35 protein-coding genes (1 of these 35 running past the window's edge) are annotated in these 57,671 nt (G+C 55.5%); 6 read left to right on the top strand and 29 right to left on the bottom strand.

All coding sequences use genetic code 11. The features are described from left to right. Positions 1 to 511, top strand: the 3' portion of a protein-coding gene (locus DQG13_RS19050; protein ID WP_258525761.1) for an RpnC/YadD family protein. The gene continues 389 nt to the left of window position 1, outside the view; only the last 511 of its 900 coding nucleotides appear in the window; its start codon lies beyond the left edge, outside the window; the stop codon is at positions 509 to 511. A gap of 192 nt (positions 512 to 703) precedes the next feature. Here the strand turns inward: DQG13_RS19050 and tnpB are convergent, their stop codons facing one another. From tnpB to DQG13_RS19035, 3 genes are all read right to left on the bottom strand, one after another. Then, positions 704 to 1,792, bottom strand: coding sequence for an IS200/IS605 family element RNA-guided endonuclease TnpB (gene tnpB, locus DQG13_RS19045; protein ID WP_113021377.1), 1,089 nt, complete (start codon positions 1,790 to 1,792; stop codon positions 704 to 706). A gap of 170 nt (positions 1,793 to 1,962) precedes the next feature. Beyond that, entirely contained in the window at positions 1,963 to 2,649 is a 687-nt protein-coding gene (locus DQG13_RS19040; protein ID WP_113021376.1) for a GntR family transcriptional regulator, read from the bottom strand. Between the two features lie 124 nt (positions 2,650 to 2,773). Then, positions 2,774 to 3,571, bottom strand: a complete 798-nt coding sequence (locus tag DQG13_RS19035; protein ID WP_113021375.1) for a polysaccharide deacetylase family protein — start codon at positions 3,569 to 3,571, stop codon at positions 2,774 to 2,776. Positions 3,572 to 3,818: 247 nt separating this feature from the next. Here DQG13_RS19035 and DQG13_RS19030 point away from each other — a divergent pair, with 247 nt between their 5' ends. Together DQG13_RS19030 and DQG13_RS19025 are read left to right on the top strand one after the other, a co-directional pair. Then, positions 3,819 to 4,379 carry a hypothetical protein gene (locus DQG13_RS19030; RefSeq protein ID WP_113021374.1) on the top strand — a complete coding sequence of 187 codons (561 nt, stop codon included), beginning with the start codon at positions 3,819 to 3,821 and terminating at the stop codon, positions 4,377 to 4,379. A 143-nt stretch (positions 4,380 to 4,522) separates the two neighbouring features. Beyond that, positions 4,523 to 6,208: a PucR family transcriptional regulator gene (locus DQG13_RS19025; protein WP_258525760.1), complete on the top strand. Its 1,686-nt coding sequence runs from the start codon at positions 4,523 to 4,525 to the stop codon at positions 6,206 to 6,208. 106 nt (positions 6,209 to 6,314) lie between these two features. On the opposite strand, the gene ald is transcribed toward DQG13_RS19025, so the two are convergent. From ald to DQG13_RS18940, 17 genes are all read right to left on the bottom strand, one after another. Beyond that, positions 6,315 to 7,433, bottom strand: coding sequence for an alanine dehydrogenase (ald, locus tag DQG13_RS19020; protein ID WP_113021406.1), 1,119 nt, complete (start codon positions 7,431 to 7,433; stop codon positions 6,315 to 6,317). A gap of 635 nt (positions 7,434 to 8,068) precedes the next feature. Beyond that, on the bottom strand, positions 8,069 to 9,106 hold the full coding sequence (locus DQG13_RS19015; protein WP_113021373.1) for a glycoside hydrolase family 88/105 protein: 1,038 nt from the start codon (positions 9,104 to 9,106) through the stop codon (positions 8,069 to 8,071). 523 nt (positions 9,107 to 9,629) lie between these two features. Next, positions 9,630 to 14,777 (bottom strand): S-layer homology domain-containing protein, encoded by a 5,148-nt coding sequence (locus tag DQG13_RS19010; RefSeq protein ID WP_113021372.1) that lies wholly within the window; start codon positions 14,775 to 14,777, stop codon positions 9,630 to 9,632. Between the two features lie 210 nt (positions 14,778 to 14,987). After that, positions 14,988 to 16,604: a type 2 periplasmic-binding domain-containing protein gene (locus DQG13_RS19005; RefSeq protein WP_113021371.1), complete on the bottom strand. Its 1,617-nt coding sequence runs from the start codon at positions 16,602 to 16,604 to the stop codon at positions 14,988 to 14,990. A 22-nt stretch (positions 16,605 to 16,626) separates the two neighbouring features. After that, a complete protein-coding gene (locus tag DQG13_RS19000) occupies positions 16,627 to 18,996 on the bottom strand; it encodes a helix-turn-helix domain-containing protein (protein ID WP_113021370.1) in 2,370 nt (789 codons plus the stop codon). A gap of 189 nt (positions 18,997 to 19,185) precedes the next feature. Next, on the bottom strand, positions 19,186 to 20,067 hold the full coding sequence (locus DQG13_RS18995; RefSeq protein WP_113021369.1) for a carbohydrate ABC transporter permease: 882 nt from the start codon (positions 20,065 to 20,067) through the stop codon (positions 19,186 to 19,188). A gap of 13 nt (positions 20,068 to 20,080) precedes the next feature. Further along, positions 20,081 to 20,956, bottom strand: coding sequence for an ABC transporter permease (locus tag DQG13_RS18990; RefSeq protein WP_258525762.1), 876 nt, complete (start codon positions 20,954 to 20,956; stop codon positions 20,081 to 20,083). A gap of 175 nt (positions 20,957 to 21,131) precedes the next feature. Then, positions 21,132 to 22,781 carry a type 2 periplasmic-binding domain-containing protein gene (locus tag DQG13_RS18985; protein WP_113021367.1) on the bottom strand — a complete coding sequence of 550 codons (1,650 nt, stop codon included), beginning with the start codon at positions 22,779 to 22,781 and terminating at the stop codon, positions 21,132 to 21,134. Between the two features lie 649 nt (positions 22,782 to 23,430). Next, entirely contained in the window at positions 23,431 to 23,703 is a 273-nt protein-coding gene (locus tag DQG13_RS30560) for a hypothetical protein (RefSeq protein WP_146767171.1), read from the bottom strand. Further along, positions 23,633 to 24,169 carry a hypothetical protein gene (locus DQG13_RS18975; RefSeq protein ID WP_113021365.1) on the bottom strand — a complete coding sequence of 179 codons (537 nt, stop codon included), beginning with the start codon at positions 24,167 to 24,169 and terminating at the stop codon, positions 23,633 to 23,635. Before DQG13_RS18975 ends, DQG13_RS30560 begins: the two co-directional genes overlap by 71 nt. 42 nt (positions 24,170 to 24,211) lie before the next feature. Beyond that, positions 24,212 to 26,764: a hypothetical protein gene (locus DQG13_RS18970; protein ID WP_113021364.1), complete on the bottom strand. Its 2,553-nt coding sequence runs from the start codon at positions 26,762 to 26,764 to the stop codon at positions 24,212 to 24,214. After that, positions 26,757 to 28,955 carry a glycoside hydrolase family 88/105 protein gene (locus DQG13_RS18965; RefSeq protein ID WP_113021363.1) on the bottom strand — a complete coding sequence of 733 codons (2,199 nt, stop codon included), beginning with the start codon at positions 28,953 to 28,955 and terminating at the stop codon, positions 26,757 to 26,759. Before DQG13_RS18965 ends, DQG13_RS18970 begins: the two co-directional genes overlap by 8 nt. A gap of 116 nt (positions 28,956 to 29,071) precedes the next feature. Then, positions 29,072 to 30,748, bottom strand: coding sequence for an extracellular solute-binding protein (locus DQG13_RS18960; RefSeq protein ID WP_113021362.1), 1,677 nt, complete (start codon positions 30,746 to 30,748; stop codon positions 29,072 to 29,074). 40 nt (positions 30,749 to 30,788) lie between these two features. Then, entirely contained in the window at positions 30,789 to 31,670 is an 882-nt protein-coding gene (locus DQG13_RS18955) for a carbohydrate ABC transporter permease (RefSeq protein WP_113021361.1), read from the bottom strand. Positions 31,671 to 31,681: 11 nt separating this feature from the next. Further along, positions 31,682 to 32,638 carry an ABC transporter permease gene (locus DQG13_RS18950; protein WP_113021360.1) on the bottom strand — a complete coding sequence of 319 codons (957 nt, stop codon included), beginning with the start codon at positions 32,636 to 32,638 and terminating at the stop codon, positions 31,682 to 31,684. Between the two features lie 338 nt (positions 32,639 to 32,976). Beyond that, positions 32,977 to 34,533, bottom strand: coding sequence for a response regulator (locus DQG13_RS18945; RefSeq protein ID WP_113021359.1), 1,557 nt, complete (start codon positions 34,531 to 34,533; stop codon positions 32,977 to 32,979). Beyond that, positions 34,530 to 36,362 (bottom strand): sensor histidine kinase, encoded by a 1,833-nt coding sequence (locus DQG13_RS18940; RefSeq protein WP_181592841.1) that lies wholly within the window; start codon positions 36,360 to 36,362, stop codon positions 34,530 to 34,532. The genes DQG13_RS18945 and DQG13_RS18940 overlap by 4 nt, the downstream gene beginning before the upstream one ends. Before the next feature lie 300 nt (positions 36,363 to 36,662). Between DQG13_RS18940 and spoVB the strand changes: the two genes are divergently transcribed. Next, complete coding sequence (gene spoVB, locus DQG13_RS18930) at positions 36,663 to 38,213, top strand: stage V sporulation protein B (protein WP_113021356.1); 1,551 nt, start codon at positions 36,663 to 36,665, stop codon at positions 38,211 to 38,213. A 112-nt stretch (positions 38,214 to 38,325) separates the two neighbouring features. Here the strand turns inward: spoVB and DQG13_RS18925 are convergent, their stop codons facing one another. The 4 genes from DQG13_RS18925 to DQG13_RS18910 all read right to left on the bottom strand — a co-directional run bounded on the left by DQG13_RS18925 (position 38,326) and on the right by DQG13_RS18910 (position 44,280). Then, entirely contained in the window at positions 38,326 to 40,638 is a 2,313-nt protein-coding gene (locus tag DQG13_RS18925) for an AraC family transcriptional regulator (protein ID WP_113021355.1), read from the bottom strand. A 173-nt stretch (positions 40,639 to 40,811) separates the two neighbouring features. Then, positions 40,812 to 42,401, bottom strand: coding sequence for an extracellular solute-binding protein (locus DQG13_RS18920; RefSeq protein ID WP_113021354.1), 1,590 nt, complete (start codon positions 42,399 to 42,401; stop codon positions 40,812 to 40,814). A gap of 49 nt (positions 42,402 to 42,450) precedes the next feature. Then, entirely contained in the window at positions 42,451 to 43,335 is an 885-nt protein-coding gene (locus DQG13_RS18915; protein WP_113021353.1) for a carbohydrate ABC transporter permease, read from the bottom strand. A 21-nt stretch (positions 43,336 to 43,356) separates the two neighbouring features. Further along, entirely contained in the window at positions 43,357 to 44,280 is a 924-nt protein-coding gene (locus tag DQG13_RS18910; RefSeq protein WP_397334006.1) for an ABC transporter permease, read from the bottom strand. Between the two features lie 386 nt (positions 44,281 to 44,666). On the opposite strand from DQG13_RS18910, the gene DQG13_RS18905 reads away from it, so the two are divergent. Next, complete coding sequence (locus tag DQG13_RS18905; protein ID WP_113021351.1) at positions 44,667 to 46,904, top strand: right-handed parallel beta-helix repeat-containing protein; 2,238 nt, start codon at positions 44,667 to 44,669, stop codon at positions 46,902 to 46,904. A gap of 15 nt (positions 46,905 to 46,919) precedes the next feature. Continuing rightward, a complete protein-coding gene (locus DQG13_RS18900; protein ID WP_258525759.1) occupies positions 46,920 to 47,765 on the top strand; it encodes a formylglycine-generating enzyme family protein in 846 nt (281 codons plus the stop codon). An 89-nt stretch (positions 47,766 to 47,854) separates the two neighbouring features. Here the strand turns inward: DQG13_RS18900 and DQG13_RS18895 are convergent, their stop codons facing one another. The 5 genes from DQG13_RS18895 to DQG13_RS18875 form a co-directional block, all read right to left on the bottom strand. Then, positions 47,855 to 51,130, bottom strand: coding sequence for a glycoside hydrolase family 2 protein (locus tag DQG13_RS18895; RefSeq protein WP_113021350.1), 3,276 nt, complete (start codon positions 51,128 to 51,130; stop codon positions 47,855 to 47,857). Between the two features lie 177 nt (positions 51,131 to 51,307). After that, a complete protein-coding gene (locus tag DQG13_RS18890; protein WP_113021349.1) occupies positions 51,308 to 52,189 on the bottom strand; it encodes a carbohydrate ABC transporter permease in 882 nt (293 codons plus the stop codon). A gap of 14 nt (positions 52,190 to 52,203) precedes the next feature. Then, a complete protein-coding gene (locus DQG13_RS18885) occupies positions 52,204 to 53,163 on the bottom strand; it encodes an ABC transporter permease (protein ID WP_113021348.1) in 960 nt (319 codons plus the stop codon). Positions 53,164 to 53,235: 72 nt separating this feature from the next. After that, a complete protein-coding gene (locus tag DQG13_RS18880; protein ID WP_258525758.1) occupies positions 53,236 to 54,873 on the bottom strand; it encodes an extracellular solute-binding protein in 1,638 nt (545 codons plus the stop codon). Between the two features lie 265 nt (positions 54,874 to 55,138). After that, entirely contained in the window at positions 55,139 to 57,511 is a 2,373-nt protein-coding gene (locus tag DQG13_RS18875) for a helix-turn-helix domain-containing protein (RefSeq protein WP_181592840.1), read from the bottom strand. Between the last annotated feature and the right edge of the window lie 160 nt (positions 57,512 to 57,671).

The following is a 57,671-nucleotide window of genomic DNA, read 5'->3' as shown; positions in this document are numbered from 1 at the left end:
GCTCCGCTTCCGGTTTTGCACGCTTCAATTGCGCAAATGCAACTGGAAGGATTATATCCGCTCGGTTAACCCGGCGGTTGCTGCACTTCTCAGCAGTATGGGCTATAATGAGGAAGAAAAGCTTCAACTGAAGCTGGAGTTTTTGCGGATGCTGACCCGTATGGAGCTGAACCCGGCGAAGCTGGAATTGCTGACTGTATTTTTCGATGCGTATCTGCCCCTTACTCCGGAAGAGGAGCAGCTGGTGTGGCAGGAGGTGGAAGCTATGAGCGATAAGGAGGAGAAGAAGATCATGGAATGGAAAACTCATTTCCAGCGCTATGCCATGGAGGAAGGAATGGAGAAGGGAATGGAAGCGGGTCTGCAGAAGGGGTTGGAGCAGGGGCGCGAAAAAGGCAGGATGGAAGTGGCCCAGCGCATGATCCAGGAAGGCCTCGATCCGGCGCTCATCGCCAAGCTTACCGGCTTTACCCCGGAGCAGATTGAACAATGGAAGCTTCAGCTTCACTGACAGCATGATCANACCGGCTTTACCCCGGAGCAGATTGAACAATGGAAGCTTCAGCTTCACTGACAGCATGATCAATTGAACTCTCCCCCACTTAGCTGCACTTGAAGTGGGGGATTCTTGCGAACAGAGGAGGACTCTCCTCTTTCTTAGCAAGCGATCCCTGCGGTTCCCGCAGTTCAAGGTAGGGCGCTGCTAGATGGCGGCGCTCTTGATATTATGGGCCGCGTTCTCATCTCGATCATGAGCGGTTCCACAGGTCGAACATGTCCATTCCCGGATCGATAGATTCTTCACCTCAGGATGGACCGTGCCACATACATGACAGTGGTGACTGGTCGGTTCAAACCGGTCCGCCACCCGAAGCGTTCGGCCGTACCAGGAAGCCTTGTACGTGAGCTGACGGACAAATTCGCCCCATGATGCATCCGCGATGGATTTCGACAGCTTCGGATTCCGGATCATGTTCACCACACTCAGATGTTCGATGCTGATCGTTTGGTTTTCACGAATCAGCTTCGTCGTCAGCTTGTGGAGAAAGTCATGTCGAGTATTCGCGATGTGTTCATGGATTCGCGCCACTTGTCGTTTGGCCTTCTTATGGTTCGCCCCACCTGGGGTGCGACGGGCCATCCGCCGGTTTGCCCGTGCCAGCTTCTCTTCGTGCTTGCGGTACACCCGCGGATTCGCAATCCGTTCCCCGTTCGAGCATACGGCGTATTCGGTCAGCCCCAGATCCATGCCGATATGCAGCTCAATGGTCGGAAGCGGAAGCTTCTCCACCTCGGCAACAAGCGAGACGAAGAACTTGCCACTGGCCTGTTGACGCACTGTAGCTGACAAGATGCGTCCCTCCAGCTTGCGGGAGTGGGCAAACCGCATCCATCCAAGCTTCGGGAGTTTCAGCTTGGAGCCTTCCATCGCGATATTGCCGTTCGTGGATCGGGTCGTGTAGCTCTGTACGGGATGTTTGCGGCTCTTGAAACGGGGGGCGTCGGTTTGTTTCCCGAAAAACCGCCCAAAACTGTCCGCCACATGCCGAACGCTGGATTGCAAAGCGATGCTATCGACTTCTTTTAACCACTCATACTCCGTTTTCAGGGCGGGAAGCGCAGTCGCACACGAATGGTACGACAACCCTTTCCCTGTTTCCGAATACGTGCTGTTCCATTTCGCCAGGAAATGGTTGAACACAAACCGACAGCAACCGAACATACGTCTTATGAGCTGCTGTTGGTCTGCATTCGGGTAGATGCGATACTTGTACGCTTGATGCACGATCATGCGCACTTCATCCCTTCGTGGGCTTTTTTCATAGCATAGCACATATGTTCGCAACAATCCAGAAAACCGCTGATTCATCTCCGCCCTGGAGAGGACGGAGTCTTCTCAGCTTTGATGATAAAGAGCCGCTGTTTCCCCAAGAGGATACGGCGGCTTTTGGCATGGAAGCTTTAAAAATACGAGGCGTACGGACTGTCCGGACGATACAGGGCCTCCCAGTTTTTCATGGGCCAGAGAATATGCTCCTGATACATCCTCTCTGCATTTTCAATCTCCTTGTTCTCGATGACCTCCACAATCCGCAGATGCTGCCAGATGGTCTCATCGTAGCTGCGCTCCATTTCCGACAGAAGCCGAATCCGGTTGTAATGGGTGCTGAGCCGGGTAATGGAGGTCCACACATTCTCCTTCTTGTTGCCCCGGAAAATAATGTGATGGAATTCCGTGTCCAGCTTGTGGAATTCCTGCGCCTTTCCCTTTTGGCCCATCAGCAGCTTTTGGAGCGCAGTGTTCTTTTTTAATTCCAGCAGCTCCTCCTCCGGAAAAGAAGCGCAAGCCAGCCTCAGCACTTCCCTCTCCAAGGTGAAGCGCATAAAAGCCGCCTCCTCAATCAGCTGCAGATTAATCTTCGAAACATAGGTGCCCACCTGCGGGTACACCTCTACCAAATGCTCCTCCTTCAGCATCGCCAGCACCTCCCGGACGGGAGTGCGGGAAATATCCAAAGCGGCGGCCAGATCAATTTCGCTGATGGCCTGTCCCGGATGGAGGGTCAAGGACATTATATTTTCTTTAATGACCCGATAGGAATAATCCTTGTTGTTTTCGCCGGGCAGCTTGGGGGAAATTTTCATCATGATGGGTGCACTCCTCTTGACGTCTTGCGCGATACTCTCCATTATACACGCTGGAGTTTGGGCGTGCATACGGTCTGTTTCATCCGCATCCGCCGGAGGCCAAAGCACTCATCCAAACCGCTGCTTACAGCGTCACATGCTGGCCGGCGGGAACCTTGACGCTGCTGTCACCGGCGGTAATCCAGACGTCCGTCGCCGCAGGGTTGTATACCCGGGTCTGATCCACGGAGAACCGCAGGCTCTTCACCGCCTGGATATAATCCAGCACCTCAATATTGGTGGCATACCAGATATCGCCGCGTTGGCCGATCATGGCGCAGAACTTCTCCATGTCCTCCCAGTTATTGTTATTCTCGAACTCATAGCTGTGGCCCCACAGATAAAACAGCTGCATCCGGGCGTGGCGCGGCACAAGCCCCAGGAACTCCTCACCCTTGGCCAGCATGTCCCGATGATGGCAGGTGGGATGCCATTCCAGCCAGTTGGCGGGCAGATGGAACCCGCCATGGCTCTGGGTCGTGCGGGAATATTCGATGCCCAAGGCAGGAAGGGAAGCCAGCACACGGCTGTCGTAGGTGCCGAAGGGATAGGACATGCCCCTGACCGGATAGCCGCACAGCTCCTCCAGCTTCCGCCGATCCTCCAGCAGCTGTGTGGCGATGCCTTCCGTGGGAGTCATCTCCAGAAACGGATGGGTGGTGGTATGGGCGGATACCTCGTGACCCTCGAACAGGCTCGTGATTTCCTGCTCCGTAATGTAACCCTCTCTCCCGAAAAATCCCGAATTCAAATGAAAGGTTCCTTTAATCCCGTGCCGGTTCATAATCTCCACCAGCCGGCGGTCATGGATGCGTCCGTCATCATAGCTTAATGTCAACGCTTTCAATCGACCTTCGGGAAACAGGTTCAGCTTAATGTTCATTTTTCTTCTCCCCTCGCGTTTGGGGGATAACGGCCCCCATATTCACGCCATTGTACATGTTTTCCCTCTGATGGTAAACCCGTTGTTTGGACATGTCAATTGCAAATATTGCGCCGGATCTGTAACGCGGCGGCTGCGGAAGCCTATTTTTCAACAGACCGGCAAAGGAAAAAAATCCTTGTAGGTGAAGACGTTTCCTTGTAATATGATTCCATTATTACATATTATAGAGGGGGACTTTTTGTACATGTCGTTTCTGCCAAACGGATTTTCACAGGATGTAAGCCGGGAAATTGAAACCAGAAATTATGACCGTCCTGCAGGTGTCACCCTGCTGGCGCTGCTGTTCGGAATTGGAGGGGCGGCAGGGTTGCTTTTTCAATTGGCCAATTTCAACAATCTCAACAATATTGACCCGGAATTGGGCATCTCGAGTACATTGCTTCAAATCTCCCTTGCCATCATCGGGCTGACCGGCGTAGGCGCTGCTGTAGGAATGTGGATGGGAAAAAAGTGGGGCTGGTGGCTGGCGCTGTTCTATGCGGCGTATGCCGTATGCCGGAATGGCTATGCTTTGATTACCCTCTACATCACCTTCCGCGACATACCGGAGGCTGCCGATCAACTGGGCTCCTATTATTTCAAGTATGGCTGGCGCGTACTCTGGAATGGCTTTCTGCTGGTTTACTTATGCAGAGAGTCTGTCGGTCTCTATTTTAAAAACGAAACCACTAACAAATGGCTGGCCCTGGCCAAGGTTTTTGGAATATCCATCCTGATCTACGCCGTGATGTCAGCTGTTCAGTGAACAATCCAGACAATATTTCATAAAATCGAAAAAACTTCCCCCTCTTCCCTGGTTTTCAGCCATTCTCTCGGCATGTTATGTTATATTTACTAACATCGCCAATGAAATGGCCGGAAGGGGGGATTTGTCTGGGCGCCGATTTTTTGCTTACCGTCCGGGAGGCGCTGAAGCGCTCCCCCTTTGCCGGAGCCCGGCTGATGGCCGGTGCCGGCGGTCTGGACCGCCAAATCCGCTGGGTGCATATTCTGGAGATCTCCACCCTGGAGAATCTCATCTACGGCGGCGAAATGATCCTGGCCACAGGCGTAGGCTTCAACCTGGACACAGCCCATTCCGTCCGTTATATGGAGAAGCTGATCCAGCAAAATGCCGCCTGCCTGTGCATCGAGATCGGCCCCTACTTTCACGCGGTGCCCGAGGAGCTGCGGGAGTTGGCGGACCGGTGCGGCTTTCCGCTGATCCTGCTGCCCCATTCCATCCGGTTTGTGGATATTACCCAGGACCTGCATTCCCTCATTATCAACCGCCACCACCGCACCCTGCGGGAGCTGGAGAGCATCTCCCGGGAGTTTCACCGGCTGACGCTCACAGCCAACGGCACCCTGAATGTGCTGAAGCTGCTGCATAAGAGCACCAGCACACAATTGATCTACCGTCCCCTGAACGGCACTCCCGTTTGTTACCCTCCCCTCACTGCGGACAAACAAGATCAGCTGCTTGCTTCAACCGACGCCTGCTTCAAGGAGCAGGAAGCGGCCCCATCCGCAGGAGCGGATACTGTTCCCAAACCGTACTTCGCAGCAGGCAGCCAGATTGTGCTTCAATCCATCGGCGTGCTTAATCAGAATTGGGCATACCTGGCGCTGATTTGCCACCGGGAGCCGGTGGAATTCGATTATCTGCTTTTGGACTCCGCCGCTTTGTCCATTGCCCAGGAGCTGCTGCGCACCCGCTATATGGAGGAGCGCAAGCTGTTCTCCGAGAATCTGTGGGTGGATGAATTGCTCAATAACCGGCTGACGGATGAAAAGCAGGTGAAAGCCATGCTTGGCCCCAGCCTGAACCGGTACGCCGAGCTGTATATCCGGGTTTGTCTGATCGAAATCGGGAATCTGCATGACGAGAGCCTGCAGCTGCAGGAAACCGATGCCGAAACCATCCGCTACCACTTGTCACTTCTGCTCCGCTCTATTTTCGAGAAACACGGCTTCCGCCTTTTTCTGACCATGAAGAACAACCGGCTGGCCGCTATTGCGGTAGACAAAAAAAACTCCGGCAAGGCCAAGGCGCGCCTTCAATCGGCGCTGGACGCTTTGGGGAGCCTGCGCGCCGACGACAAGCTCCGCGACCTGAAGCTGGCGGTGGGCGTGGGCAAGGCCTACAGCTCGTTAAGCCAGGTTTATATGAGCCACCGGGAAGCCGTTCAGGCGCTTGCCCTCCACTCCTGCTTCCGCAAGCCGGCGCTGTTCTATGAGGACTTAGGCGTGTTCCAGCTGCTGGCGTTAAACGATACCGAAACCCTCCGGCAATTTGTCCGCAGCTATCTGGGGGCGGTGCTGGATTATGACCAGGCCAAGGGCTCCGACCTCCTGACCACTCTCCGGATTTTCCTGGACCATGACGGCTCCAAGCAGGTGGCCGCACAGAAGCTGTTCATCGTCCGCCAATCCCTCTATTACCGGCTGGAAAAGCTTAAGGAGCTGCTCGGCGAGGATTTTATGGTGCCGGAAACCCGGCTGGCCATTTCCGTGGCGCTGCGCGCTCATCAGATGCTTCCTCCTGACAGGTCCGACCACATCCCAAACCGCATAAAAAACCCTTCCGGTTAGGACGTGTCTGACAACTCCGAGGGAGGCAGTTTTCGGACACGCCCGGAAGGGATGCAAGTGGAGACAGAGGTGAGGGACGGTTTCGGCGGAAACGCGCCGGGAACGGCTATTCCGCCAGCAAATCGCCAATAGCGGTATATTCCAGCCCTTGGGCTTCAGCCACAGCCTTGTAAGTAACCTTGCCGCCCAGGGTGTTGATGCCCTTGGCGATGGCGGCGTTCTCTTGCGCGGCGCCTTTCCAACCCTTGTTGGCAATTTGCAGTCCGTAAGGAGTCGTAACATTGGTCAGCGCAATCGTGGAGGTGCGGGCTACAGATCCCGGCATATTGGCTACCGCGTAATGGATAACGCCATACTTCTCATAGGTGGGCTGGTCGTGGGTGGTAATGCGGTCGATGGTCTCCACCGAGCCGCCTTGGTCAATGGCAACGTCCACGATGACGGAGCCCGGCTGCATGTTCTTGACCATCTCCTCGGTAACCAGCCGCGGTGCGCGGGCGCCGGGAATCAGCACAGCGCCTATCACCAGATCGGCCTGGCGCACAGCTTCCATAATGGAATAGCTGTTGGACATAACGGTTTTCAGCCGCCCCTGGAATTGGTCGTCCAGCTGGCGCAGCCGGTCGGCGCTGATGTCAAGCAAGGTTACATCAGCTCCCATGCCTACAGCCATCCGCGCCGCATTGGTGCCGACGATGCCGCCTCCGATAATGGCCACGCGGGCCGGCGCCACCCCGGGAACACCCCCCAGCAGCACCCCTTTGCCGCCGCTTGCCTTTTCCAGAAAACGTGCGCCCAATTGGATCGCCATCCGGCCTGCAACCTCGCTCATCGGAGTCAAAAGAGGCAGGGTGCCGTTGGCCGGCTGGATGGTTTCATAGGCAATGCCGGTAACGCCCTTGTCCAGCAGAGCCTGGGTCAGCTCGGGAGCCGGAGCCAGATGGAGATAGGTGTACAGCTGCAATCCTTCGTAGAAATAAACGTATTCCTCCGGCAGAGGTTCTTTCACCTTCACCACCAAATCCGCGTCCCATGCCTCGGCTGCAGTAGCAGCAATAACGGCCCCTGCTTGGGCATATTCCTCGTCAGTAAAACCGCTGCCGAGACCCGCTCCGCTTTCAACCTTCACTTCATGCCCGAAGCTGCAGTAGTCCTTGACTGAAGCGGGGGTCATGGCCACCCGGTTTTCATTATTCTTGATTTCCTTTGGCACACCGATTCTCATGGTCATCACGCTTTCTGTTTTAGGATGGTGGTTATTGGCCTTGCTTGTCAGTGAGCATCAGCACCGGAATCTTATGTGATATTTTATGACTCACACTCTCGTTTGTTCGCTCACATGTAATAATAATTAACATAATACATGCAATTTTCATGACTTACACTAGACAAATCGTCAAAAAGCCCCCTGAAAATGTTGTCAACCTGTATAACAGCAGAAGTTTTTATCGCCAATCCGATGGTTCGCCGGGAAATGACCTGGCTGCACACCTGCTCTCTGCACTCGGAGGAGCGTAGCGGAACTGAGCGGCTCTTAAAAGCGGCTTTTGCCGCTTATTCCCGGCTGAACGGAACCAAGAAGCCCTTATTCCACGCCGCAGCCTGATTTCCTGCCTATTTTCGCCGCATCAGGGATGTAACGGTTTCTCAGTTCCGCTAATCATCCACACTCCCGTTTTCACCGCTATAAGAGTCGCTCTGTTCCACAACAAAAAAGCACCTGCCTGGCCAATGACAACCTCTCGCAAAAACAACTCAGGAAGAGCAAAAAAGAAGCAGGACCAAGTCCTGCTTCTCGTCGTCCGCCGCGGAGCGCAGCAATGCATGCCCCCGTGGCGAAGGTATCCATAATGCAATCGATCAGATTTTGCTGACAATCTCCTTGTTTTGCAGAAGCGCCACCAGGAAAGCCAGTGTCAGGCCTTGGCCCCAGCCTTGAACGCGCTTCTTGGAGATGACCTTGTAGTCCTCCGCCGTATGCATAACGGCAGTGCCCGCGGATACATTGCGCACGGTGCCGTCTTCGTCGATGTTGGCCAGAATGCCCTTGTAGGCGCTGGCAATATAGTTTTGATGCAGCGGATGGGCGTAGCTGACCAGCGCCGCGGCGATGCCTGCGGAAGCGGAGGTTTCCTCATAGGAGGTTTCGTCGTTCAGCACAGTACGCCACAGGCCGTCCTTGGTTTGCAGCCGCACCAACGCGCTCAGCTGATCGCCCAATGCGCCGCCGATTTGCATCCACATGGGCATAAACGGATTCAGCATTTTGTAAGCCTGCGCCATGGTGTAAGCGGCCCATGCGTTAGCCCGTCCCCAATAAATGCCGGACAGGTGGTCCTTTCTGATATTATCCCAGGCATGATAGAACAAATTGGTCTTGGGGTCCTGGAGATATTCCTCATGCCAGTAGAATTGGTTCAACGCATCGTCAATGTATTCCTTCTTGTCCAGCTTGAAGCCCAGGCGCAGCAGGAAGTAGGCGGCCATAAACAGGGTGTCGGCCCATGCCTGCTCGGGGAAGTCGTTATCGGAGGAAACCGTATGCTGGAAAACGCCTTCGCCGAAGCGGATGGCTTCATTGCGGAGGTACTCGGCCTTCATCAGAGCCAGGTCCAGATACTTCTTATCGCCCGTTGCTTCGTGCAGGGTAATCATGGTATGCCCCATGGCGCAGGAGTTCACCATCAGCGTCGGAATGCCCAGCTCCAGATATTCATCCACCCATTTCACCAGAAAATCGATATATTCCTGGTTGCCGGTTACTTCCCAAGCCTTGGAGATGCCGTAAAAGGCAACGCCGCAGGACCAGTTCCAGGTAAAGTCAATATTCATTGTTCTTTTGACAACGCGGTCGATAAGCTCTCTTACTTCCGCTTCATCACATTCAAACTTGCGCATGTCATCCATCTCCTTGTGTCATTGATAATGAAAGAGCTGCCTTATGCTTACCTTATATCGTGATCTCCGGTTCCATTTCCCATTCCTCATCCAGGCATACGAAAGAAAACCAGATATTCCGAACAAGGCAAAACACCTGTTACCTCTATTATTAGCCTGTCCTTCCGCCAATGTCTAGACTTTTATTTCATTTTGTTATGGAAATATCTTAAGGTGTGAACAAAAATATTCGGATGTATTCAAAAATCCCTTTTCCTTGCGGAAAGGGGAGAAATCTTTAAAAATTTTGTGAACAACGCCTGTTTCCAGAGGCGGTTTTCCGTTTTCATGAGATAGGGTACGGTATGCCCAGACATTCCTCCGGAGATTGGCGGTTTTCCGGCAAACGGGTGAAAATGCAGATTCCCAGCCCGGGAAATCAAATTGGCGAAGGAGGCCTCTGTTCGGATTGATCATGTTTATTTTGGCGCAAACAAACCAGGCCAACCGGTTTCATCCGGCCAGCCTGGCTGCCATGCAAAGATTAGTTTTGGAGCATCCGGTAAATCAATGCAGCCGCTTCCGCACGGGTGGTCGGCTCCAGAGGAGCAAACCGGCCCTCATCCCGGCCCGTAAGCAGTCCCCTGGCGGATGCCGCCCGGACATAATCCGCCGCCCATGACGGGATCAGGGAGGCATCGGCAAAAGTAAGCTCCCCGTTGGCAGCGGCATTCAGCTTTAAGGCTCGGCCAACAAGCACGGCCAGCTCGGCCCGTGTGACAGCATCCCCGGGTCTGAATTGCCCTTGGCCGTCTCCTTCCACCCAGCCTGCCGCCGCGGCGGCCGCTACTGCCTGGGCATACCAATCAGCAGCCGACACGTCGCTGAAGCTTGGCGATGCATTGCCCTCATCCGGCAAAAGTGCCCGGGCCAGCAAAGCGACAGCTTCCCCACGGGTCAAAATTCCCCCAGGCGCAAACCTGGACGAATCCACTCCGTCCACAATATGTCTGGCCGCCAGTACCTGAACCGCTCTGGCCGCCCAATGGTCCGCGGGCAAATCGGCAAACTCCTTCTTGTACTCCAAAATTCCGTATGGGCCAAAGTGGGAAATTTCAGCGGCGACGGTCCGGTCTTTTTCGTTCACCTTGCCACTTATATAATCCCAGGTTTTCTTTGTCCCATTGTAGCCGTACAAGCCAAGAAGCTCGCTGTCCACAGCGGCATTGTCATAAGGCAGCGTCAGTACGGCCTTGCCGGACAAGTCCGCCAGCGCAGACAGTTTGCCGTCGGGCTGCTCCAGCGCCAGGCCCACATCGAGAATTGGGCCTGCCGGCTTGTAGCCGCTGCCGCTTGCTCCTGCGCCGTCTTCCGCAGGCGCCATGCTTATGCGCAGAACAGCACCGGTGGCGGACTGGGCCTGGGAGCGGATTTGCTCCAGCAGCCTTTGATCCAGTTGGAGGCTGGTCCCTCCAAACTCCACAATCAGGGGCAGCTTGGCCGCCTCCGCCTCTGTCAGGGATACCCGGATGTGCTGCCGGTCCTGAGGCAATTGAACTCTGGCCGCTCCGTCGCGGATTTGCACAGGCGCAATTGCGTCCTGGGACGGGGAGGCTGTTCCCGAACCGGAGCCAGGGGAGGAACCGGGAGAAGAATCCGGACTCGTGCCGGGATCAGGGTTCGTGCCCGGGTCCGGGTTTGTGCCTGGATCTGGATTCGTTCCCGGGTCCGGATTCGTGCCCGGGTCCGGGTTTGTTCCCGGATCGGGAGCGCCAGCCGCAGCATGGACGCGGATTTCGGTGATGCTGTTCCATAGATTGAGGCTGTTTCCATAGCCCAGATACTGCACATACTTGGCTTCCGCCTCTTCAAAAGGGAAGCTCTCGTAAATGCCCGGCTCCTGGGTTGTGCTGGTGACCCGGCTCAGCACCTTGGTGAAGTTCTCTCCGTCCGGAGACACCAGGATATCGAAGGTGGAGGTCCGCTGATGGCCGTTGTAGAACATAATGCTGACTTTGTTGATGCGGGTGGGCTCCTTCAGCTCCAATGTCAGCGTGTGCTGCACGTCCGCATTGGGATTCTGCGCCGACCAGCGGGTATCCGGATCGCCGTCCAGGGTATTGGCCGGCACATTGCCGTCATCGGCGCTGGCCGTAACTCCCTTGATCTCCGCCAGCGGACCGGTCAAAGGCCCGTTGATCTCCTGCAGCGTAATCACCACGGAATGGGACAGGGTGACCCCATACAGTGTGATGGTTCCCGTAACCGTAACTTCCCCGGCTTGTTTGGCGAGAAGAACACCATCGGCAATCTCCGCCAGCTGAGGCTTGTCCACCGTATATTCAATGGGGCAATCGTCGCCGCCGGCAATGATCATTTCCCCGTTGGTCAGTTGGACAATCCCCTTCAGCTTGCCGGATTTGCCTACACTGATTTTATTGCCGGACTGGAACCATCCGGGCCCGTTCTTGTCGGGGGAAATCTCCAGGGATTCCGGCTCCAGCTTCGTGGGGCTTACCGCAAACTGCACCGTATACACCTTGGTTTCACCTTGCCGGGTGACACTTATTCGGCCTTCTCCCGTAGGGGAAGCAGGCTGCGTCACTGTAACGGCGGCATCCGGCTGGGCGGCGGCCGCCTGCAGCACGGGGGTTGCGGTGGTTCCATAAGGCAGCGTATGCCGGTAAGCCGTGCGCAGCGGCTGCATACCGTCAACCGGCGAGCCGTTTACCAATACCGATTTCAAGGCCAGCCCGCTGCTCTGCATTCTCCGGTTCAACTGGTCCAGATACAGGCTGCCGGGAGCAAGCAGCTCTCCTTGGCCGATGCCTTCCGCCATATCGTAGGGTTTGGTCCTGGCGGCGGCAATGTTGGAGGGAGGATCAATCTTTACGTTCACATTGCTGACTGCGCCCGAGGTGCCGATAATATACCCGTTGCCGTATTGCTCCGACTCGATAATAATGCCGCTTGCCGACTGGGGAGCAATGCCGTAGGTATTCCAAAAGACGCTTTCGCTGGTAACCACCCCATGCCAGTTGGCGCTGTTGGAGCCGTAAGGACGGGTTTTGGCGGAGATCAGGTCCCGGTCCAGGGTATGGCCGTCAATCAGGTTGGCCATGCTCAGATACATATGGAAATCTGTTGCGTAGTAGCCATTTTCACCGCTGCTGTTCAACAGCACATTGCCGTTGCCCGTATGGTTGGCGTAGGTGTAATTGTGGTGCCCGTTAATGGCCCGGCTGTCCACAATCAAATCGTCATTGCCGATGAACTGGTACAGATAACCATTGCCGTTGGCTCCCCGATATTGGGGATTGGCCATGACCACCTGCTCCACAGTGACATTCTTGGTGCGGTCGAGAATAATGCCCTTGGACAGAATATGGACCGGCGAACCGGGGTCCGTCTGATAGGTCTTGATCCGGCGCACCCAGCTATTGGCCACAGATACCAGATTCACCGCCTTGGCATTGTCCACCTCGAAGCCGGCGTATTGGGGGTTCTGGTAATCATTTTCACCCAGCCCTCCTGTAGAGGGTTTGGAATTGGGTTTATTGCCGATGGAAAAATCCTCGATCCCGATCTCCTGCACCGGCGGCTTCAGCCGCTTGACGGAAACGCTGTCCCGGATTTTCAGGGGATAACGGGTGGGGATGTCGATGGTTAAGGTTTTGCCCACCGGATCGACGGCAGTAATCTGGCGGTAGAATACGGGGTACGCCGCATCCAGACGGGAAGCCCAGGCTCCGGTCATTCCCAATTCCTCCAGGAACCCGGCTGTTGCCTTAAAGTCGATTACCACATAATCCCCTGCCGCGAAGCCGGCCACATCCTTCACCGGGAGCAGCACAGTGGGCTCCTTCAGATCATTGCGCACCTCTGTTGCCGCCCCTTCCGGCACCCAGGCTCCATTGCCTACGGAGATGATATCCTTAAAGCGCATCAGCTCCGTTTCATTGTACAGGAAGGTTTGCTCCGCTCCTGCCCCCTTCAAAACCACATTGCTGTAGCGGAGGGACAGGGCGTACGGGTTGACCCCGTCGGCATTGACCCGGTAGGTGCCCGGGGGCATATAGACCACGCCGCCTCCCGCTGCCCCCGCATCATCCAACGCCTGCTGAATGGCGGAGGTGGAGTCGGCAGCGCCTGCAGGATCGGCGGAATAGGGCGGCAGAGTCACATCCAGATATTGTCCGGGCGCAAGCTCAATATCCGGCAGAGGCTCCTCTCCCCGGTGGTAGCCGGCATAGGAGAAATCATGCAGGAACCGGCCTTTGGCATCGGCATATCCGGGATACCAATCCTCCGGATAGAGACGGCTGCGGCCGTTTTGGTCCAGGGACATATCCTCCGGCTGCTCAGGCGCCGCCGCTTTGTCCAATACCTTGATGGTGGGAGGCCGCTGCCCGGAAACGGTGGTATCCTTGCCGCGGTGGAAGAAGGTGCCGCCGGACATGCCCAGCGCCAGAGTCATAGCCTCCGCTCCGGCCTGCTTCCGCTCCTTGGCATAAGCTGTCACATCGAACTCGTGATAGGTATTGGCATGTTGGACAATAGTGGAAGCAAGAGGCGGCGTATCGATCAGCGGCCGGTTGTTCCAGGTGATCTCCGTTTCCTGCCAGCCGGTATAGACACTGCCGTAGACCGTGGCCGTATTGGCCGGAGCATCGGTGGTGGTGGCAGGCTTGCTGGTATCCCGTCCCCATACATAGAACAGCACCTGGCCCATGTCCTCCGGCTCCGGCAGACTGCGCAGGTCGAATTTAAAATAGCTCCAGTATTCCTGCGGCCCCTTCTGGGCGCGGAGGGCATCCTGGATGGGGACCTGGGTTCCGGTCAAGGAATCATAGTGGTAATTCTCGTCCCCCGCTCCGGGAGGAGCAGTCGGGGAGGGCTGGCGGACCTCCGCATCATGAAGCGGCTTCAACCCGGTGTCATATTGAAACGCAGCTACCGGCGTATATGGCGATGCCGGACGAAGTGCGCACCCTTCCCCGTGGTAGACCAGCACCGGAACCTGATCCGGGCGGTCAGCCGTCTCATGTCCGGCAAATTGCAGGCGGACAGGCTCCTCCGCTACCAGCGCCAGCTCCATCTGCGCTTGGCCCTGCTTCTGGGCCTTTCGGATTGCTGCCGATACGTTCCAGCTAAGCTGCGGCTGGCCTGAATGCGCCTCGATGGTGTCGAAGGAATCGGTCAGCAGCTTGAACCGGCTTTCCCAGGTGGCTGTTGTTTCCTCCCAAGGGGTAAGCCTCCAGTTGGGCCCGCTCCCCGTACCCGGAAGCTGGAAGGGGTGAAGCCCGTATACGCTGACCCTTCCCTCTCCGGCAGCAGAAGCGGACAGCTCCAGAGTGACTCCCGCATCTCCGGTGAGGGCAGGCAAGGCCGAAATATCATAACGCAGATAGGAATACGCCGCTTGTCCACCCGCTTCGAGGCCCGTGCGCATGATGTCCGCATCCCCTCCGTCTGCGGGAGACTTGTGGTAGCTTGCTCCCCCGGAGGCAACAAGCGAAGCATGAAGAGGATAACCGGTGGCGTATACGCTGACATCCTGCAAAGGGCGAAGGGCGGTCCCTCCCTCTCCCCCGGTATCCGCTGCGGCAACATATGCCGGCAGGGTGATGGAACTGAGCATCAAACTTCCGGCAAGCACAAGATTCATCCCTTTTTTCCGCAATCGCTGCATGGTAAGCTCCTTTCCCCAGCATCATAATCAGTTTTGGATAGAACGCCTTCATATCTCCCGCCCAGGAAATATTCTCCTCCTTTCCGCTGGGCACAGGGGTTATTATGAAGGCATCCGCCGGGGAAAAACATGCTGAGAATCGATAATGGAATTGGCAATTTATGCTGCGGATCAGGAAGCGAGCCCGTTCCGCAGCCCGGAAAACCGCCGCTACGGCGAGTTGTAGCGCTCCAGCGCCTCCTTCTGAATTTCCAGCGCCCGGTCGATCCGCAAGGAGCGGATTTTGCCCAGATAGCTGTCATAGGCCTCCAGAGGCTCAATGCCCAGAATCATCTTCAGGGACATCTCATCCACCAGCACCCCCACATCCTGCATAATAACGGACAGCTCCGCATTCTCCCGCTCCGTTTTGGGCGTAGGCGGCAGCAGATGCCGGTCCGCATCCGTATCCGCCCAGATCCTTGCCGCCTCCTGCTGCTGGGGCAGGCTGTAATATTGCTCCGCATACCGCTCATCCTGGACAAAAGGTCCAAAGTAGCTGGCCCGGGAATACATGGCCAAAGCCTGGGAGGGAGCCAGCTTATCCGGATTTTTCAGAATCAGGTCCGTATACTGGGGGTAATCCCCCTTCATGGTGTAGCTGACCCCTTCTATGCCGAAATTGAAGAACAGATGCCCTTCCGGACCATAGCCGTAGTCCAGCATGCGGACGGCCTTCACCACCTGGTCGCTTCTGGCGGAGACGGCCACTCCTCCCAAGCCGGTGTAATAGCTCCGCTGTCCATAGAAGGGGCGCTCTCCCTTCTTCAGAACCGGATAGGGAGCGCCCGCCAATTGGGCCCGGGCATCCGCCGCCGCAAGCAGGGGCTGCCAGGTGCCGATGCCCGCTCCGGCATTCCAGATGGTGGCGCCGCTGCGCCCCGACAGAATGCTGGCATCCAGAGAGCGGGTATCCACCGCGGCGATATTCCGGTCGATCAGCCCCTCCTTGTACCACTGGCGGAAGGTAGCCAGAAACGCCTTATAGCCGGGCTCCAGCGGTCCGTACTTCACCTGGCCGTCCTCAAGATAGAAGCCCTTGATAACCCCGTACGCTCCTACAAACGCCCCGTTTTCCATGGCTTGCAGGGCAGTGGGCACCCCGAGAAAGCTCAGGGGGGCTTCGGCGCCCTTCTTCTCCTTAAAGGCCTTGAGCACCGTATACCATTCATCCATGGTGGAGGGCACGGCAAGGCCCAGGTCATCCAGCCAGTCCTTGCGGATAATCGGGCCCTGATAGGTTCTCAGCTTGTCGCTGTCCCGGATAAAGGGGAAGGCATAATAGCTGCCCTCCGCTGTTTTGACCTGCTTGTCCACATCCGGATGCTCCTGCAAGTACCGCTTGAGATTGGGGGCATAACGGTCGATAACATCGTTCAGCTTGCGGATATATCCGTCGTTGATGGCCTTCTGCGGCCCGCCGGGGAAACGCTCCCACTCATATTCGATCAGATCAGGCAGCTCCCCGGAGGCCAGCAGCACATTCAGCGCTTCCTTGGCCCGGTTGGCGGGGGGCTGGATGAATTGCAGACGGACCCCGGTCCTGTTCTGCCACTCCTGAAAAAACGGCACCTCCATAAACGTCGGCCTGACGCTTCCGGCATTGCCGTTGAGCTCCGCCCAGTAGGTCAGCTCCCGCTCCGGACGCAGCGGATATGATGCCTCTGAGCCCGGCTCCTCCCCAAGCGGCGGAACAGGGGCCTGAGCCTTTTCCCCGCCGAAGCAGCCTGCCAAAGCCAAAATGACGGATACCGGAATGAGAAAGCGAATCCTCGCCTGATGCTTCATGCGTTTCGTCCTCCCTTGGTGTCTACATCATGCCTCTCTCGTTCAGTTCTCTGTATTTGCCCGGAGTGATGCCTTCATATTTTTTGAACACGCGGATAAACGATGCGGCATCCAGATACCCCACCCGCCGGGCAATGTCCGCAACCGCATCCTGCTCGCCGGTAATCATGGCCTTGGCGGCCTCAATGCGCACGCTGTGAATAAAATCCAGCAGCCCCTCCCCTGTCTGCTCCTTAAACAGCTTGGACAAGTAACTCCCTTTGAGCCCGAAATTTTCGCCGATGGCGTTCACATTCAGATTGGGATCGGAATAACAGTTCCGGATATGCCCGGACACATTGCCCACCAGCTCCTGCAGCATTTCCTGGCGCTCCCGGGACTGATGGGCCTCCTTCTTGGCCGCCGCATACCGGCAGACCTCCTCCAGCAGTGTCAAAAGCTCCCGGCGCATTTCGGAGACGGTATCGCAGGCCGTAAGATTTTCCATCCAGAGGGGATTATCCGCCAGCATCCCGCCGTCCTTGTCCCCGATCTCGTGAATGGCCTTCACCATGGTTCCCGCCAGATCAAAGATCAGGCAGCGGGCCAGGGTGACGGACACATGGGGGCGGTTCAGGCTCCGCTCCAGCGTTTCGTTCATCAGCTCAGCCGCCTGCCGGGCCTGGCCCAGCTTGATGGTATGGATCAGCTGCTGCTCCGCCTGCAGCGGATAATAATAGCCGCTCTCCGGAGCGCTGCCGGGCTCCCGTTTGATATCCCCGTACACAATGATCTCCTGCTTGCCCAGCACCATCTTGTATTCCATGGCATCCAGCGCTTCCTGGTAGGCTTCGGCGATTCCGCTTAAGGAGGCGTGGGCCCCGCCGATGGAAACCGTCAGATCCATCTGGAAGCGCCGCAGGAATTGCTGGGCCTCCGCCGCAATCTGCCGCAGCCCGTCCTTCCAAGCGCCGCCGCCCTGCTTGTCCAGATTGACCAGGCACACCATCATATCGTCCACCTCGGACATATAGCCTGCATGGCCATGCTGTCCCACCAACTCCTCCACCACATTGGTGATGATGAATTGGATCAGGCGGCGCCGTTCGGTCTCATTGACTCCCGGCAGCTTGGAGGAGAGGCTTTCGCTGTTTTCGATGACAAACAGCATCACTGCAAATTCGTCGGAGACCAGCCTGATCTGGAAGGTTTTGAAGGCCTCTTCATAAGGCACCAGAATATCCGGCTTGCCCTTCAGGAGCCGGGTGAGCATATTGGTGCGCAGGATATGATGGTGGGCCTGCATCTCCACGGCCAGCTTTTCCTTCTCGTTGCGGGCATTCCAGATGGCCTGCTGGATGAAGTGCAGCTCGTTGCCCTCCCGCTCTCCGCCTCCCGCCCCCTTCTCCGTCAGGGAGCGGACCATGGCCTGAATGGGCGAGTAGTTCCGCCGCAGAAAAAACCAGGTAAGCAGCACGCCGCCGATGGCGCTGATGCTGATGCTGATATAGGTAAAACGGCGGGCATATTCCGCTTTTTTCCAGTACAGATTGCTGGGGATAATCAGGGCATATTTCAAATCGGACACTGCCGACCGGATGAACATCAGCTCCAAATCCCCGTGCCGGGTAGGCTCAAGAAGCTCGTCCTTGTCCTTCAGCAGCTTCAGGATATCGTCCTCATCGGCGGACAAGGGCAGGTTGGACAGCAGCACCCGGTTATCCTGGTCCAGCACCAGCACCTGGCCGCCGCTGAAGCCGGAAATCCCCTCGATGGCCTGCTGGAAGCGGCTTGCATCCGCCATCACCACTACGGTGCCCGCCTCCCGGCCGCTTAAGTCCTTGGCCAGATGGGTCATATAGGCGATGGTATTGCGGGTGTTGGACGAATCGGTCCGGGGCAGCAGCAAAAACCGGTTGCCGGGGGTGTAACGGAGAAGCTCCTTCCACCCCTCATAGGTCAACGGGCCGCCTTCGTGGATGGTTTGGAAAGCCGTCTTCATATCCCGGATATTCCCGGGACGGATCACTGCCTCCTCCCTGGACCAGGTGACGTAGAACTCGTCCACCGACGCATAGGAGGTTTGGTACAGCTGCATTTCCTTGGATAAGAGATAGGCGGTATACTGGGCGTCATTGGAATAGCTGCTGGAATACATCAGGGTCTGCAGCCGGGAATTCCAGGTAATCTCCATATTCAGGCGCTTCATCAGATCGATCTGGTTGTCCACCGTGTACCGGACCTGCTTGAGCAGATAGTCATTGGCCCGGTGGATTTCACTTTTGAGGGTATCCCCGGATTGCCGGTAAATGATGAGGCTTACAATAATGGGGATGAACAGCACGGTGCTGTAGGATACCAGCCAGGTGACGATAATGCTTTTCCGTTTTTGCCAGAGGTGCCGGATATTCATTGCATTCTCCTCACAACGCCAGAGTATAAGGAAAGCGGTTAACTGGTTCCATTATACTTCCCCTGTCCCTGCAAGGGATATTGAAATTGGCAAAATCGATTGGCAAAAGCTCCAATCCGCTCCGATTGTACGGCAAAAAGCCCGAATGGCATCCCATTCAGGCTCCTGCGCTGCTGCACCGGCTGTCCCCTATCCTTTGAGCGAACCGACCATAACGCCTTTGACAAAATACCGCTGAACGAAGGGATAGATGCAGAGCACCGGCAGGGTAGCCACCACAATCGTCGCGTACTTGATGGTTTCTCCGATCTGATGCCGCTCCCCGGCGCTTGCCCCGATGGACATGCTGTCCGTGGAGTTGGAGATGAGAATTTCCCGGAGCACCAGCTGAAGCGGGAACAGCTCCCGGCTTTTGATGAAAACTGAAGCATAGAACCAGCCGTTCCACTTGTCTACGGCATAGTAGAGGATCATCACGGCAATGACAGGCATGGACAGGGGCAGAACGATCCGGAACAGAATGGTGAAATGGTTGGCCCCGTCGATCTTCGCCGACTCCTCCAGCCCCTCGGGAATGCCCATGAAGGAGGTCCGCATAATAATCAGGTTGAAGGTGCTCATGGCGAAGGGAATAATCGTGGCCCAGAGGGAATCCAGAAGCCCCACATTCTTGACGATCAGATAAAGGGGAATCAGCCCGCCGTGGAAGAACATGGTGAATACGATCATGAACATGAAAACCTTGTTCCACATGACATTTTTGCGGGAGAGCACATAAGCGCCCAGCGCGGTCATGAACAGATTGAGGGTCACCCCGGCCACTACAATAAACAGAGTATTCTTGTAGCCGGCCACAATGCCCGGATTTTTCATAACGCTGCGGTAGGCCTCCATGCTGAAGCCCAGGGGCTTCCACAGGATTCCCTTGTAGGCGATAAGCTCCCCGGCATTGCTGACAGAGGCGAACAGCACGTACAGCAAGGGGTAAAGCGTCACAATTACAAGCCCAATCAAGATGGCATAGATGGCGATATCAAATAATTTTTCCAGAAAACCCGATTCCTGTTTCATGGCTTTGTCCTCCTCACCATAAGCTGCTCTCATTCAATCTGCGGCTGACGTAGTTGGCTGTTATCAGCAGAATCAGATTGATGACCGAATTGAACAGGCCCACCGCCGAGCTGTAGCTCCAGCCGAATTCCAGCAAGCCCTTGCGGTACACGAAGGAGGAAATCACATCCGAGGTTACGTAGGTAATGGGATTGTACAGCAGGATGATTTTCTCGAAGCCTACGTTCAGCAGATTGCCCATCCGCAGAATCATCATGATGGCGATGGTGGGCATAATGCCCGGCAGGGTGATATGGAATATCTGCTTGAACCGGCTGGCTCCGTCCATGCGGGCCGCTTCATACTGCTCCTGGTCGATGCCCATAAGAGCGGCGATATAGATGATGGACTCCCACCCGATCCGCTGCCAAATCTCGGAGAGAATGTAGATCGGCCGGAACAGCTCGGGCTTCTGCAGCATGGCCTGGCCGTCGTAGCCCATCCAGACGAAGATGCGGTTGATGATCCCGTCGGCGTTGGTAAAGTCGGTAATGATGCCGCAGATGACCACCAGCGAGATGAAATACGGCATGTAGGTGATGGTCTGGGCTACCCGCTTGAAGGCTTTGTGACGAACCTCGTTGATGAGCAAGGCCAGAATAATCGGGGCGGGAAATTCAAAAATCAGCGTATAGAAACTGATGGTAATGGTGTTCAGGAGAATCCGGCGAAAATAGTAGCTGCCGAAAAAGTCGGCAAAATGCCGAAAGCCCACCCAATCGCTTCCCATAATGCCCTTCATGGGCGAATAGTCCTTAAAGGCGATAAGCGCCCCGTACATGGGGGCATAGTGGAAAACCAGATAATAGATGACCACGGGGATCATCATGATGTACAGATATTTATTCATTGCGAAATCGCGGACCAGCCGGGCCGCCGTTTTTTGCGAACGGGCAACGGGCTTGCTTCTGTCCAGCTCCGCAGTATGGGTCATAGCCTCTCTTCACTCCTTCTTTCCCTTGAAGAAGGAAGGCGTTGTCGCCTTCCTTCCTGTACGGTACGATGAAACTCCGTCAGACAAACTCCTAGCGATTGTTGTAGCGGTCGTAAGCGGCCTGCTGGATGGCGATGGCGCGGTCCAGCTTCAGGGACTTCATTTTGTCCACATACTTGCTGTATTCCTCCAGAGGAGCGGAGCCCAGAACGATCTTCAGCGTCATTTCATCCACCAGAGTGTCAATGTCGTTCATGATAGTGGCATATTCGGTGCTTTCCTCGGGAGTGGGCGTCAATGCGGGAAGATTATGCTTGTCTCCGTTGGTCTTCTGCCACACCTCCACGGCATCCCGCTGGGTTTGCAGGGCGAAGAATTGCTCGGCATACCGTTTGTCCTGAATGAACGGGCCGTTGTAGCTGCCGCGGGCATAGATGGAGATGGCCTGGGCGGGAGCCAGCTTGTCGGGATTCTTCATCAGAAGATCGGTATATTTGGGGTAGCCGTTCTCCATGTTGTAGCTGACGCCCTCCGTGCCAAAATTAAAGAACAGTCGGCCTTCCTCGCTGTAGCCGTAGTCCAGGAGCTTGGTGGCCAGCACCGGGTCCTTGGCCGCCGTGGTAATGGCAACCGTGCCTTCCGAGGAGAAGGCCTTTTGCTTCTGGCCAAATTCGGGGTAGTCCCCCTTCTTCAGCACCGGATACGGCGCGGCAACCAGCTTGGCCTTGGGGTCCTTGGCCTCAATCAGCGGCTGCCACTTGCCGATGCCGCCTCCGGCATTGCCTACGGTTGCCCCCGCAGCTCCGGACGCCATGTTGCTGTCCAGGGCCTTGGAGTCGGCGGTGGCGGCGTTTTTGTCGATCAGGCCATCCTTGTACCACTGGTGCATCAGCGCCAGATAATCCTTGTAGCCGGGCTCAGCCGGGCCATACTTGATCTTGCCGTCATTGCCCAGGTAATAGCCGCGCAGGATTCCGAAGGCGCCCACAAAAGAGCCGCTGCCGGAATCATTGAAGAAGCGGGGTTTGCTGTTGAAGCTGAGGGGTGCGGCGGCGCCCTTTTTCTCCTTGAAGGCGGTGAGAGTCGTGGTCCATTCGTCAATGGTGGTGGGCACCGGCAGCCCCAGATCATCCAGCCAGTCCTGGCGGATAATGGGCCCTTGGAACACCCGCAGATACTCGTCCCCCCGGATAAACGGGAAGCAATAGTAGCTGCCGTTGTCGGTTTTGACCATCTTGTCGATTTCCGGGTTCTCCTTCAGGAATTTCTTCAGATTGGGAGCGTGTTTGTCAATCAGATCATTCAGCTTGACGATGTAGCCGTCCTTGATGGCTTTCTCCGGACCGCCGGGGAAGCTCAGGAAGTTGTACTCCAGCATGTCGGGCAAGTCGCCGGAAGCCAAGAGCATATTGAAGGCTTCCTTGGTCTGTCCGGCAGGCGGAGCGATGAACTTCAGGGGCACGCCGGTTTTTTTCTGCCATTCCTGGAAGAACGGCACTTCGCTGTGGGAAGCTTTGACCCCCGTGATATTGCCGGTCAGTTCCCCCCAGTAGGTCAAGGTCTTATCCGTTTTCAGAGGATAGACATTGGCGGCGGCTTCGGCGCCTGTGCCAGCTGTTGCGCCGGAGCTTGCGGCGGGACTGGCGGCAGTATCCTTGCCGGCCTGCTCATCGGCTGCACATGCGGCCAGGGGGCCGGCAGCCATCAGAACAGTTAGTGTGGTAGCGATCCATTTCTTCATTTCTGCGGACCTCCGTAAATGGAATTGGGAGAAGCATCTCTCCCCTCCAACACTACGGGATGGCCGGCCGGCGGAATATGGGCAGAATCGGAAATCCGGTGGTGAAAATCGGCGGCAGAATTAGCAGATTGCAAAATCGAGTTGGCAATTTCGGGGAGAAGCGGCGGAGGCGGAATAAATTCCTGCAAAATAGGAGCTGTCCCAAAAGTACGCCAAGGTGAATAGAACCGGGAGGTAAAGGGTTTTCTGCAGGAAAACCCGCTTCGGAAGCATACGTCTGGGGGCAAGCCGAATCTGGCTAACGAATCTATACCACGCTATTTCGCGAAAAGGGGCATGATAAAAAATCTAACGAATCTATATCACGTTATTCGCCTGTTTGAACGCAGCTCGGCGCACATTCGGACAAATAGCGTTCCTACGATTCGTTAGATTTCAAACAGGCTCACCTATAGTCAAATAGCGATACCTAGATTCATTAGCGTTTCTCCCATTTGATTTTTCGGGCAGCCTCATTCATCATATAGTTCAGGAATTCAGACTTATCTTCAATAGAGGAAGAAGCAGAACCGGAATTCGAGCATCCCTTGTCTTCCCAGGCTCCAGCACCAATTGCTTGTATAAAAAAATGGTTTGTTAAGGCTGCGCCCTACGGCGCCGGGCTGGCCCAAATCTCCAGCTCGAACACCCTTGCCCGGTTATCCGTCTTGCTGTTGCCTTTGGTTATATACAGCCTGATCCGGTCAGTGGCAACAGCCGGGAATGTCAAATCATTGTACTGGCCCGCGCAGCCGTCCTTCCAATTATTCACCACAGCCGCAGCCGTTTGCCATTCCGCTCCATCCCAGTATTCAACTGTGAAGTCCGACAGCTGCCAGCCGGATTGCTTCTCCTGGCCGCTCCAGCTTGGCCATATAATCATTCCGAAAGGCCGCTTCATCCAAGCGAACAGGCCCGTACACAGGCTGATTCGCCCGGATAGCCGCCTCCCGCCGCTTGTTCTCCTTCTCCATCTCCTCCCGGAGGAATTCTCCCGAAGCATCCGGGATCAGCCCATGCCGCCAAGCCAGCTCCAATTCTGTCCTGACCTGCACCACTTCCCGGAGCGCCCGCCGCTTCAGCGTCTCTTCCGGCTTCTCCCCGCCGTAACCTGCCTCCCAGAAGCCGGCCCCATATTCCGCGCCGTAGGTACGGTGGTAATAATCAATAACGCCGGCCCGCTCCTGCTCCAGAGCGCCCCTGAATTCCCCGGCGGATACCGGGCTGCCGTTCACCTCCGCCACTGCAGCCATGCCGCCGGTTCCCGCCGCCGCATATGCCCACCCGATCATCCCGGCAGCAACGGGAACCAAGAACAGTCCCCAAAATCTTCTGTGCCTCCGCTTCATATCTTTCCTCCTCCCGGGCGGCAATCACATGCATGGAAGTGCTCAAAAAATAAAATTCAGAATCTTCCTCCGGTTCTCCAGTTGAAGGATAATACGCCCGCTGCCATATTCCCCGTAGGCGCTGTGGTTGTGAATCAATGGGAAATCCCCGTCAAGCGCAGGATTTCCGTCCACGGTGCAAACCCTGTCCCATCCCAGCTCCATCCGCCCCACGGACGGCGATACATAGAGAATATTCTCTGCCAATTCCTCCAGACAGGCCTGTGAAACCGCCTGGACAAAGGCTTGGAAGCTCCCGTATTCCCTTCGGCTTCCGGCTTCAAGAAGCCAGATATTCGATTTGCTCAGACATAGCAGCTCCTTGTTCTTGTACCTCCCGGTCATGGTCCTGCTCCAAGGCTTCAGGGAGTACACGGCAATATAGGCCTCATGCTTGCGTCCAAACAGCCACTTGCCTGCGGCTGAGACCTCATCCATCCCGTCCGCCGGAAAATAGCAGTGGGTGCAGCCTGCCGCTTCATCCACCCGGTAAATATAAGCCAGCACATTGCGGACCGCCACCGTTTTCGGCATCCGGTATTGGCCGCCCCAATAGGAAGGACGGGTGGTTTCCGATTTGTTGTCGAAGCAGGTGACGAATACCGGAAGATTGCCGTCCAGCAGCACCTGGCCCGCTTGTACCTGATGGCCGAACCGGCCCTGATGGGATTCCACCAGACCGGACACCATATAGTCCTTCGTCCGGAAGGTGGAGCAGTTCACGCCGCCCATACCCTCATGGGGAAACAGTCCCATTCGGGTCCTCGTCTCCCATTCGTCCGTGGAGAGGGCGATCTGCTCCAGAACAGGATCGGGCCGATAGCTGCTGTCCATCAGCAGGACAGCGCCCATGGACAGCCGATTCTCCCGGATGAGCCGGGGAGCTCCCACCAACAGGCGGTTGATGTGGCTCATGGCCTCCAACTCCGGATGAAGGACACTTTCCTCATAGCAGCGGCCATGAGTGGTTCCCATGACCCCCTTGTAGCTGTGTGTTGCAATGAGATAGGCAATCAAGTCTACGAGGCTTTGGGCATGAATCCGCAGGAAGCTGTTTGCCTCGCCCATGTCAACGATGTTGAGAAGGGCCAGCAGATCCTCCTCGTAGTACGTATTGGAATGCCATTCCATAAAGCCGTACATGCCCTTTTCCTTAATCCACCGCTCCGCCATTGCCTTGCCCTTCTGGATATGGAACAGACCGTTCAGATTGCTGTTAGTGAAGATTTCGCAAGGAAACAACAGACCTGCCAGATACTCGGCGCTGAAGAACAGAATTTCGTGATTCTCCGAGCGGGTGAACATCATGGACCTTCCCGGTTCATCCTCCCAGTATTTAAAGCCCAGAATGCACTCCTTGATCTCCTCCGCCAGTTGGACCGGAAGCCTCCCGGTATTGCGGAAGCGCCAGTACAGCCGAAGCAGGCCATGCAAGGCGAAATCGGCGCAGTCATATCTGGCATTGATATACTGAATGGCATCCCTCACCGCATCTTCGTCAACCCCTGCCGAAGAATCCGCCAGCAACCGGACAAGGGCGTGGTAAGCCCCGTTCCTCCCGTCCCGATCCATGGTCCGGGAGGCCGCATAGGCCTGAAGCAGCTCATTTCTGCGCTCCTCATAGCCTCCTGCGGCGGACATCCGGACAAAAGCCGCATAATAAAAGGTGTATCGGACGCCCTCCACCAGCCGTCCGTCTGCGTGAATATAGTCAACGCGGAGGGAATACTCGCCGGGGCCGCCGTCCAATTCGCTGCACAGACACAGCTTCAGCTGCGCAGGTCCGGCAACATGGCTGAACAGCTTCGACCACACGGGCTTATCCTTGAGCAGAACTCCCTTGCTGCTGGGGGTGATGGACAACAGCCACGTTTCCGCCTGTAACAGCTGCTCATCCAGTGCCACCGTCACATAATCACCGCTCTCCAGCACATGATGCATCAGATAGAACTTGGAGATATCCTCCTCAATCCTCTCCCGGACCGCTCCCTCCGCTACAAGCGGCAGCCGGACAGCGCATTCCGCATCCTCCAGGATCAGCATGAACGAATTGGTGCAATGCAAATGGGCGTTGAACAGCAGAACCATGCAGTGATTGATTCCCTCCCGGAGCTCCGCCCGGAACCGGAAGGAGCCCTCCACTCGTCCCGCAGCCTCCCGGCGGAAAACCTCCCGGCCATTCATCAGCACGACCCCGCCGCCGGACAACCAGCATGAAAACACATGCGCCCCGCTTTTGCGGACAGCAATCCGGGTGAAGGCCGCTGTGACGAGAAAGCGGGCAAATGTTCCGTATCTAGCCCAAGTAAGCTTGCTTTCCGAGGGATCAAGGCGCTTCCGGGTCCACCTGCCGGTTTGGCCCATAAGCTTCAGGCTGTCTCCCTCCTCCGGAAGGCAATCCCGGACAGCATCCAGCGCCTCTGCCGCCAAGGGCAAGTAGGGCTCCGCCGGAACATCATAATTGGTCTGATACAGCTCCGACACATCCTTCTCGAAGGGACCGGCATACAGCCATTCCCGGATCGGCAGTCCGGCAGCTATCTTCACTTCAGCCATCCTCCTCCGCTCCTCTCTGCGCATCTCCCTCTTGGCTTGCAGTCCGGGCTCCCCGCTCCGCTCTTGCCTGGTGCAGCCGCTGCGTTTCCACACCGGCCAGCAGCACAATGCCGATGCCGTGGGTATCGTTCAGCCCCCAGGGCAGCTCCTCCTTGTAATAATCGGGACTGAAGGAGTATCGCGATCCGACAGAGACCCCGTATACATTGCCCATATCGTCCACGGCGTCCCGAGCCAGGGCGCGCCATCCCCTTGCCGCCGCATCTAAGAAGGGCTCAGGCCTGGGGAACCACCCAAGACGGAGTCCCCGGGCAAAGGCATACACGAACATGGCCGTGCAGGAGGTCTCTTCATAGGAGGAGGCATCGGTGAGCACCTGATGCCAGCTGCCGCTTTCCCCTTGCACCGCCAATACCCCTTCACTCAGCTCCAGGAAGAAGGACATAAGGGAATCATAGGAAGCATGGGCGGCAGGCAGCACCGTCAAGAGCTCCGCCAGGGAAAACAGCACCCAGCCGTTTCCCCGCCCCCACGCAATTTGAGTAGGGGCGTTGAACCTAAAGTCATAGACATGGCTCATCAGCTTGACCCGGGGCATGAACAGATAGCTGCGGAACAGCAGAAATTGTCTGGCCGCCTCATCCATGCAATCGGAGCGCTCCCGCAGCCTGGCGTAGCGGATCAGGAAGGGCACGCTCATATACAGGTCGTCCGCCCATAGCGTGTTCTCCATAAAATAGCCCGTTTGCCGCCGGTAGAAGACGCCGTTCTCCTTGCGTTCCTGACAGTTCATCATATACGCTGCAATAGCATCCGCCACAAGAAGCCACTCCCTCTCCGGGGCGTCTTCTACCGCCTCCAGCAAGACAGAGCCGCAGGAGCCGCAGTCGTCCAGCATATTCAGCTCCACCAGCTGCTGATTAACGGACGGATAGCCGAACTGCTCCGCACACCACAGCCCGTATTCATAAGCGGCGGCGCATTCCTGCAGATGCTTTCGGACATACGACACAAAATCCGCTCTTCCCGTTAACCGTCCGGCCTGCAGAAGCCCGTACAGCGTAACGCCTACGGGATAATTCCATTTGCCGAACAGCCGGCTTTCCGCATAAGGACGAATCGCGGCGTCCGCAGCTCCGGCGCGCCAGCAGCGCCTCACGGTACCATCGGAATAGAGTCTCCGGATAGAAGGTCCCCCCGCGGCCGCATCCACAGGCGGTTTGTCGAAGCCGCCTGCTGTCAGCCAGACTCCGCCATAGCCCTGAACCGGATGGGGGCATCGCCAGGACAGGGGAGTCTCATCAACCGCCCCAACAGCCTGCAAGCCGATTGCGTCCGCTGCCCCTTCGCCGATTACAACTACCGAATGGTTCCCATAAGGCAGACGGATATGGACCTGAAGCTCAGGTCCGTTCCCCTTGCCTGCGAGACTGCCGTTCACATACAGCATCCACTCTCCCGCTGCGCTTCCGCTGATCCGGACCGGGCGGATTTTCTCCTCCGGCTGGCGAAGCAGGCTCCAGCTTAGGATATACCGGCCGGAGTCGGCATACGGAGTCCGCTGCCGGGGATGCCAAACCAGGGGGTTCGCCGCCTCCAGCCCCTCCATATCCGGGAAAGCTCCCTCATGGCCGAAACGGATATCTGTGGCTTGCGAATACACCCATCCCGCCTGGCCCTCCCGCTCCCCGAATGGGGACAGCACATCCAGCGGGGCCCATTTGCTGCGGGCGGACCCCAGAAGGCAGCCGAAGCCGGAGGGAGTCTTGCGGAAACGGAGGAACAGCATGTTCCAACCGTTGTGGAGCTCCATCTGCACATACCGGACAACCGAAGGACTCACCTCCTCCGCTATCCCCGATTGATAAAGCGGCTTCCCGTTGACCCACAGCAGTGTAGGTCCGCAGCAGCTCACGGAAAGCTCCAGCTTCCGCTCCCCGTCGCTCCAAACCTTTCCGGCTGCATAAGCATATTGGCCGCCGGACGCCTCCGGCAGGCGCTCCGTCAAGCGCAGATCGTATCTGCCGTCCGGCAATTGGCAGATGCCTGTCAAGCTGCATGTCCGGTACACATAAGGCAGCGGCGGGTTCTCTCCAATATACCGGCTGCCGATCAGTTGGAGAATGCTGCCGATATCTCCTTCGCCAAGCCTTGCCTCTGCACTTCTGTGTGAAGAAAAAAGGAAACCCATCCTTCCGCTCCTCCTCTCATGTCCATCTGTCTCTTCATCCGGCAGGCACGGAAGAAAGGAGGCGCGGATTGTTTTCCGTTCCTCCCGTTTCCCCGCCCAATCACGCCGGACGAACCTTACTTCAGCTCCGCGCGAATTTTCTTGTAATCCGCATAAGTGGTTTTGGCAATCTCCTGCACATCCTTGAACAGGATAGCCTTGTCCTTATCTGTTTGGTACCAGCTCCTGTACCAATCCTCCACCTGCTTGCCTCCGGCCTTGCTCCATTCGTTCTGGGCATCCTTCAGCGCCTGGTCAATGGTATATTTGCCTCCATCCACCACCGCCTTCAGCCAAATATCATCGATGGCCTTGCCGGCATTGCTCTCAATGGTGGACAGCTCCAGCGGCAGGGTAGGCATCAGCTCGGAGAGGGTGATCTCCGGGTATTTGCGGTCAAAGCTCATGTAGGTGCTCATATACGAGTCGAAGATGTCCTGGTATTCCTGCTTGCGGGAATCGCTTTGGTATTGCACCAGCGGCATATTGCACTTGCTGAACTCGGAGGTGCCGCCAATCATCAGCATGTCGTCCGCCAGATAAGTAACCTCCTTCTGCAGCTTGGTCGCATCCGTCACCTCCGGACAGCCGTTCACCATCTTGTAGTGGGTTCCTTCCTCCCCGTATTTCAGCGTCTGGTAAGTGCTGTCCTTGATCAGGAAGTCCACATACTTCATGACCGCCTCCGGGTGTTTGGCCGTGGCGCTCACGGCCCCGGGCATCTGAACCGGATTGGTCAGGGTCGGCAGGAAGGCGCCTGCAGGACTTTCCGGATAGGCCAGGAAAGCCACCTCCGCAGCAGGCAGATTTTTCTTCAGAGGATCAATCAGCTGCAGTTGGACCTGCACCGGATTCAGCAGGAACCCGTAAATCCCCAGCTTGCCGCTGATGAAATCCTGCTTGGTCCTGGCCCCGTTGCCGTCCGTGGGGAAATCCCGGTCAATGCTGCCGTCCTGGTACACCTTTTGGGCGAAGGTATTGAAGTGGACGAAGCGGTCCCAGAAGATGACAGCCTCATTATTTTTTACTTCCCATCTGGTGGTGACGCCGAAGGTCTGCCGCAGGGCGAAGCCGGTATCCCCCGCCAGAGAGATTCCGTAGGTATCCTTTTTTCCGTTGCCGTCAGGGTCCTGCTCCGCAAACGCCTTCACGACCTTGTACAAATCCTCTGTGGTTTTGGGCATCTCCAGTCCCAGCTTCTTCAGCCAATCGGTGCGGATCAGGAAGCCGCGGTTGGGCGTCACATAATTCAGCTTGCCGAAGTAATACATTTTACCGTCGGCCATGGTGCCCGCCTTTTTCAGGATGGGATTGTCCTCCATAAACTTTTTGTACTCCACACTGTGCTGGGCGATCAGATCATCCAGAGGAAGCAGTTGCTTCTGCTGGTACAGCGGGTCGCGGATTTTCTGGCTGAACTCCATAATCAAATCCGGAGCGCTGCCCGACGCATACAGCACATTCAGCTTATCGGCGGATTCATAGCGGGGGATGGCCACAAACTTCACATTAGCCGGCCCCTGCTCATTAATCCACTTCGTCCACCGGTTACTCTCAATCGTTCCTTGGTCGGCAGGCACCCGGCCCCGGTCATAGAGCATAACCGAGATATCCCTGCGCACCTCCGGCGTATTCGGGCTTGCCGAGCCGGATGCGGCCGCCGCATCCTCCTTCTTGTCCGAGCATCCGGCAATGACGGCGCCCCCGGCCAAAGCCAGGGATAATAGCCCCATGGTCCACATTCTTTTGTTCATACGATAGCCCCTCTCTCGCTTTATGGTTTTATTATCAGCCTTAGCCCTTAACAGAGCCCAGCATGACACCCTTTACGAAGAATTTCTGGATGAACGGATAAACGGCCAGCATGGGCAGCACAACCACCAGCACCCCTGCCGCCTTGATGGATTCGGGCACCACCTCCACCTGGGTATCCCCGGTTGCGCCGCTGTTTACCAGCTCCTGCAGCAGGCTTTGGCTCCGAATCATATTTTGCACCAATACAGTCAGATTGTACTTGTTGGTTTCATTAATATAAATCAGGATGTTCAGGAACATGTTCCAATTGCCCACTCCGTAGAACAGTGTCAGGGTGGCAATGACCGGAAGAGACAGGGGCAGCACGATGCGGATGAGGTATCCCAATTCCGAGCATCCGTCCATTCTGGCGGCGTCGTCGATGTCATCGGGAATGTTCTCGAAGAAGGTCCGCATGACCAGCAGGTTATAGGCGCTGATGAGGCCCGGAATCCACAGGGCATAATAGGAATTGACGAGGCCAAGGGACTTCACCACCAGGTAGGTGGGAATCAGGCCGCCGGAGAACAGCATGGTGAATACAATAAGCAATGTAAAAAATTTTCTTCCGATAAAAATCCGTCTGGATACCGGATAGGAGGTGATGATGGTCGCCGCCATGCTGAGGGTTACACCGACCACAGTAATGATCACACTGTTGCGGAAAGCCTCTATGATCCGGGTGCCCTCGATAAGAGAACGGAAGGCATCTATATTCCAGCCTATCGGATAGAAGGTCACCCGGCCGGATTGAATCTCGTGAATATCACTTAGAGACAAGGCAATGGTATTCAGCAAAGGAAACAGGCAGGTCAGACCCAACAGAGTCAATACCGCATAGTTGGCTGCATAGAAGATTTTCTCTCCGTTTGTCGCTTTCATTCGTTTCCCCCCTACCACAATCCCTGTCCGAATTTGCGGGCAATAGCATTGGTGCACAGAACCAGGATCAGACCGACAAGCGATTCAAACATGCCCATGGCTGCCGTCAGGCTGAACTGGGCCCCCTTCAGTCCGATATTGTAAATATAGGTGCTGATGACATCGGCTACATTGGATACCATGGGAGTCTGGAGCACATAAACATGGTCGAAGCCCACCTCCATAATCCGCCCCATGGACAGAATGAACAGAAGGACGATGGTGGAGCTGATGCCCGGTATGGTAATATGGCGGATTTGCTGGAATTTGTTGGCCCCGTCCAGGCTGGCGGACTCGTAAAGGCTGGGATCAATGGAGGTTAAGGCCGCCAGATAGATTATGGAGCTGAACCCCATTTCCTTCCATATGCCCGATCCGATATAGATGGAAATCCAGGAAACAGGCTTATACAGAAAGGGGTACGCCTCACCGAACCATCTTTCAATCCAGTGATTGATGGTCCCCGAATCTATGGAGAACAGCGTGACCACGAACCCTCCGATAATGACCCAGGAAAAGAAATGGGGCAGGTACACAATGGTCTGGATGATCCGCTTGAATCCGGTTCTTCTGACCTCGTTAAGCAGAATAGCCAGAAGAATGGGAAAAGGAAACCCGACGAATACCTCCAGTACGCTTAATACAACGGTATTGCGGATGACGTCCAGGGTGTGAGGCTGGTTAAAGATGGTTTCGAAGTTCTTCAAACCGACCCACGGACTGCCGAAAACCCCGTCGTGAAAATTGTAATTCTTAAAGGCGATCATCAGGCCGCCCATGGGCAAATATTTGAAGATAAAGAAATACAGCAAGCCGGGCAGGAACAGCAGCATAAGCGGAATATTGGCGCGAAGGATGCGCCTGGAATATCGGCGTGGCGCTGCACTCCTGGACCTCTGCTGTATAGCCGCAGCCGGTGTGGTTTCCATGTTGTCAACTCCTTTGTCATATGAAGGTGTGCTTCTGCTGTAATTATAAGACGGACCGGGAGCATAACGCCTTCAATAATCAAAACGAAATCTCGAAAAACAGCGACAGTTGAACATGGGACTGTTAGGGCGTGTTTGCAAACTCCGAGTGGAGCAGATTTGGCCGAATTTTCGTTCATGGCAAGGAACTTTCGTGAAGGCGTACCGGGGGTACGTCAAGCGGAAGTGACGAAGTAAGGGACGAAAAGGCGGTGAAAGATGCCCTCAAGCGGGTTTACAAACACGGCCTAGCAAAAAAAACGCCTGGGACGGAGGTCCCGGCGAATGGTGGCTGTTCCTTATTTGATGGCGTTGATAGCGTGCAATTTCCTGTACTCAGTGGGAGACAATCCCGTACTTTGCCTGAAGGCGGTGGTAAAATAGTTGGAATCCCCGTAGCCAACCGCCTCTGCCACCTCGATAATTTTCATATCCGTATTGGCCAGAAGAAGCTTGGCCTTCTGCAGCCGGCAGCGGGTCACATATGCATTGAAGCTCTCCCCCTTCGCTTTCTTGAACAAGTTGCCCAAATAGTTGGCTGTCAGATGGACATGCACGGCTGCAGCAGAGAGTGTGCAGTCCCGCATGTAGTTCTCCTCAATAAAACGGAGGGCCTGATCCACCGAGCTGCCGTTGCGGCCGTCCAGCCAGGTGCGGAAAGCCGTCCCGAATTGCTCCAGTTGAACCGCCAGCCAGCTGTCGATCTCGTCATGCTGTTGAATGCCGCCAAGCTGGCTGATCCGGATTCCCATTTCCCCGGCCGCCGGATTCCCGGCCCATTCCAGCTCCTTGACCATTACCTCATGAAGGGCCACGGCGGCGCACAAGGCGTTTACCTTGTGCTCCTCGACGGCGTCGCTCCCCCTGCGGACCGCATCCGCCAATTTCGCCAGATAAGACTGCAGCTCATCCTGTCTGCCCAGGTGCAGCAGGGAGACAATTTCATTGCGGATGGCCTCCGCCCTCTCCTCATCAAACCGGCGCTCCGGATGGCCCGGCCGCAGCTTGGCTGAAGCATCCCGGCTCTCCCTGTCATGCGACTGGTACAGCTCTTCGGCATCCCCGCAGGCATCCAGCCTGCCCAGCATATGCACGTGGCTGTCCAGCCCCAGAATATCCTTCACCACCCGGGCGATCTCGCTCATGGACGGCTGGTTATCAGGATGGCGCTCCAGAAAAAACGCAAACTCGTTATACTCCAGCGGAAACCAGCGGTGTCCCTTCATCCGGCTGTTCAGCAGCTCTTGGACAATATTCCCCACGGCAAACTGCAGCAGCGGCAGGTCCTGGGCACGGTAATTCCGCTCCTGCGGCATATAGCTGTCCATGACCATAAGCCAGAACTCATAACCGGCCAGGCGGCGCTCAATGATCCGGGCCTCCGCCTTGTCATGGGGAAGGCGCAGCACCATGGCCCTTAAGAGCTGCTCCTCCTGAATTTGCAGCAGCCGCGCTTCCTTTTCTCTCTGTTCGGCCAACTGCCGGAACTGGCTGTGCGCCTGCCGGAGAACACGGCAAATCTCCTCCTCCTCGCAGGGCTTGAGCAGAAACTCCCGGACCCCGTACCGGATAGCCGCCTGGGCATATTCAAAATCCCGGTACCCCGTCAGAATCACAATGGCAGTCTGTGGCATATGCTCCGATACATAGCGGGCTACCTCCAAGCCGTCCATCAGGGGCATCCGAATATCCGTCAGCACCAGTTGGGGCTGAAGCAGGCCCAGTTGGCGAATAGCCTCCTGTCCGTTGGCGGCTTCGCCAATGACAACCCACCCAAGATCATTGCTTTCCACCAGCGTGGACAAGCCCTTGCGGATGACAGGCTCATCGTCAACAATCAGCACTGTAGCTTTCATCTTCCCGTCTCCTTCCCGCCGCTTCTTCCCTCATGCAGAGGAAGAGTCAGCCGGATAGCGGTTCCGGCATTCGGCTTGGATTCAATATCCACGCCATATTCATGCCCGTACAGCAAATGAATCCGGCGCGTCACATTCCTTAGCCCGATGGGCACCTTGCGCTTGGCGGAGTCATCCCCTTGGACAGGGCTGAGCCTGGCTGCCGCCGGCTCCTCCGCATGGGCAAGCAGCTCCCGAACCTCCTCCTCGGCCATGCCTTTCCCATTGTCGATAATCTCGATCCGCATGGCCTCCGTCTTCTCCCGCGGCAGCCGAAAAGCCCGAATGATCAGCACCTTGCTCTCCGCTTTGTTGGCGAAGCCATGTACGAAGGCATTCTCCACCAGTGGCTGGAGAATCAGCCGGGGAACAGGAGCCGCTGCAATCTCCTCGTCCACCTGAATCATAATCTCCAGGTCCTCTCCGAAGCGGGAGCTCTGGATGGCCAGATAATTGCGGGTTTGGGTCATTTCCTCATTCAGGGTCGTATAGGTGTCCACCGGCTCCAGAGCATAGCGGAGCATGTTGGACAGGGATACCACCAGCTTGGCGGTTTGCTTATCATTCTTCAGATATATATTCCAATATATGGTATCAAGGGTGTTATAAAGAAAATGGGGATTCAGTTGGGCCTGCAGGGCCGTCAGCTCCGCCTCCCGGGCATTCAATTGCCGCTCGTACACCTCGCTGATCAGGGTTTTGATGTTCTGGGCCATATCGTTGAAGCTGCCGCTGATGAATCCCAGCTCATCATCCGTGCGGACTGTCAGCCGCGTATCGAAATCCCCTTCCCTCATCCGGCGCATCCCCGACACCAGTTGGCGAAGCGGGGCCAGCAAGCGGTTGCCGGTCAGATTCACCAGAATGCTGGCCACAGCAACACCGATCAAACCCACTACAATGGAGGTTTGGTAGATGATGGGGCTGCGTCGCTCCAGCTCATTCAGGGAAACCCGGCTGATCAGCGTAAAGTCCATTTGGCCGGAGCGGCTTTTGAGGTACAGGTACCCGGAGTCTCTGTCCTCTACCACTGAGCCGGACGGAAGAGCTGCCGGATCAGGGGCCTCACCGGCAGCCTTCAGATCGGAGTAAACCAGCTTTTCCTGCTTGTCATAGAGAAACACATTGGCCTTCTCATCTCCTACAAGCCCATTGAGATCCTCGGAGAACAGGGACTCCTCAAACAGCATAACCATGATGCCGTATTGCCTCTGATTCAGATCCTTCATGTACCGGGCCGCCACATACACGCCCCGTTCCCCATACTCTCCCCCGGCCTCCCGGACGACCGTGGGAAACCAGACCACATTGCCCATGGAATTGGCCAATTTCCATTTCACCTCCCCATAGATGCTCCGGTCCAGGGTTCTGGGCGCGGTATTGGAGGTTGTGAAGTAGAAGCCGTTGTCCTTGGCGTCAAAAAGATACATGGTGTACAGCTTGTTCTCATCCAATTTTACTTGAAGCAGCTGCTTGTCCAGCTCCTTCTGGTCATAGATTTGCGTAATGGCTTCCCTGTCCTCCATGGCCGCAGACCGCTTCAGCACCTCCTGGACATACGGATGAAACACAACCGAATTGGATATCCGGTATATATCCCGGATCTGAAGGTCCAGGCGGGAGGCCGCCTGCTCGTTGGCTTTGAAGAATTGCTTGCTGACCTCGTCTGTAAAAAGCCGGACATGAATTATATACGAGATATATCCGGACAGGAGGAATGCGGTCATGATGACCAGAGACAAGCGCATCACCAGTCTGCGCGAAAAGCTTCGGGTGGGCATCCCGGCCATGCTGTTTCCCTCCTGCCCATAGTGGATTATTTCATCGGCAAGCATCTTCATACTACCACCGGTACGGCCAAAGCATCAACGCCTACTGCCGGACATAGCCTAAAATCCTTGATTTTTCGAGAAAAAAAGCGGATGATTCAAGCTCAAACGCCACATCCATATTTCCCGCGCAATCAAGCCCCCCGTTCCCCGAACCGGCAGAAACGGCGCCGGCTGCCTGTTTGACATGCTTGGCTGCATGTTTATTGAAAGCGCCGAATACAATGGAAGTATTTGATTCATCGGGAGGACATGATGCCAATGCCGCAACAGAAGCAATCCTTCATGAAAGGCACCTTTGTATTGTCCATTGCCGCATTTGTCAACCGGATTCTCGGTTTTATCAGCGGAATGTACATTGCCCGGGTTCTGGGGGCGGAGGGGATCGGCCTGCTTATGATGGCCCAGCCGCTGGTGCCTCTGGTCATCACCATTACGGAGCTTGGTCTGCCTGTGGCCATCTCCAAGCTGGTGGCGGAGGCTGACGCAAGAGGCGATAAGGCGAAGATAAAGCGAATCCTCCACGTTTCCCTGGCCATCACCAGCACCTTGAGCATCACACTGACCACCGTTTGCCTGTTCGGATCGGAATGGATCGCCTCCATCCTGCTGACGGACCAGAGGGCTTATTATGCCATGCTGGCCATTACCCCCATCGCTCCGATAATCGCCATTTCCGCCGTGTTGAAGGGATATTTCCGCGGCAAACAGCGGATGCAGACCATTGCCGCCTCCGATGTGCTGGAATTTACCGTGCAGATTGCCTGTGTGCTGGCTTTGGTGCATCTGCTGCTGCCCTATGGCATCGCCTATGCCGCCGCTGGGGCAACCGCCGCCGCCGTGATCAGCGAGGCCACCAGCCTGCTGTTTCTCGCCGTCAGCTACAAGCTGCGGGGGGAAGCGCGGATGCCCGGCGTCTCCTGGGGAAGCAGCCTGAAAAAAAGCAAATCCACCCTTGCCGAGCTGCTCCGGATCGGCTTGCCCATTACCGGCAACGGTGTGGTCCATTCCTTGTACGGCGCCTTCCAGCCGCTGCTCATTACCACCAGCCTGGCCTTAACCGGTATCGGAACGGCGATGGCGACCAAGCAATTCGGCATGCTGGCCGGTTTTGCGTTCCCCTTGCTCTTCATGCCCAGCTTTATTACCCAGTCCCTGTCCACTGCCCTGATTCCGGCTATCAGCGAAGCCGCCGCCAACAAGAACAGCCTGCTGATGCATGAGCGGATGGACCAGGCGCTGCGGCTGGGCCTGATGATCGGAGCGCCGGCAACCGTCATTCTGTTTATCTGGGCTACACCCCTCACCACGCTAATTTACCATGCGCCGGAGGCCGGCATCCTGCTCCGAATTCTGGCTCCGATGTTTTTCCTTCATTATTTTGACGCGCCGCTGAATGCCATTCTGCTTGGGCTTGGCCGGGCAGGCACCACCCTGGGGAATCATCTGATTTCCACCGGCATGAAGGCTGTGGCCATTTTTGTCCTGGGAAGCCAATTCGGCATTGTGGGCATTGCCTTCGGGATGGGGATCGGGATTGTGGTTTTGACCCTGCTCAACTTTCTCTCCATCTCCAGCACCATTGGATTCTATTGGGATATCCGGCCTTATGCGCGAGTTTGTTTGTCCATGCTGGCGATGGCCTTTTGCGGCCAATGGGCGTTGGGCTATTCCGCCGCTATGGACATTCCGCTGGTATGGAGTGTGTTGGGGTCCATCGGATTCTCCCTGGCGATTTACTTCACCACCCTGTCGCTGCTTCGCATGCGGGGCCCCAAGCTCTTTCCCTTCATTTCTCGCTGGGTCAGGTAATTTCGGTCCATCCCCGGACAGTCCGTCTGCTCTACATCCGCAAAATCCAAAGAGCCGCTCCGCAGCAGATCAGCTCTGCCATGGAACGGCTCTTTTTTTTACAAATTACTCCCTAACTTCCCTGACCCCGGACCATCTCCCGGAACCGGCCGGGCGTGATGCCCTCCAGCTTCTTGAAGAGGCGGATGAAATAGCTGGGCTGGTAGCCCACCAAAAAGGCGATTTCGTTAATCATGATATCCGATTCCTTCAGCAGCGTTTTGGCCTTGTCCATCCGCAGCTCCGTCAGGTACTCCGTAAAGTTGATCCCCACCTCGTACTTGAAGGCCTTGCTGAGCAAATGGGAGGTGGCTCCCACATGATCCGCGCAGCTTTCCAAGGAAATGTCCTTGGCATAATATTCATGAAGATACTGCTTGGCCTGCTCGATCATCCGCTTCACCTGGTCGTTGGAGCGCTTCTCCAGCTCCCGCATATACGTCTCCACAATATTCTCCCGGAACCATTGGTGAATGGACTGCGGGTCGCGGATTTGGGACAACGCCTCAAACATATTGCCCCCCTGGGACAGACTGGCCGGATTTACGCCCACCTGGGACACGGCGTTCAGAATGCCTGCCAGAAGCCGCATCAAACCCTGCTGCACATCAATCTCCTTCATCCCCTCGGCAGACATGGCCTCCACAAAAAGGGTGAGCTGCCTGATCGCCTCCTCCTGCTCGCCCGCCCTTAACGCCTGGATCAGCTCCCGCTCAACGGCGAAGGGATAATTGAAGCTGCCCGTCTCAAAAAACAGCCCCGGCTGCTCCATATCCAGAATCTGGTTCTCGTTTTCAAAGCTGCGGTACCGGGTGGCGGACTTGGCCTGTTCGAAGACGGAGGCGACTTGGGTAATATTATCCGTCGCAGGGGAAATGACCACAGTGGCCCGCATCCGCAGAATCCGGTTGATGGTTTGGGTGACCTCGCGGCACACGCCATAAATCCGGTCCCGCTGGTGGGCAGGCCGCTCCACAATCAGAACGGCAATGGATAAATCATGGAAATTGATGACGTAAGCCTGGTCCAGACTCCCGCCGGTGATCTCCTCAATAATATTGCAGGCGGCAAAGGTGACAAGCCCCTCATCCCCCTTGTTGAACCGGTCCATAAGCCGGTCGAACCCGATCAGCTGGAGATACACAACGGTGAAAATTCCCTGCTCCACATTGCCGCCGTACTGGCTGAAGCGGCTGATCAGCTCCTCGGCGGAATACCGGTACAGATACCCCTGAATCAGCTGCTGCAGGAAGCTTTCCTTCAAGTGGGGCAGCTCATGCTTCAGCTTGGTTTGCAGGGAATGATTTTCCCGGTTCAAGGCCTGCCAGCGCTGGTTAATCAGGGAAAATTCATCGATGGCCTTGTCCGGCGCCCCGCTTTTTTCCCCGCCCAGCATCCGCACCAGCTTCCCGATGGGAGAGTAGATGCGCCGGGACGCAAACCAGGCCAAAAACACCGCCAGCAGAAGACCAATCAGGCTCACGATAATGATCAGCTTGGAGATGGAAAGCAGCGGCGTGGTGATGGAACGGATGGGCGCTGCCGAGATATACCCCCAATGATTGATGAGCTCAGAGAAACGGTCATAGGTTACCGAATATTTGCTGCCCTTCCAATTGCTAAAATACAGCCCATCCTCCGCGCTCCCGGCCTGAATATCCCGGATCATATCCGCAACAAACAGCTCATCCTTCTCCGTCACGCCTGTGCCGATAATAATGCCGCCGTCCTCCCGGACAAGCAGTGTTTTCGCTCCGTTGTACGGGGTCAGGGTCTCCACCAATTGCGCCAGCTTATCCATGTTGATGCGGACCATCAGGAAGCCGATGGGCTCGCTGCTGTTGCCGGGCACCTTCTGAATCAGCGCCAAATCCCGGTTGTTGGCATAGCCCGAATCGGGATAGGTCCAGAAAATCGTCCGCTCCTGGCGCAAAAGCGCCATGTACTGCCCGTTCAGCTCGGGCTGCTCCACCATATTGTGCTCCGGGTTAAACCGGATGCCCCCTTCGTTTGACGTTCCCGCCAAATAAAGCTCGACCCGCTCGATAAGCTCGCTTGTGCTTTGGATGACCAGCAGGGTTTTGGTGATATCCCACGCCTGGGTGTAGTTCTTCCAGAAATCCTTGTTGTTCAGCAAATAGTCAAACTGCGGTTCAAACGCCCAATGCCCCAGAGACATTTCCAGATGGGAGAGGGTATCGTCAATGGTTTGGGCCCGCTCGTGAATTTTCTGTTGATGGAGCTGATGCAGCTCCTCTTCAATCTCGCCCCCCGCCCCCCAGTACATCAATCCGCTCAGCAGCAGCCCCGGCAGAGTGGCAATGATCAGAATCAGCAGCAGGCTTTGCCGGTAATATGTCGTTTCCTTGGAAAAAAGCTTTCCCATTTTTGTTCACCAGCCGTTGGCTTGTTTTTTCTTAGGATACCTTATCGGCCTATTTTGTTCAATTGCACTTTCTTGAGGCTCCTGCCTGCCGGATAGCACTTTGCCGATGGACTAGGACATTCTTTACGCAACGGAAAAAACCGTGTCCGCGACACGGTTTCCCCCCTGCTCTCTTACTTTTTCGGCGAAGCGGCGTACAGCTCATTCATTTCCTTCACATACTCTTCGCCGCCGCTTTTCCGCCACAGCTCAACAGCGGCTTTCCAGTCCGCCTCTGCAGATTGCCCAACAATGAACTTGATCCGGGCGTCATTGATGATGTTGTCCAACTGCGGTCCCTTTTGGGAATAAACCTTGGAAATAAAGGATTCGGCAGGATTCGGAACGATATACTTCTCGGCTTCCTTTTGCAGCTTTTCCGTTTTGATGGAAAGCGGCGTTTGGGTTTTCTTGCTTTTCAGCGTCCGGGCCTCCGGAATGTACGTCAGCATTTGACCCAAGCCGGATACTTCCGATTCATTCAGAACCGTATCCGTACTGGGAATGATGAAGCCGTCGCTGTCCTTGGTATAGTGTCTGCCTTCAATCCCGGAGTACAGCAGGGTCTGAATATCGGCTTCGTTGGTCTGATCGATAAATTGCAGCACCTGCTTCAGCTCATCCTCAGTTTTAACTGTGGATTTCGGAATGGCCAGGATACCGGCATAGCCTGTAGTGGAAAGCGCCTTGAGGCCATTTTTGCCCTCCACCCCGATCAAATTGTCCACAAATTGCTTTTCCGGCACATCCTTATTGGCAGCCTTCAGCGCTTCATGGATTTTCTGCTCAATCCGCCCTGCCGTATCCGTTACGTCCACAATGACCCCCGCCTTGCCGTTGACCACCGGATCAATCCACTTGGCGCTGTCATATACGGCGAAGTCCTGGTTGATCAGCTTTTCCTCGAACAGCTTCCGCATAAACTTCAGCGCTTCAAAATATTCCGCCGTTTCATGCTCCGGCACCAAAGCTCCGTTGGCAACGCCCCATTTGTTGGGAGCGCCGAACCAAAGCTTGATGGTGTCAAAGCCGCTGGCCCATGTCCCCGTCCATTTCACCAGCACCATGCCGTAGGTGTCGTCCTTGCCGTTTTTGTCCGGGTCCTTCTCCTTGAAGGCCTTCAGCATATTGTAAAAATCATCGATGGTCTTCGGCGCAGTCATTCCCACATTCTCCAGCCAGTCCTGACGGAAGTTGATGCCGTTGCGGCCCAAAGCGCGCATCCGGTAAATCCCGTAGGTTTTGCCGTCGATGGCATAGTTCTCAAGCACAGTCTTATTGGCTTGGCTCAAGTTCTTGTAATCCTTCAAATACGGGGCCACATCCCAGAAGGCGCCGGACTTGGCCGCATTGACAAAGCTGGAGCTTTTGGTGTCGGGCACATACATGATGGCGGGCAGCTTGCTGGAGGCCAGAGTAATGTTGAATTTGTCCGTGTAAGAAGAGTTGGGAACCCAGTCAATATGAATCTTGGTGTTGGTTCTCTTCTCGATTTCCGCCAGCACCGGGCTGCCGTCCTTGGGATAGCTGGTGTTGAAAACCGGAAGCATAATGCTCAGCTCCAGAGGTTTGGCAGGCGCCGCCGATACAGACGCCGATGCCTGGGGGGATTGGGCCGCCGAGTCCGACGGGATGCTTCCGCAGCCTGCCAATGCCGTTGCGGCAACCGATGCCGCCGACGCTGCAGCAAACCATTTTTTCCATTGTGTTTTGTTCTGTTGCATAAACCGATGACCTCCTTGAATAATTGCTTTCTTTGTTTATCGCAAGCCGTTACCCCTTCACAGAACCAATCATAACACCCTTGGCAAAATGCTTCTGGAGAAACGGATACACGAGCAAAATGGGAACTGTGCCGATAACGATAACGGCCATTTTGATAGCCTGATCAGGCGGTTTCACAAAGTTGGGGTCCATGCTGGCCATATCCCCTGCCGCCGACTGGGACAGCATAACGATTTGCCGGAGCATGACCTGCAAGGGCCATTTTTCCGGATTGTTAATGTACAGCAGGGCGCTGAAAAAGCTGTTCCAGTGACCCACTGCATAGAACAAGGTGAAGGTAGCTAGCACCGGTTTGGATAAGGGAAGCACGATTTTCCACAATAATCCCAGCTCTGTACATCCGTCAATCCTTGCCGCTTCTTCCAGCTCCGGAGGAAGCTCCTGAAAGAAGTTCTTCACGATAATCAGGTTGAAGGCGCTGATGGCTCCGGGGATAATCAAGGCCCACAGGCTGTCCAGCAGATTCAGCTCCCGGATAACCAGATAGGTGGGAATCATCCCCCCGCCGAACAGCATGGAGAAGATCACCAGGTTCAAGAAGGTGTTCCGTCCGGGCAGGGCTTTGCGGGCCAGCGGATAAGCCATGGTGACGGTAAAGATCAGATTGAAGATCGTCCCCACTACCGTAATATAGATGGACACCCACACGCTTCTCATGATGATATTGGTGGAAAAAATATATTCATAAGCCGCAACTGTAAAGGCTTTGGGAATCAGGAACACAGCCCGCTCCGTCAATTCCGCATCGCTGGCGAAGGAGCCTGCAATGATATAAACAAAAGGGAATATCGCCAGCAGCCCGTATAAGGCCAGGAACAGATAATTGCCGATGTCGAATGCGGTGCCGGGTACCGTTCTGTAATGTCTAGCCAATGCTCTTTCCTCCTCTCTTCCTTAATATAAGCCGGATTCGCCGAACCTCTTGGCCAGCCAGTTGGTGCCCATGACCAGAATCACGCCTATCACCGATTTGAACAAGCCCACAGCCGTACTGTAGCTGAATGACCCTTGCGTAATACCCACCATGTACACATAGGTATCGAACACCTCCGCCACTTCGCGGTTGAGGGGATTCAGCAGCAAATAAATCTGTTCAAAGCCATTGTCCAGAATATTGCCCATTCGCAGGATCAGCAGAATAACGATGGTGCTGCGGATGGAAGGCAGAGTGATATGCCAGGTTTGCTTCCAGCGGTTGGCGCCGTCCATAATCGCCGCCTCATACTGCTCCATGTCCACCCCAGCCAAGGCCGCCAGGAAAATAATCGTCCCCCAGCCGCATTCCTTCCAGATGGTCTGGATAATGATGATGGGCCGGAACCAGTCCGGATTGGTGAGGAAGTCGGTTTTGCTGCCGGTCTGCTGGAACAGAAATTCATTGACAACCCCGCCTTCGGTGGTCAGGAACACATAGGTTAAGCTGGCCACAATGACCATGGAGATAAAGTGGGGCACGTACACAAGCGTTTGGACAAACCGTTTGAAGAAGGCCATCCGGATTTCATTGAGAAGAAGCGCCAGAATGATCGGAGCCGGGAAGAAGAAGATCAGATTATAAAGCGAAAGCAGAAGGGTATTGCGAAGCAGCATAGTAAATTCGGGATTGGCGAAGAACACGCGGAAATGCTCCAGCCCTACCCATTCGCTTTTGATGAATCCCAGAAAAGGCTGGTAGTCCTTAAACGCAAGCAGGACACCCCACATGGGGACATATTTGAAAACCAGAAAATACAGTAAACCGGGCGTGAGCAAGACGAACATCCATTTTTCCCGGCGGACCCGCTTCAATAAAGAATTCCTGCGCTCCCTGCCGGTCATCTGCACGGTTTGGATGTTGCCTTGGGCAGCCGCTTGCTTCATAACTTCCTCCACCTCCAAAAAGTTCAGCGCGTCGACGAGCGGTGTGATTTTATTATGTGGCAGCCTCCGGTTTCCGACAACCGGACATTTTTAAGGGCCCTTTCCGCGGCAGCACTAACAGGAAAAATGCGGCCTTACAGTATTGTGCTATCATTCCCGGGAAGTGCTATTTCGGCGTTTTGCCCCTTAAGAAAGTGCGATTGAAGGCAATTGTGATTGCGCATACAATATGTTCTGGAATCAATCGTACCGGAGAGGAGGGGTCGGCCGAAGAGCTTCCCCGTTTATACGTTCATTTGCAAGACTTGAACCCAAAACCAGTTTATTGAAAGGAAAGTGAAGAAATGGAAAGCCGGATAAACAACAGCCTTACAAAATGGTTCCCCTCTCTCTTACGCGCTCTGGGCAAGACATTGGTACTGGCCATAGCCGGGTTTGCGGCGGCCTTCATTTTATCGGCAACTGCCCATGCCGCAAGCTTCTATGTGGCTCCGGACGGCGATGACGGCAACCCGGGAACCATCGAGGCTCCCTTCAGGAGTCTAATGAAAGCGCAATCAGCCGCTTCTGAGGGCGATACCGTTTATCTGCGGGGAGGAACCTATGATACCTTCGAAATTGCCGCCACAGACAGCAACTACAATTATGTGCACCGGATGAGCAAAAGCAATATTACTTATGAGGCTTATGAAAATGAAAAGCCGGTGTTTGATTTCTCCAGCGTGGAACCGGTGAAGCGTGTGGCTGCGTTTCATGTTCCGGTGGGAACCAGCAACGTGACTTTCCGGGGGTTTGAGGTTACCGGCGTAAAAACCGGCACCCAAAAGCAGTCGGAATGCTTCCGGATTCAGGGGAATGCCCATTTTGACCGGGTTTCCGCCCATGATACGGAGGCCAACGGCTTTTATTTTACAACACAGGGCAGCGGTTCTCTCATCAATTGCGATGCGTACAACAACATCGGACCAACCAGCGCTTCCATCGGCAATACGGACGGATTCGGGTTTCATGCCAATGCAGTGACGGTGAAAAACTGCCGCTCCTGGCATAACAGCGATGACGGTTACGACAGCATCAGCTCCTCGGGGGCCATCTATTTTGAGAACAGCTGGGCTTACGATATGACCGCCGGAGGGGACTCCAACGGCTTCAAGGTGGGCGGCGGCACTTGGAGCAACAAGCTCCCTGACCCGGTTCCCGTCCATATTGTGAAAAATTGTCTGTCCGCCAATAACAACGCCAACGGCTTCTATGCAAACCATCAGTTGGGGCAGGCCGCCGTCTGGACCTACAATACTGCGTTCAACAATAAAACTGGCAACTTCAACATGCTGGAGCGTACCGTATTGGAGGATTTGCACAGCGATATTGCCGGATACAGGGAAGAGCTGCACTACAATATCGCCTTCCAGGGAACCGATATTATGAATGCCAATTTGCCGCCGGAAAAAGAAAGCTTTAACTCGTGGACGATGGATGTTGCTGTATCGGCAGATGACTTCCAGAGCCTGGACGCCTCCCAGATGACATTGCCGCGCAAAGCGGACGGCAGCCTGCCTGACATTACGTTTATGAAGCTGGTCAGCGGCAGCGATCTTGTTGGTTTGGGTTACGGGTACCTGAATCAGGAGGGCGTGGCTCTGAACAGCACGGCATTGAATCTGACAGCCGGGGCAACGGATCAGTTGGAGGCCACTGTACTCCCCCTGGATGCTCAGGATAAGACGGTCGCATTTGAATCCAGCGATCCCCGTATCGCTACTGTTTCCGGGGCGGTCTATAATCCGGCTGCCGGAAAAACCGCTGTTACAATCACTGCCGTTTCCCCGGGAACAGCAGTAATCACAGCGGCAGCGGCAGACGGCGCGCATCGTACAACCGCTACCGTCACTGTCACCGCAGCGCCTGCGGAAGAAACCGGTGAAGAGAGCGATAACGGCGGGGACAACGGAGGGACCGGTACACCTGCGCCCGCTCCCACACCTTCTGCTCCCGCTCCTGCACCGGCAACGCCTTCGCCTACCCCCACACCCTCGGCGCCTGCACCGGCCACACCTGCCCCTTCTGCTGTGCTTACGGATCTTGCCGGCCACTGGGCGCAAGCGGAGATTGCCAAGCTGGTTGATGCCGGAGCGGTTGCCGGTTATCCGGACGGCACCTTCAAGCCGGACCAGCCCATTACCAGGGCCGAGTTTGTGAAAATCCTGGTTGCCGCCTTCAAGCTGGAGCAAAAACCGGGCAAGGTGTTCTCCGATACAGCAAACCATTGGGCGAAGGATTATATGTCCACAGCAAACGCCTACGGCATTGCAGACGGCTACAGTGATACCCTCTTCGGACCGGATGAGCTGATAACCCGAGAGCAGATGACTGTGATGGCAGCAAAAGCAGCCAAGCTTGCTTCTGCAGCAGACGAAGCCTCCTTCACCGATCAGGCCGAGATTTCTGCTTGGGCAGCCAAGGAGGTTCTGGCCGCCCAAAAGGACGGCATCATCGACGGCTACCCTGACGGCAGCTTCAGGCCAAAGGGACATGCCACCAGAGCCGAAGCCGCTTCGATGATCCTAAGAGCCTTGAAATAACCGGCGGTGAAGCGAATGAAGCGCATCCTGTACCGGTCCAGGCCCATGCTGCTCCTGGCAGCGGGGATTCTGGCAGTTGGCATCATGGTTTACTTCCTTGCATCCGCAAGGTTTGATGGAGGCAAGGAAGCTGCCGCAACCGCTCCTTTAACGGCAGCGGTTGTGGAAAAGGTGAAGCTGGGGGAGCATGTGGAGATGGAGTTTGTGCCCATTCAGCCGGGCACATTCACAATGGGCTCCTCCCAGGAATTTGGCGATGAGGATGAATCCCCTGTGCGGGAAGTCAACCTCACCGCAGCCTTCTCTATGGGCAAATATGAGGTGACGCAGGAGCAGTGGGAAGCGGTGATGAACAGCAATCCCAGCAGATTTAAGGGCGCCAAATTGCCGGTAGATTCCGTCAGCTGGGAGGATTGCCAGAGATTCGTGGCGGAGCTGCGGAGGTTGACCGGCAGACGGTTTGCCCTGCCCACCGAAGCCCAGTGGGAATATGTCTCCCGGGCAGGCACCGCCACGCCATGGAGCTTCGGAGACCAAGAGAAGCTTGCGGAGGACTTTGCCTGGATTGCCACAAATTCAGGGAACACCCCCCATCCCGTAGGGCAAAAAAAGCCCAATCCCTGGGGGCTTCACGATATGTACGGCAATGTTCAGGAATGGGTCAGCGATTGGTACAGCAATCCCTATCCTCCCGGCAATGCTTCAGACCCCCAAGGGCCTTCATCAGGGGATGCCCGTGTGCTGCGTGGAGGCGCATGGGGAGATTATCCCGCTAATACGCGCTCCTCCTACCGGAACTGCATGGGACCGCATATGAAGCATGAGGGTGTTGGATTAAGGCTTGTATTATGGGATGATTAGAATTATATGTGCTAATTTACTTTATATTCAAAAACCTCTCCTTATCCGATGGCAGCAGCAAGCAGCCATTGGAAAGGAGAGGTTTGTTTTTATTTTATCGGAAGCTCGATCCGGAATACCCGGACATTGTCGTCATAATAGGCGACTACGCCCTTGATATAGGAAATGACCGCGTTGATCTCCACGATAAAAGCGTCCCTGTGAATATAAGGCTCCCCGTTCAGCAGATTCTCTTCGCCGTTGACGAGAAGATGGGTGCGCCCCTTTTCTGCGGTTACGGTGGTGCCGCCGGAGGTGAGGATCAGAACCGCCTTTGCGGCATCGTAGGCGTAATCGAACAGCTCCGGCCGCATGTTTTTGATCCGCTCCAGAATGAACAGGATGGGGCTGTAGATGCTGCCATGATTATAGACGCTTAAGATGCCGCGGGTATCCGGCTCCTGGCCGTCCACCAGCACCTTGCAATACATCTTGTCCTCCGGCACATACTTGGCCGCGTCCGCTTCGGGGATGGCTTCGAAGGGATACGTGGAGGAAGGTGCGTGGTCCCCATGTACGGGCGCAAGACATTGGAGCTGCTCCCGGGCCAAAGCAGCGGTATCGGCAGCCTGGCTATGAATGGCCGCCGTCACCGGCGGCAGATCCTTCATCCGCGCAGTCAGCCTGATCTCCCCCGCCCTCCGGGTGGACCGGATGAACACCCGGTTAGTGCCGCATTCCGCATACACATGGTTCCGGTGAATAACGCTGTCTGCCTTGCCGAAGCCGTTGAAGCGGCCGCTATTGTATCCGCCAAGGAAGACGCCCTCCCCTTCCAGGGTGAAGTCGATGCGGTCATAAGCGAGAGGGCAAAGGCGGCCCTGCTCATCCAGAACCTCCACATCCACATAAGCAATGTCGGCTCCATCCGCCAGCAGTCCCCGGTCCCCTGTGAAGGGAGTCAGCCTCAGCCTGGAAGGCGCCGAGGCGGTTTCAATCACATCCTCCGCCGCCAGCTTGCCCTTGTAATCATAGGCCTTGGCGACAATTGAGCCGGATTGGGTAATATCCACATGCTCGAAGGGGAACACAAAGGTATCCACCGGCTTATCGCAAACCCCTGCCGGTTTCCCGTTGATGAACAGCTCTACCCTGGCGATGGCATAGCTGCCCAGAACATACACCGTCTTATCCTTGGGATTGCGGAAGCCGTACTCGCCGGTTTTGCGCCAGTGGGTCCCGTCAAACTCCTTCTGCGCATACCGGTAATTATCGCCGCCCTCCTGGGGATAATTCCAATGGCCGATGATCTTGACCATAGGCACGGGAGACTGGATAGTGCGGAAGGCCTCGAAGCTCTGCTTCTTGATGCGCACCGGGTCCACCCGGCCGCTCATCCGGGCGTTCTCCGACGCCGCCTGCCTGCCGTGCTGCGCGGAGTCCGTCCAGCATAGGGCCGCCGCAGCTGCGTAGAAATTTTTGCCGGAGGCCCCGCCGATGCGGTCATTGAAAAACTCGGCATATCCCCGGGCTGCATACAGGGAAAGCTCCTCGGAGGTCAAATCGTAACAGTCGCCTCCGGGCTGCTTACGGCCGCCCCGGCCAAGCCACAGATTGTCGTAGTCATAGTCCGGCGGGGAAAAATCATCCCACACCCGGCGCGGCGCTTCCTCCCGCAGGTATTCCGTTTCCGTTACCGGCATGTTGGCGGATTGGAAACGGCCTGCATGGCGGTTCAGCATGGTGCCCACATATTCCGCTTCCCTGACTACATCCTCGGTGTTCAGAGTGCGGCAGCCCATAAACCGGCCGCCATCGGGATCAAGCTGCTCTTTCAAGAGGCGCATTTCGCGCATATGCTCCTTGCTGATGGAGTTGTTGCCTGCCTCCCAGAAGAGAATGGACGGATTATTTCGGAAATAAATGATAATGTCCCGCATAACCTCCATCCGCTGATCCCACTGCCTGCCGGTATTCTCATGCTCCTTGTCCCCCGCAGGTTGGGTAGAGACCACGCCGTACCGGTCGCAGGAGCGGATATCCGCCGGGCTGGCCGCCACATGCATCCAGCGGATATGGTTGGCATTGCTCTCCCGGATCAGCTTGGCGTCCAGATCCCGGAGCCAGTCTGCGGGAATGCCTACGGCCGCCCATTCATTGGAGGAGCGTTGGGCATACCCGGTGAGCCAAACCCGGGTGTCATTGATCTTGAGTCCCTCGTCCCCATCATAGGCAACCTTGCGGAAGCCGGTAACGGTGGTCACTGTATCCAGCACTTCCCCGTCCAGCATCAGCCGGGTGTGGACCGTATACAGATAAGGATCATCCGGCGACCAGAAGCGCAGCCCCGCAACGACGGCCGAATGCTTCACCACCGTAACCTCAACGGACTCCGTAGCGGTGGGCGCCACCTCATCCTCGGACAGGGGGATGAATTTCTCCCCGTCCTTGCGGTAGGCATCCTCCGGCGTAATGGCCAAGGGCGGCGCGGCCGGGAGTTTGGCGGCGGGAATCAGGTTCAGCCCGGATAAGCTGCGGCTGATCTCTCTGCCCTGATGGTCGCAGATCACGCTCTCTAAGACAACGGACTTGCCGGAGCCGGTTTCGTTGCGGACCTCGGCGTGGACATGAATAACCGCTTTCCGCTGAGGGATATCATAGTCCGAGCCGAAGATATACACCCCTTTGGTCCGCAAATTGCTGTAAACCGGGAGGGTGATATACAGCTTCGGCTTTACGTGGAGCCGGATTCTTCTGGTCAGACCGCCCACGGAAGGGTTAAAGTCATTGCAGTTCCAGAAATACCGGACGCTCCGGGCCGATTCCGGTATATGCTCCTGCTCCGTCAAGGAGTCGATGAACGCGCCGGGCGCCGCATCGGGATGATTGGGCGTCTCCGCCACGAAGAAATCCAGATCCCGGGTGGAGGTGCTGTCTGTGGCGATGGCAATCAGGTTGTCCCCGTCATAGTTCACGTAGGGGGTTAGATCAAAGGCGAAGGGAGCAATCCCGGCTTCGTAATACCCTGCCATTATGCCGTTGATGTACAGATAACAGGTTTGACGGATGCCCTCAAATTCGATGAGCACCTTTTTCCCGTGGTGGGAGGTTGGCAGGCGGAACCATTTCCGGTAGAAGGAGAAGGTTCTTTTTTGCCCGCTGCCTGCATCCTTGATCCGGTCCACAAACAGATCCTTGTCATTGTAGGTATGGGGAAGGCCCACCGCTTCCCAAGCCTGCTCATCATATTCCTTTTCGTAAAAATACCGGCCTGCCTTGTCCTTCCACGCCTCCAGGGCAGCCGCCAGCGGAAACGCATCCGCCACCTTGAAGGTCCACCCGTAATTAAAGTTATATACCTGAGACTTCCCTTCCTGCGTATTCATATCCGTACCCCTCCACCCTATTTATTTGGCTGTATTGCGGATCGCATCAGCGCGTAGGTGTGCAGAGTGAGCGTACCCCCATACGCCGCTTCCGGCAATGGGACATTTTTGAGGGGCAGGCCGCGGGCGGTTGGACTATCTTGATTCAATTGCATTATCTTGTGCCTGTCCAGTGTTTTATCCCTTCACCGCACCGATCATAACGCCCTTCACGAAATACTTCTGCACGAAGGGATACACAACCAGAATCGGCACCGTTGCCACCATGATGGTGGCATACTTGATGGTTTCGCCGATTTTGAATTGATCGCCGGAGCTGGCTCCGGAGGTCATGGTGTCCGTAGAGTTGGCAATGAGGATTTCCCGGAGCACCAGCTGCAGCGGGAACAGATTGCGGTCCTTCAGGAAGATGGAGGCGTAGAACCAGGCATTCCATTTTTCCACCGCATAATACAGAATCATAACCGCCACTACCGGCATGGACAAAGGCAGCACAATCCGGAACAGAATGGTCAAATGGTTGGCTCCGTCAATCTTGGCCGATTCCTCCAGGCTTTCGGGAATAGCCTGAAAGGAAGTGCGCATAATAATCAGGTTGAAGGTGCTGACAGCAAACGGAATAATCGTGGCCCACAAGGAATCAATGAGGCCTGCCCCCTTCACCACCAGATACAACGGAACCAATCCGCCGTGGAAGAACATTGTAAATACGATGAGGATGGTAAACATGTTGTTCCACATAACATTTCTGCGGGACAACACATAAGCGGCAATGGCGGTGAGGAACAGATTCAGCGTCACCCCTGCCACCAGAATAAACAGGGTATTGCCATAACCCTTGATGATGCCGGGATTGTTGAATACGCTTTTGTAAGCCTCCAGGCTAAAGCCCAAGGGTTTGTACATAAAGCCCCGGTGGGCGATAAGCTGGGAGGAATCGCTGAAGGAAGCAAACGCCACATACAAGAGCGGATATAACGTTACAATAACCAAAGCAGATAGCAGCACATATATGGTGACAACGAAGGCTCTTTCTCCGGAGCCGATTTTGCTGTGCATGAATGAACCCTCCTTTACCACAGGCTGCTGTCATTGACTCTGCGGCTGATATAGTTGGCCGAGACCAACAGCAATAGATTAACAATCGAATTGAACAGCCCCACTGCGGTGCTGTAGCTCCAGCCGAATTCCAAGAGCCCCTTCCGGTATACAAAGGAAGAAATAACATCCGCCGTCTCATACGTCACCGGATTGTACAGCAAGATAATCTTCTCAAAACCGACATTGAGCATATTGCCCATCCGCAGAATGAACATAATGGTGATAGTGGGCAGAATGCCGGGCAGGGTGATATACAGCATTTGCTTCAGGCGGCTGGCGCCGTCAATGCGGGCTGCCTCATATTGCTCCTGGTCAATGCCCATCAGCGCTGCGATATAGATGATGGAATCCCAGCCGATTTTTTGCCAAATTTCCGAGAAGATATAGATGGGGCGGAACAAACCCGGCTTCTGCAGCATGGCTGCGCCGTCATAGCCGAACCAGGAGAAGATTGTATTAATAATGCCGTTGCTGTTGGTGAAGTCGGTGATCATGCCGCAGATGACAACCAGGGAGATAAAATACGGCATATAGGAAACCGTTTGGACAACCCGCTTAAAAGCTTGGTTCTTCACTTCATTAATCAGCAAGGCGAGAATAATCGGAGCCGGGAACATAAAAATCAGGGAATAGACGCTGATAACCACAGTATTCGTCAGAATCCGCCAAAAATAATAGCTGCCGAAGAAGTCCTTGAAATGGGCAAAGCCAATCCAATCGCTGCCCATAATCCCCTTCATGGGGGAATAGTCCTTAAAGGCGATAACCGCTCCGTACATGGGAAAATAGTGAAAAATAATGTAATATGCAATAACGGGAATCATCATCGCATACAGCAGCTTGTTAAGCTTAAAATCCCGGCCAAACCGGTGTTTGAAGCTGTTTCTGTCAATTACGGCCTCGTGTCCGCTAATCGCTGTCACTTTGGACATCTCCTGCCACTCCTCCTTCTCTATAAAACCGGGAGAAGAAATACTCTGCTTCTCCCGGCTCCTCCTTGCGTCTTACCGCTTATTGTAGCGGTCCAGCGCCGCCTTCTTGATCTCGATGGCGCGGGAGAGCTTGATGGAGTTCATTTTCTCCACGTACTTCTCGAAGGAATCCAACGGCTCCGCCCCCAGAATAATTTTCAGGGTCATTTCATCCACCAGAGTGTTCACATCGGTCATGATCTTGGCATACTCGGCGCTTTCCTCCGGCGTCGGAGTCACCAGCGGAAGCTGATACTTGGCCATATCCGTCTTCTGCCAGATGGACACCGCCTGCTGCTGCTCAGGCATGTTCAGATACTGCTCGGAATACCGCTTATCCTGGACGAAGGGGCCCATAGTATTTCCTCTGATATAAAGGCTCATGGCTTGGGCAGGCGCCAGCTTGTCAGGGTTCTTCATAATCAGATCAGTATATTTCGGATAGCCGTTCTCCATCTTGTAGCTGACACCCTCGGTGCCGAAGTTATGGAACAGTTGACCTTCTTCACTGTAGCCGTAATCCAGCAGCTTCACAGCCAGCTCGGCGTTTTTGGAATTGGACGAAATGGCCACCATGCCGCCGGTGGAGAACGCATAATCCCGCTGGCCGAATTTCGGAGTGTCGCCCTTTTTGAGAACCGGGTAAGGAGTTCCTACGACAGAAGCCTTGGCATCCTTTTCCTTCAGCAGAGGCTGCCATTTGCCGATGCCGCCGCCGGCGTTGCCCCAGGTTGCGCCTGTTGCGCCGGAGGTAATATTGGCGTCCAGCACCTTGGAATCCACGGTGGCTACATCCTTGTCCAGCAGGCCGTCGGCATACCATTGACGGAAGAGCGCCAGGAATTCCTTATAGCCCTTCTCCGCCGGTCCGAATTTGACCGTTCCGTTTTCCAGATAGAAGTCGCGGGTTACACCGAAGGCGCCAACAAAAGCGCCATTGCCCAATTCATTGAATACCCGGGGTTTGCCCACGAAGGAGATGGGCGCTTTGGCTCCCTTTTTCTCCTTGAAAGCCTTCAGTGTTGCAGTCCAATCATCGATGGTTTCCGGAACCGGCAGTCCCAGCTCATCCAGCCAGTCCTTGCGGATCACAGGGCCTTGGAAAATGAGAAGGGAATCATCGCCCCGGATAAAGGGGAAAGCATAATAGCTGCCTTCATCGGTTTTGACCATCTTATCGACTTCCGGATGCTCCTTCAGATACTTCTTATAGTTAGGGGCATATTTATCAATCAGGTCATTCAGCTTCATAATGTAGCCGTCTTTAATGGCTTTTTCCGGTCCGCCGGGGAAGTTGAAGAAGTTGTATTCCAGCATGTCCGGCAATTCCCCGGAAGCCAGCATCACGTTGAAGGCTTCATTGCTCTGGTTGGCAGGGGGTGTGGTGAAATTCACCTTTACGCCGGTCCGCTTCTGCCATTCCTGATAAAAAGGAACCTCATCATGCTTGGACTTGACTCCCACCAGGTTGTTGGGCAATGCTCCCCAGTAAGTCAGGGTTTTATCCGTTTGCAGCGGATACGCAACTGCCCCTGCAGGTGCCGCTGAACCTCCCGCAGCCGGTGATGCCGCGCCTTGCTCCCCGCCTTTATCGGAGCATCCTGCCAGCGCTCCGCCCACCATTGCGAATGCCATCAGAGCGGGCACTGTTTTTCTGAATGTTTTCCGCACTCTTATTAACCTCCTTTTTTTGATCCGTAAAATGTGATTCTTCCGTTAAGAGCCTGCTTGCCGCAGCTCATGCCTTTACTATAAGTTTCCCCGCTTCCCTTGTATATCTTCAGTACATCCAATGGAATTGAAATCGGCATCGGCGAAATCGGCAATATCTCCAAAAGGATGCGCATATGGTCCAAAACCCATGACAAGACGTCGGTTTAAGCGCAAAAAAACCCTGACCGGAGCAGAATAGTCCGGAGCAGGGTCGGCAAAAATATTATTCCTCATGAATTTCCTTGTACTTGCCGGGAGTGATGCCTTCGATTTTTTTGAAGGTGCGGATGAAGGTGCCCACATCGTTAAAGCCGGATTTCTCGGCAGCCTCATTCACCGTCAGCTTGCCGGCGGACATCAGCTGCTTGGCGTAGGCGATCCGCTTCCGGTTCACCGCCTCCAGCAGCCCTTCGCCCGTCTGATCCTTATACAGCTTGGACAAATAAGTAGGCTTCATCTCGAACAGCTGCCCCAGCACAGATACATTCAGCCCGGGATCGGCATAATGCTCATCGATATACGCCGACACCTCGCCGATCAGGCCGTCCAGCGCCCGCTGGCGGTTCAGTTGGACATTCTGCATACGCTTTGCCTCCGCATAATCGCATGCCTCCTGAAGCATTTCAGTGAGATGCTCCCGCATCTCCGTCAACGTCTCCGAAGCGGACAGGCGTTCAATCCGCCTGGGATTCTGGATCAGGATATTGTCCTGGGCGGCCCCCAATTCCCCGATGCTCTTAATCAGCGTACCCACCAGATCCAGCATCAGGCAGCGGGCAACCGGAACGGAAACGGAATGCCCGGCAAAGTTCATCTCCAGGATTTCCTCCAACGCCCCCTTGGCCGCGGCGAAATCTCCTACTTTCACATGATTCATCAGCTGCTGTTCATGCTGCAGGGGGTAATAATAGCCGGAATCCGTTTCCGCCCTGGTGGTATACCGTTCAATTTCCTCGTAGGGAAGAATCTCCTGCTTGCCCATCACCAGCTTGTATTCCATGGCGTATAGGGCTTCCTGATAAGCCTGGTGGACCTGGTCCAATCCGCTGTAAATCCGGCTTAGGGAAACGGTAATGTAGATGCTGTACTTGTCTGCAAGGAATTCCTGGGCGGTCCTGGCCGCCTGGAGCATATCCTGCATCTGTTCCTCCGGCGCCGTGGCCGACAGGCTGACGAGACAGGCCAGCTCATCATCCACCTCCGTCACATAACCGCGGTGGCGGACATGGATCAATTCCTCCACCACATTGGTGACGATGAAATACAGGAGCTTCAGCTTCTCCGCCATGCTTTTGCCCTGAATCCGCTCCAGGAAAACATCGTGATCCTCAATATAACAAAGCAGAACGGCAAACCGGTCCGACAGCAGCTCCATCTCGAAGGCGGCGAGGGATTCCTCCAGCGGCAGCCCGTTGTCCTGCTTTCCCTTCAGGAGCCGCGTGACAAAATTGGAGCGCAGAGTATGATGCTGCTTCTTCATCTCCAGCATCATATGATCCATCTCGCTCAACGTGCTGTCCACCGCCTGCTGGATAAACAGAAACTCATTGCCGCTCTTTTCCCCTACAGACTTGTTCCTGAAGGCGCGCACAAGCCGCTGCACGGGATTGTAGTTCAGACGCAGGAAGATAAAGGTCAAAATCCCGCCTCCGATAAGGCTTGCCGCTATGCTCATAAAGGTGAGATTGCGGACCAGCTGCGCTTTTTTCCAATACACCTCACTGGGGATGATGGAAATGTACTGAAGCTTCGACACCGCCGACGGAATGTTGAAGACCTCATATTTATGCCCCTCCGACTCCCAAAAAAACATCCCCCCTCCCTCCGGCAGCCTGCCGAAGGGCAATTGGGAGAGAAGGCCGGACTCCGAGCTGGATACCAGCACCTTATTGTCCGCATCCGTTATTAGAACCAGGCCCTTGCTGAAGTCCTGGATATTATTAATCGCCGTCAATATCTTGGACTGGTCAATCATAATCACATTGGCGCCGGAGGGTTTGCCTTCCTCATAGTCATAGGTGTTGATATAAGCCAGGGTGGGAACGGAGCCCCCTCTGTCCAAAACCCGCTTCATGGGGACAAATCCCTTGAACTTGTCCCTGCGGAGAATGGCGATCCATTCCTCGTAGCTCAAATCGGAGGACTGGTGGTGCTCATTATACGCAAACTGGGTATCGCGGTACACGCCGGGCAGCATTACCGCATCCCGCTGGGCAAGATAAATATAGAATAAATCCGCCTCGGAATAAGCAGACTGGTACAGCACCAAATCCTTGGTGGCATTGTGGAGATCATACAGGTATTCCTCCGGGTAGGTGGTATATTTGTGCTGATCCACCAGCTCCCGGACCTTCGTATTCCAGCTCAGCTCAAAATTCAGCCGGTCCACCGCCTCAATCTGCTTGTCCATCAGCTCTCTTAGCTGCTTGAGCAGTGAATTGTTGGCCAGATGAATTTCATCCGTGAGCATTTTGCTGGACTGCACGTAGACAATGGCGCTTAAGACCACCGGAAGCAGCAGCACGGCCAGATAGGACAAAGACCATGTGAGCAGCACACTCCGCCCGTTGAACCATTTCCTTCGTTTTGTTTCCATTCCCATTCTCCTATCCCCGCGCTCCCCGCATAAGTCCCCTTTATTTTACATGCAAGCCCGGTCCAAAACAACAAGGGGGGCTGCATGCGCTGCCAAGTCATAACCACCGGCTTAGCCGGTGGCTTCCATCAGCCCTATAAGGGCACGGTACTAGCACGCG

The organism is Paenibacillus sp. YN15, from assembly GCF_003285005.1.
Taxonomy (GTDB): domain Bacteria; phylum Bacillota; class Bacilli; order Paenibacillales; family NBRC-103111; genus Paenibacillus_AR.
Note: the sequence above shows the minus strand (reverse complement) of the source record. Positions and strands in the feature narration are given on the sequence as shown.

Coding starts and splice junctions, on each gene's coding strand:
- DQG13_RS18950 (WP_113021360.1), bottom strand. CDS start 32,638: ATGGAAACCACACCGGCTGCGGCTATACAGCAGAGGTCCAGGAGTGCA.
- DQG13_RS18940 (WP_181592841.1), bottom strand. CDS start 36,362: ATGGCCGGGATGCCCACCCGAAGCTTTTCGCGCAGACTGGTGATGCGC.
- DQG13_RS18975 (WP_113021365.1), bottom strand. CDS start 24,169: ATGAAGCGGAGGCACAGAAGATTTTGGGGACTGTTCTTGGTTCCCGTT.
- DQG13_RS18990 (WP_258525762.1), bottom strand. CDS start 20,956: ATGAATAAATATCTGTACATCATGATGATCCCCGTGGTCATCTATTAT.
- DQG13_RS19035 (WP_113021375.1), bottom strand. CDS start 3,571: ATGAACATTAAGCTGAACCTGTTTCCCGAAGGTCGATTGAAAGCGTTG.
- DQG13_RS18910 (WP_397334006.1), bottom strand. CDS start 44,280: ATGACCGGCAGGGAGCGCAGGAATTCTTTATTGAAGCGGGTCCGCCGG.
- DQG13_RS18945 (WP_113021359.1), bottom strand. CDS start 34,533: ATGAAAGCTACAGTGCTGATTGTTGACGATGAGCCTGTCATCCGCAAG.
- DQG13_RS18895 (WP_113021350.1), bottom strand. CDS start 51,130: ATGAATACGCAGGAAGGGAAGTCTCAGGTATATAACTTTAATTACGGG.
- DQG13_RS18925 (WP_113021355.1), bottom strand. CDS start 40,638: ATGGGAAAGCTTTTTTCCAAGGAAACGACATATTACCGGCAAAGCCTG.
- DQG13_RS18995 (WP_113021369.1), bottom strand. CDS start 20,067: ATGAAACAGGAATCGGGTTTTCTGGAAAAATTATTTGATATCGCCATC.
- DQG13_RS19010 (WP_113021372.1), bottom strand. CDS start 14,777: ATGCAGCGATTGCGGAAAAAAGGGATGAATCTTGTGCTTGCCGGAAGT.
- DQG13_RS18960 (WP_113021362.1), bottom strand. CDS start 30,748: ATGAACAAAAGAATGTGGACCATGGGGCTATTATCCCTGGCTTTGGCC.
- DQG13_RS19000 (WP_113021370.1), bottom strand. CDS start 18,996: ATGAATATCCGGCACCTCTGGCAAAAACGGAAAAGCATTATCGTCACC.
- DQG13_RS19030 (WP_113021374.1), top strand. CDS start 3,819: ATGTCGTTTCTGCCAAACGGATTTTCACAGGATGTAAGCCGGGAAATT.
- DQG13_RS19040 (WP_113021376.1), bottom strand. CDS start 2,649: ATGATGAAAATTTCCCCCAAGCTGCCCGGCGAAAACAACAAGGATTAT.
- tnpB (WP_113021377.1), bottom strand. CDS start 1,792: ATGATCGTGCATCAAGCGTACAAGTATCGCATCTACCCGAATGCAGAC.
- DQG13_RS30560 (WP_146767171.1), bottom strand. CDS start 23,703: ATGATTATATGGCCAAGCTGGAGCGGCCAGGAGAAGCAATCCGGCTGG.
- DQG13_RS18900 (WP_258525759.1), top strand. CDS start 46,920: ATGAAGCGCATCCTGTACCGGTCCAGGCCCATGCTGCTCCTGGCAGCG.
- DQG13_RS18985 (WP_113021367.1), bottom strand. CDS start 22,781: ATGAAGAAATGGATCGCTACCACACTAACTGTTCTGATGGCTGCCGGC.
- DQG13_RS18955 (WP_113021361.1), bottom strand. CDS start 31,670: ATGAAAGCGACAAACGGAGAGAAAATCTTCTATGCAGCCAACTATGCG.
- DQG13_RS19015 (WP_113021373.1), bottom strand. CDS start 9,106: ATGCGCAAGTTTGAATGTGATGAAGCGGAAGTAAGAGAGCTTATCGAC.
- DQG13_RS19005 (WP_113021371.1), bottom strand. CDS start 16,604: ATGAAGCATCAGGCGAGGATTCGCTTTCTCATTCCGGTATCCGTCATT.
- spoVB (WP_113021356.1), top strand. CDS start 36,663: ATGCCGCAACAGAAGCAATCCTTCATGAAAGGCACCTTTGTATTGTCC.
- DQG13_RS18890 (WP_113021349.1), bottom strand. CDS start 52,189: ATGCACAGCAAAATCGGCTCCGGAGAAAGAGCCTTCGTTGTCACCATA.
- DQG13_RS18970 (WP_113021364.1), bottom strand. CDS start 26,764: ATGGCTGAAGTGAAGATAGCTGCCGGACTGCCGATCCGGGAATGGCTG.
- DQG13_RS18965 (WP_113021363.1), bottom strand. CDS start 28,955: ATGGGTTTCCTTTTTTCTTCACACAGAAGTGCAGAGGCAAGGCTTGGC.
- DQG13_RS18885 (WP_113021348.1), bottom strand. CDS start 53,163: ATGTCCAAAGTGACAGCGATTAGCGGACACGAGGCCGTAATTGACAGA.
- DQG13_RS18905 (WP_113021351.1), top strand. CDS start 44,667: ATGGAAAGCCGGATAAACAACAGCCTTACAAAATGGTTCCCCTCTCTC.
- DQG13_RS18920 (WP_113021354.1), bottom strand. CDS start 42,401: ATGCAACAGAACAAAACACAATGGAAAAAATGGTTTGCTGCAGCGTCG.
- DQG13_RS18875 (WP_181592840.1), bottom strand. CDS start 57,511: ATGGAAACAAAACGAAGGAAATGGTTCAACGGGCGGAGTGTGCTGCTC.
- ald (WP_113021406.1), bottom strand. CDS start 7,433: ATGAGAATCGGTGTGCCAAAGGAAATCAAGAATAATGAAAACCGGGTG.